We start from the raw sequence: 56,084 nt of genomic DNA, 5'->3' as shown, positions 1-56,084 counted from the left end.
GCGTGCAGGACCGATCACCATCATCGTTGCATTGCTGCTGATTCTCGCAGCCGCCGTCATCTTCGCCTATCAGGGCATGACCCTGCCTGGTGATCCGATGCCGGCCGGGGGCTGGATCGCGCTCACGCTCGGCGTGGTGTTTTCGCTCATCGTGGGGATCGGGCTGATGGTGCTGTTGTTCTACAGCAGCCGCAAGGGCTACGACGAACCATCACAGTTCGGGGCTGATGATCATCGCGACTGAGACCGCTCACGCCGGGCGCGGCGGATGCTGTGTCCGCGGATGCCGGTCGTGAAGCAGCTTGGCGAGTTCGTGCCTCAGATCGTCGTGACCGCGCATCGCCGTCTCGAACAGCGCCTCCTGGATGTCGCGCGGCATGTCGCCCCAGACGCCGATGGCGGCGCTTCCGAGCAGCTCTGCGAACCGGTTGTCGTCCATGCGGCACCTCCGGACGATCTGACGCCCGAGAGCGGCAAAGGTTCCAGGCCCGGTTACTGCGTGGTGAACAGGACAACCGCAATCGCAACGGAGAGCGCGATCGCGGACACCGTCCCGGTGGTCGACAGCACGCCCATGCGCCGCAGCGCCGCTGCAAACACGATGATGATCGGGGTGGCGGTGACGAGGCCGAGCTGCGCTTCGGTCATGGACATGCTCCTGATGCCGATCCCGTAGCGCATCCAGGCGCCGTGCTGTTTGTGCGCCGACAAAGAGCATGTCTGCCGCCCCGACTAGCTTTGCCGACATCTGATCGGAGGTGGCGGTGTCGGCACTCACATACGAACCGGAACCAACGGAGCGCTGGGGCGTGCTCGACGGGTTGCTGGGCGACCCCATGATGTGGGTCCTGATCCTCAGCGAGCTCGTCGCTTTCGGCCTGCTGCTCGGCGCTTTCGTCGTGGCGCGCGCAGTCAATCCAGTCGTGTTCGCGGCCGGGCAGGCCATGCTGGACGGACCTCTCGCCGCATTGAACACAATCGTGCTTGTGACGAGCGGGTGGGCTGCGGCGCGCGCGGCGGCCGCGGCGAGAGGCGCATCGCCGCCCACCGCACGGCGTTGGATCATGCTGGCGATCCTGCTCGGCGCGGCCTTCATTGCCGTCAAGCTGACCGAGTATGGCAGGGAGATTGCCGCCGGCGCAGGCTTCGAGACGTCGCCGTTCTTCACGCTCTATTTTCTGCTCACGGGCTTCCATCTGCTCCACGTCGTGCTCGGGATGGTCATCCTGGGAGGCGTCGGTCGTCATGCCGCGCCCGACAGCGTCGAGACCGGGACGGCGTTCTGGCACATGGTCGACCTGGTCTGGATCGTGATGTTCCCGATCCTCTATCTGGTGGGATGAGTCATGGTCCGCGATCGCCTCACGCTCGCCTGGCTTCAATTGCTGAGCCTCGCCACCGCCACGCTCGCGGCCTCGCTGCTGCTGCCGAATCGCTGGCTCGCCGATGCTCTCGTGCTCGTGCTCGCATTGGCCAAGGGCAGGGTGATCGTGCTGGATTTTCTCGGCCTGCGCCATGCGCCCGCGCTGTGGCGGGGCCTGCTCACATCGTGGCTCCTAGGCCTGGTCGCGCTCGCCGGGCTCGCGGTGGCTATCCGCGCTCTGGTCTGACGCGCCATCGCCATGCTGCTTGCGCGGCGACAAAGAGACTCCCGGCAGTGCCGGTAGATTGCCTTCACCATCGACCTTCACCAAACGGAAAGGACGTGTCATGGCGGAACGCCTGACCAAGTCTGCCGCACGGAACGTCTTCTACGGCGGTTCGGCCTTCTTCTTTGCGATCTTCCTCGGGCTCACAGCGCACAGCCACTACTACATGGTCACGACCTCGACCAGTGCGTCGACGCTGTCCGACGGCGTCGCTCGCGGCAAGCACGTCTGGGAGAAAAACTCCTGCATCAACTGCCACACGCTGCTGGGCGAGGGCGCCTATTTCGCGCCAGAGGTCGGCAATGTCTGGGACCGCTGGGGCGGCAGGCAGGACCCGGCCGCCGCGCGCGAGATGCTGAAGTCCTGGATGCAGTCGCAACCCTCCGGCGCGCCCGGCCGCCGGCAGATGCCGCAGTTCAACCTGTCCGACCAGGAGCTCAACGATCTCGCGGACTTCCTGCAATGGACCGACACGATCAAGCGCCAGGACTGGCCGCCGAACAAGGCCGGCTGAGCCGGCATCCCGCCCCCCGTCATGAGAGAGATCCGCGATGAGATATGAGACCCAGAAGGTCGCGATGCTGTATTTCTACGGCGCGCTGACGCTCTTCCTCGCCCAGGTCATCTTCGGCCTGCTCGCCGGCACGATCTATGTGCTGCCGAACACGCTGTCGGTACTGCTGCCCTTCAACATCGTCCGCATGATCCACACCAACGCGCTGATCGTGTGGTCGCTGATCGGCTTCATGGGCGCCACCTACTTCCTGCTGCCCGAGGAGACCGAGACCGAGCTCTACAGCCCGCTGCTCGCCAAGATCCAGTTCTGGATGTTCTTTGGCGCCGCGGGAGCGGCCGTGGTCGGCTATCTCTTCCACTACCATGAGGGCCGCGAGTTCCTCGAGCAGCCCTTCATCATCAAGGTCGGCATCGTCGTCGTCTGCCTGATGTTCCTGTTCAACGTCACGATGACGGCGCTCAAGGGTCGCAAGACCACGGTGACCAACATCCTGCTGTTCGGGCTGTGGGGCGTGGCGATCTTCTTCCTGTTCGCCTTCTACAATCCGGCCAATCTCGCCGTCGACAAGATGTACTGGTGGTACATCGTCCATCTCTGGGTCGAAGGCGTCTGGGAGCTGATCATGGCCTCGATCCTGGCCTTCCTGATGATCAAGCTCAACGGCATCGATCGCGAGGTGGTCGAGAAGTGGCTCTACGTCATCATTGGCCTTGCGCTGTTCTCCGGCATCCTCGGCACCGGCCATCATTTCTACTGGATCGGCGCCCCCGGCTACTGGCAGTGGATCGGCTCGCTGTTCTCGACCCTCGAGGTCGCGCCGTTCTTCACCATGGTGATCTTCACGGTGCAGATGACGCTCAAGGCCGGCCGCAAGCATCCGAACCGCGCCGCGCTGCTGTGGTCGGTCGGCTGCTCCGTCATGGCGTTCCTCGGCGCCGGCGTGTGGGGCTTCCTGCACACGCTGTCCAGCGTGAACTACTACACCCACGGCACCCAGGTCACGGCGGCACACGGCCATCTCGCCTTCTTCGGCGCCTATGTGATGCTCAACCTCGCCGTCATGGCCTATGCGGTGCCGCAGCTGCGCCAGCGTGCGCCGTATAACCAGTGGCTCTCGATGGCGAGCTTCTGGATCATGTGCACGGCGATGATGACGATGACCTTTGCACTGACCTTCGCCGGTATCATCCAGGTGCATCTGCAGCGCGTGCTCGGCCAGAGCTACATGGACGTGCAGGACCAGCTCGCGATGTTCTACTGGGTGCGGCTCGGCTCCGGCGTGTTCGTGGCGATCGCGGCGCTGATGTTCGTCTGGGCCGTGCTGGTGCCCGGCCGCACCAAGGAGGCTGCGCTGCCCGGCGCGCTGCAGCCGGCGGAGTGAAATCCCGTAGGCGGCGGCCTCGATGCCGCCGCCTGTATCCCCCTGATACGGAGAGTTGTCATGAAGCCCGCGCTGCACGCGATCCATACCGCCCCGTCGTTCCCCTCGTACACGCCGACCGGCCATGAATGCGCGCTGTTCGAGCATGCGTTCCGACATCGCCTGCCGGTGCTGCTGAAGGGGCCGACCGGCTGCGGCAAGACCCGCTTCGTCGCGCACATGGCGGCGCGACTGGGCCTGCCGCTGCACACGGTCGCCTGTCACGACGACCTCACCGCCGCCGACCTCACCGGGCGCTATCTGCTCAAGGGCGGCGACACCGTGTGGACCGACGGCCCGCTGACCCGCGCGGTGCGCGAGGGCGGAATCTGCTATCTGGACGAGGTCGTCGAGGCCCGCAAGGACGTCACCGTCGTGCTGCATCCCCTCACCGACGACCGCCGGATCCTGCCCTTGGAGCGCACCGGCGAGGAGCTGATCGCGCCCGACGGCTTCATGCTCGTGGTCTCCTACAATCCCGGCTACCAGTCGCTGCACAAGGCGCTCAAGCCGTCGACACGGCAGCGCTTCATCGCCATCGAATTCGGCTTCCTGCCGGCCGAGCAGGAGATCGTGGTGGTTGCCGCCGAGAGCGGGCTGGCGCCGGAGCGCGTTCGGCCGCTGGTGGCGCTCGCGCATCGGCTGCGCGCGCTGCAGGGCCATGACCTGGAGGAGGGCGTCTCGACGCGCTTGCTGGTCTATTGTGCGACGCTCGTCGCCGCCGGAGCATCCATCGCGGACGCCGTGCTCGCTGCGATGATCGAGCCGCTCACCGACGACGCCGACGTCAAGGCCGCGCTGCGCGAGGTCGCGCATGCCGTGATCGGGTGAGCCATGCTCGACTTCCTCGAACTGGAGGAGACCGTCGGCCGTGCCTGGCATCGCATGGTCGGCACGACCTCGAGCTATCCGGTCCATCCGGACCAGGCCGTCGCCCTGAACGAGATCAGCGGCCGCATCGCCGTCATGTTCCGCGCGCTGGGCGGCGAGAGCGGCGTGCAGATCGCCGGAGCCAAGGCGCGCAAATCGGGCCATCGGCTCGGCTGGCGCCAGCGCATTGGCCTCGGCGACGAATGCCTCGACCAGGCCGGGCGCGACGGCGCCACCGTGTTCCTGCCGGAGACCATCGCGCTGCTGCCGGATCGCGCGCTCAATGCGCAGCTCTATCACTGGCTCGCGGCGTGGTTCGCGACCATGGCAGTCGAGCCGATCGCGGAGCGCGATCCGCTGCGGCGTGATCTGCTGGCGCTGCGCCGGGCCTGTGAGACGACCTCGCTGGTGCTGGCGCGCTTCCCGGGGCTGGCGCGTCCGCATGCGCAACTCGCTGAAGCGCTGGCTGCGGCGCGGCCGCGGCGGCCGCTGCCTCGGCTCGAGCAGCAGGTCGAGCACATCGTCATGGCGCTGCTCGGCGCGGGCGCGCCGCCCAAAGGCGCGCTGTGGAATGCGGTCATCGCCGGCGGCCCGTTGCCGCAGGCCGCCCCGCCCGGCTATCGGCCGATGCTGCCGTGTCCGCTGTGGGGCGATTGCTGGGGTCGCGATGCCGTTGCCGCGGCGCGCGACGACGACGAGACGCAGACGCCCGCAGAGCAGGAGGGGGCACCCGACACCCGCAAGCGATTCGCGCGGCGCGAGCGCGACGACACGGCCAAGCGCGATCCATTCATTCTCAACCGCTTCGAGAAGATCCTCGCGATGGCGGAGATGGTCAATGTCGATCGTCCGTCCGACGATACCGACGATGACGACGCCCGCAAGGCCGCCGACGATCTCGACGAGCTTGCGATCGCCAGGCGCAAGGGGCGGCCGGCGAGCAAGCTGAAGTTCGACCTCGATCTGCCGCCCGAGGCGGTCGACACCGCGAGGCTCGACAGCGGCCGGCTGTATCCCGAATGGAATTATCGCAGCGGCGCCTATCTGCCGGATCATTGCCGCGTCGTGACCGGCGACGCCGCCGAAGCGGGCGAGGCGTGGGCTCCGGACGATGCGATGCGCCGGCGGATCCGCAGCGTCCGGCGCAGGTTCGAGACCTTGCGGCCGCGCCACGAGATCATGCGCGCGCAGGCCGACGGCCACGACCTCGACATCGACGCGCTGGTGCGCGCGCGCAGCGATCTCAATGCCGGCCATGGCGGCATCGACCGCGTGCACCTCGCGATGCGCCCGCTGGCGCATGATCTCGCGGTGACTCTCCTGGTCGACGTGTCGCTGTCGACCGATGCATGGATCGATGGCGTGCGCGTCCTCGACGTCGAGAAGGAGGCGCTGCTGGTGCTGGCGCATGGGCTGTCGGCCTGCGGCGACAGCCACAGCATTCTCACCTTCACCTCGCGGCGCAACTCGTGGGTCCGCCTGGAGACCGTGAAGGCATTCGGCGAGCCGATGAGCGGGCGGGTCGAGCGCCGCATCGGCGCGCTCAGGCCCGGCTACTACACGCGTATCGGCACGGCGGTGCGTCACGCCGCCGGCGAGCTCGCCGAGCGATCCGAGCGCAAGCGCCTGCTGCTGGTGCTGACCGACGGCAAGCCGAACGACGTCGATCACTATGAGGGACGGTTCGCGATCGAGGACACGCGCAAGGCGGTGCGGGAAGCGCGACGCGGCGGCGTCGCGGTGTTCGGCGTGACCATCGATGCGTCGGCGCAGTCGTATTTTCCAACCCTGTTCGGTCGCGGCGGCTACGCCATCGTCGGCAACATCCGGCGACTACCGGCCGCACTGCCGGCGCTGTACCGGCAGTTGGCGCACTGACGCTTACGTCGCCGGCTCGCGCAGATTGCGCAGCGACACGGGCAGGTGAGCCATCAGCTTGTCGAACTCGCCGGGATCGAGCTTCTCCCAGAGAATCTCGAAGATGCCGCGCGCCGCCGTGAGCGGATCGACCGGGAATTGCGGCGGCAGTTGGCGGAAGATGTCATCGACGAAATATTCGAGATGGCGGTCCTTGGTCGGGGTTGCCGCGTGGTGCCAGCCCTCGTAGTAGATCCCGCGAATGAGCATCGGCAACTGGACGCCGAAATTCACGGCGACGGCCAGGGGCATGCGGTCGCGCAGCACATGAAGCACGGCACGCAGTGCATTGTAGGCCTGCTGCCGGCTCGCCAGCGCGAGGCGCTGCTCGATGGCCTTCAGCCAGATGTTGGTTTCCTGGACGGTGTGATCCAGGGCGGTCACGCCGGTCTCGCTCATGTGGTTCTCCATGATGACAAGTGCACAGGACCGTTCGAGGGACGCCGAACGAGGTAACGGCAAGGCCTGATTCGCTTGAACGCCTTGTCAGTAGGTGGTGCGTCCGGGCCGGGCATGTTGACCTGCATCAAATCACGATGTCGTGGTCGGACCGTGAGGTAAATGGCGGGTCAACGGTCTGCCCAGCCGTTTACGATCCCTGGCTGCCGGAGCGGCACCGGCGGTCGGCAAGCCCATCCGTCATCTTACGGAGATCGTCGTGCCCCCGTGCACGGCACGCAACATTGGTCAGCAGTTCACTCTGACAAACAGCCATCGACAAACAGAACGTCTACAAATCAGCACGTCGCGATCTCGCGGCGCGGATCGCGCCCGAGTCTTGCTTGACGGAACCCTCTTCAAGGGAGAGGGCGCAGGGAAGGCCGGGAGCTCGCCGCCCCCATGGCCCCCGTGCGGAAAGAATGCACGGGGCAGGAACCACAGGTTCGGCCGAGACATCCCGGCCTTCCCTGCGCGACGGTGTTACGGCTTATACGCACTCTCCCCGGTGAACGGGCTGTCTTGCCACCGTCACCCGCGCGAGGCTGAAACCTCGTCGCGAGCTTGACGCCAGCGTCGCGGCGCCAGGACCATGCGATTTCGCCGTCCGCACCGTGCCGTTCGTCCGCAGGCATGACACCCGCTGCGACACGTCGCGTCCATCGCATCCCGCACTCCACGTCTCGTGACGTTCGCGACACGCCCCTCTTCATGAGGCGGGATGCGCGGAAATGTGCAGGTGATTTGCCCGACGGCGCAAGCGCCAAACGTGCGACGAACTAACACGACGGGCAATTCGCGCATGGCGGCCATGCTGATTCGTTCGTTCGATGGTGGCGGGATTTTGCGTCTACCCGTGCTCAGTCGGAGAGCGCATCTCAAGTTGGCATCGGGCTGCTGCCTTGGGGGTGGTGCGAGGTGGGCGCTGCGGGCGCTGAGAGACGCGCGACCACAGCGCTCCTCGTTCGCGGTGGCGAGCATGATGCCGAGCCACCGGAACGTTCGCGTCGCAAGTCTGGAACTTGCGCGACTCGTTCGCGCTGAACATCCCGAGATCATCGCGGGCCGGCGCTGCGCCGTCAGGTTGAACCGTAGTTGTCCTGCTTGTGAAGAACACGTCTTCGCTTGCTCGTCGCGACAGACTCACCTTACATCGGAGTCGTCCGAGGCGGAGAGATCGCGCGCTCGGCACCCCTTCAACTCACGAATCGACGTCGGCTCGCAATGCTCAAGTCTGCCCAAGAGAAGTCTGTTCACAACAAGCCTGCTCAAGACAAATCCGGCAAAGACCTTCCGCTGACCGGCTATGCCGTCGTGGTCGATGGTCAGATCAAGACCGAATTCAAGACCAAGGATGGTGCACACAACGGCGCGCATGACCTCAAGCGCCGGTTTCCGATGTTGCAGATCAGGGTGTACGACGCGGAGACGAAGCAGACCCACGACATCGAATTGACGCGGGCGTGAGACTGGCCCGCCGCGCGGGCCGTGGTGTTGTGAGGACGCAGGGCCGTTGCACCTTGTCGAGGTCGAAATCGCTGCCGATGTTTGAGCGTAGCATGCTCCTGATGTAGCCGAGGGTGCGGTCCGGGTTGCCGCGCCGTCACCCTTGTGGGAGAGGCCGCTGTATCGCGCGGTGGCGTGCGGGCCTGGCTGCACGCAGGCGACTGTTGGCCTGCGTGCAAGAGACGCCGAGATGGGCTGTTGCGGTCGCTGCGTGATCTGAGCCAATCTGCCTCATCTCCGACCATGCGAGCAGCCATCATGACCGAAACCGCCTGGAACAGACTTTCCGCCGCAGCGCTTCGCGCGCTCGCGGCCCGAGACGCGATCGTGCTGTTGCCGGTGGCCTCGACCGAGCAGCATGGTCCGCATCTGCCGACGGGAGTTGATGACTTCCTGTGCAGCGAGGTCTGCCGTCGCACCGCGCTGGAGCTGACTCCAGACTATCCCATCGTGGTCGCGCCGACCGTTTGGTGCGGGCTGGCCGACCATCACGTTCCGTTCGGTGGCACCTTCACCCTCAGCCTCTCCACCTACCACGCCGTGCTCAGGGACCTGTGCCGCTCGATTCTGAATGCCGGCTTCCGCCGCATCGTGATCGTCAACGGCCATGGCGGCAACATCCAGGCGCTGGCCACCCTCACCGGCGAACTGACGCGCGAGCTCAATGCGTCGATCGCGACGACGACCTATTTCATGGAAGGGCGGGAGACCATGGCCAAGGTCCTCGAGGATCAGGACGGCGTGATGCATGCCTGCGAAGCCGAGACCTCGATGATGATGGCGGCTCATCCCGGCCTCGTCGACGCGGCGAGGCTCGACGCGGCCTTTGGGCCGAGCTTCGACATCATGGGCTCGCTGGTGCCGTCGCTGAAAATGTTCAGATCGTTCGGCGACATCACCACCTCCGGCGTCGCAGGCGATGCGCGCAAGGCATCTGCTGCAAAGGGCGAGAAGCTGCTCGCCGGCTGCGCGGCGGCGCTGGCGGCGCGATTGCGGTCGGGCGAGCCATGGTCGACTGCAACAATTCCGCCGCCAGCCGCAAGACGACAGTGACGCGGCGCATCATCCCGAGAAGCCCGTCGCAGGCGGGCGTTTCTGGATGATGGGCCGCAAACGATGCGTCCACGGGTTTAATGGACGCATTCCGATCGGCAAGCTCAGCCGCGTTGTGTGGAAGCGGCGAGACACGGAGCCCCGATCGCGTCGAGGCCGCCCGCAAGACTGCGGCTCGCGTTTCGCACCTCGCTGCGAAACGTCTTCGCCAGGTTCGACAGCGGCCGCGCCTCCGACCACAGCACATAGGCCGAGACTTTGGTGCTCGGCGTGAACGGCCGTACCACGAGATCATGCCCGCCCTGGCGCGGCGAGAATGGATCGACCACGGCGACGCCGACGCCGGTCGAAGCCAGCACGCAGGCCGTGTTGCAGTAACGCACTTCGACGGTCGGCTGGAAGTCGGCATCGGCTTGCCGAAAGCTCTCGCGCACGGCTTCGCCGAGGCGCGTGCCGCGTTCGAGACCGATCAGCGGGAACCCGGCGAGATCCCGCGCTGAAATCACGTCGCATTCCGCAAGCGGATGCCGGGCCGGCATCACGCACACCATCTCGCCGGTGTGCACGACCTCATGGGCGATCCCGGGATGGTCAGACAGTCCGAGCGCGAAGCCGAGCTCGGCGACGTTGCCGAGCACGCCCTCGATGATGCCCTCGTAGCGGCGCACGTCGAAGAACATCCGCGTCTGCGGCCGGCGCCGCAGGAAGCCTGACAAGGTCGGCGGGATGATGCTGTAGGCGAGCGGCGGCGTGGCGACGATCGACAGATGACCCGTCTTCTGCTCGCGCAGGTCACGCACGCGGTTTTCGAGCCGGGCGTGCAGGGTGAAGATCGCCTCGCTCTCCTCATAGAGCGTCATCGCCTCGGGCGTCGGGAACAGCCGGTTGTTGACGCGCTCGAACAGCGTGAAGCCGGCCTGCGCCTCCATCGCCTTCAGCGCATTGCTGATCGCAGGCTGCGACAGCGCGAGCTCCTCGGCGGCAGCGACCGTGGTGTGGTGGCGGATGACCGCCCGCAGGATCTCCAACTGGCGCAGGTTCATGGCATGGTCGCCCTATTAGCCCGGGTGATGGTCTCGGCCAAAATATCATAGACCGAGGTCGTCCCGACTGGTTGCAATTCCTGCGCCGGTTTCGCTTCATTGATGCTTCTCTTGCGCGTCGCAGAGGGCGGTGCTGCCGCCTGCTGGAAAGGCATGACGCACAGATCGGAGGCAGAATTTTGAGCCGTATCTTCCGCGCCGCCGCCGCCCAGATGGGGCCGACCCAGCGCGCCGACAGCCGCGGGCACACGCTGTCGCGCATGATCGGGCTCCTGGAACAGGCGGCCGCCCAGGGCGCGAAGCTGGTGGTCTTCCCCGAACTCGCATTCACGACCTTCTTCCCGCGCTGGATCCTCGAAGGCGAGGCGCTCGACGGCCACTTCGAGCGTTCGATGCCGAATCCGTCCGTTGCCGCGCTGTTCGACCGGGCGCGGGCGCTTCGCGTCGGCTTCTATGTCGGCTATGCCGAGCTGACACCGGACGGACGCCGCTTCAACAGCTCCATCCTGGTCGATCCCGACGGTGAGATCATCAGCAAATATCGCAAGGTGCATCTGCCCGGCTCCGTCGAGCCGCGCCCGGGTGCCAAGTATCAGCAGCTGGAGAAGCGCTATTTCGGCTATGGCGATCTCGGCTTTCCGGCCGTGCGCGCCGGCCGCGAGTGGGGCGGCGCCATCATGGGCATGATGATCTGCAACGACCGGCGCTGGCCGGAATCGTGGCGCGTGCTCGGACTGCAGGGCGTCGAGCTGGTCTGCGTCGGTTACAATTCCGCGGCCTACGATCCGAACGGCGGCAACACCGAGGATGCCGCGCTGCGCACCTTCCATTCCACACTGGTGGCGCAGGCCAACGCCTACATGAATGCGACGTGGGCGATCGCGGTCGCCAAGGCGGGCGACGAGGATGGCAGCGGGCTGATCGGCGGGTCCTGCATCGTCGATCCCAATGGCTGCATCGTGGCGCAGGCGAGGACGCTCGCTGACGAGGTCGTCGTCGCCGACATCGACCTCGATCTGTGCCGCCAGGGCAAGGACAAGATGTTCAACTTCGCGGCCCATCGCCGGCCGGATCAGTACAGGCTCATCACCGAGCGCGCCGGCGTCGTCGAGCCGGTCGTGGTCGATTAGCCGTTCACGTGGGGGAGTGTTGCAGGATGCGCCATTCGTTGTTTGCAGGTCTCGTCATCCTCGTCTCGCTTGCTGCGGCGGGGGCGGCGGAGCTGCCCGCTGAGATCAAGCAGGCTGGCGTGCTCAAGCTCACGGTCAACTCGACCTACGCGCCGATGGAATATCACGACCCCGCCACCAACGAGCTGAAGGGTCTCGACATCGACCTCGCCAACGCGCTGGCGAAGCGCCTCGGCGTCAAGATCGTCTGGAGCGAGACGCCGTTCGCCGAGCTCATTCCGTCGCTGCAGACGAAGCGCGCCGACTTCATCATCTCCGGCATCTCGGATCGTGCGTCGCGGCGCGAGACCGCCGATTTCGTCGACTATCTCGTCACCGGTCCGCAGTTCTTCGTGCTGGCGGACAGCGATGCCAAGGCCGCGACCGATCTGTGCGGCCGGAAGATCGGCACCACGCGCTCGACCAGCTTCCCGCAGGAGATCGAGAAATGGAGCAAGGCCAGTTGCGAGGCCGCAGGGAAGCCCGCCGCGCAATATGCGCCGGGGGAGAACTCGATCGATGTCCGCAATCAGCTCAAGCAGGGCCGCATCGATGCTGCCGTGCAGGGCAGCGAGACTTTGCCCTATGCGCAGTCGCAGGAGGCCGGCAAGTATCGCATCGTCGGCGAGCCCATCGCCTTCGGCTACCAGGGCATCATGTTCCGCAAGGATGATGCCGCGCTGCGTGAAGTGGTGACCGAGCAGCTCAAGGCGATGATCGCCGACGGCAGCTACAAGGCCATCCTGGACACATGGGGGCTCGGGGCCAATGCGGTCCGCGAGCCCATGCTCAACGCGGCGCCGCAATGAGCCGCAGCGAGGCCCTGGCCGACGGCTTCCCGGATCTGTCCGGACACGGGATTGCGCGGCAGGCGCATTGGGGCCGCTGGCTCGCGGCCGCGGTCATCGTCGTCGTCCTCGTCGCGATCGGGCGGGCCTTCGCCAAGGGGCAGATCGAGTGGGTGTTCGTCGAACGCTTCCTGACGGCGCCGGTGATCCTGCGCGGCATCGTCAACACGATGGTCATGGCGGTCCTGGCGATGATGCTCGGAATCGCGCTCGGCGTCGTCGTTGCGATCATGCGGCTGTCGCCCAATCCGGTGCTGCGGTCGGTCGCCGCCGGCTACACCTGGCTGTTCCGCGGCACGCCGCTGATCCTCCAGTTGTTGTTGTGGTTCAATCTGGCGCTGGTGTTTCCAACCATCGGCATTCCCGGCCTGTGGAGCGCGCGCGCGGTCGATGTGATGACGCCGTTCCTGGCCGCGCTGCTCGGGCTCGGCATCAACCAGGGCGCCTACACGTCCGAGGTGATGCGCGCGGGCCTGCTGTCGGTCGATATCGGGCAATACGAGGCGGCGCAGGCGATCGGCATGGGACGATTGCAGGCGCTGCGCCGGATCATTCTGCCGCAGGCGATGCGCGTGGTGATCCCGCCGCTCGGCAACGAGTTCATCGGCCTGGTCAAGGCGACCTCGCTCGCCAGCGTGATCCAGTATCCGGAGGTGCTGCACTCGGCCGAGAACATCTACTACGCCAATTCGCGCGTCATCGAGCTCCTGATCGTCGCCGGCCTGTGGTATCTGCTCGTGGTCTCGATCCTCACGCCGCTGCAGATGCTGCTCGAACGCCGCTTTGCCCGCGGCATCGCGCGAGGCGGCCGCTGATGAGGCCGCTGGTCGCCATCCGCCAACTGAGCAAGCGCTTCGGTGAATTTCAGGCGCTGAAGCAGGTCTCGCTCGACGTCTTCGAGGGCGAGGTGGTTTGCCTGATCGGGCAATCCGGTTCCGGCAAGACCACCTTGCTCCGCTGCGTCAACCAGTTGACCACGGCCGACAGCGGCGGCATCTGGCTCGACGGCGCGCTGCTCGGCTTCCGCGAGCAGGACGGCCGGCTGCACCGGCTGTCGGAGCGCGAGATCGCGCGGCAGCGGCTCGCCTGCGGCATGGTGTTCCAGCGCTTCAACCTGTTTCCGCACATGACGGCGCTGGAGAACGTCATCGAGGGGCCGGTGCAGGTGCAGAGGCGCAGGCTTGCCGAGGCGAGGGACGAGGCATTGGCGCTGCTGCGCCGGGTCGGCCTCGCCGACAAGGCGGGCTCCTATCCATCGCAATTGTCCGGCGGCCAGCAGCAGCGCGTCGCGATCGCACGCGCGCTCGCCATGAAGCCGCGGCTGGTGCTGTTCGACGAGCCGACCTCGGCGCTCGACCCGGAGCTGGTCAGCGAGGTGCTCGCCGTGATGAAGGAGCTCGCGACATCCGGCATGACCATGCTGGTGGTGACGCATGAGCTCGGCTTTGCGCGCGAGGTCGCCGACCGGGTGGTCTACATGGACCAGGGCGTGATCGTGGAGAGCGGCCCGGCCCGCGAGGTGCTGCGCGCGCCGCGCGAGGCGAGAACAAGAGCGTTTCTGGCAGCGGAAGTGGGGTGAGGTGATGGATTTGAAGTGGATCGTGTTGGCTGGACTCATGAGCGCCGCCGTGGCGGGCACGGCTCTCGCCGCCGAACTGCCGGCCGAGATCAGGCAGAATGGCCTGCGCATCGCGGTGGTGCCGAACTATCCGCCGATGGAGTTCAAGGATCCGGCCACATCCACCCTGACCGGCTTCGATGTCGAGCTCGGCGAGGCGCTGGCCAAGAAGCTCGGCGTCAAGGCTGTCTGGCAGGAGACGAGCTTCGACCAGTTGATGCCGGGCCTCGCCACGCAGCGTTTCGACATCATCCTGACCGGCATGACCGACTACAAGAGCCGGCAGGACACCGCGACCTTCATCGATTATCTGCGCAGCGGCCCGCGCTTCTTTGTGCAGGCGTCGCGCGCGGCCGAGCTCAAGGAGCCGACCGCGCTGTGCGGCAGGAAGGTCGGCGCCTCCAGGCGCACCAAGTTTCCGGACCAGATCGCGGCCTGGAGCGAGAAGAACTGCGGATCAAGCCCGATCCAGTTCGTCGGCACTGAAGGCTCGGCCGACGCGCGGACGCAATTGAAGCAGGGCCGCATCGATGCCGCCGTGCAGGGCAACGAGACCTTGCCCTACATCATGGACCTCGAGCCGAACGCCTACGCGCCGGTCGGCGAGATGATCGCGCTGCAATATACCGGGCTTGCGACGCCGGTGAAGGCGGACGAGCTCCGTGGCGCGCTGCACGCTGCGCTGGAGGGCCTGATCGCCGACGGCAGCTACAAGGCGCTGCTGGCGAAGTGGAAGCTCAGCGACAACGGAATCGAGAAGGTGCTGATCAATGCTGGACAGTAAGGCGCTCGCGGGGATCCCGGTCGTTCCCGCCAACACTGCGCCGCCGGCGCCGGACTATCCATGGCCTGCGCCGTACAGAGCGGCGATGTTCCTGTCGTTCGACATCGACGCCGAGAGCGCCTGGACGTCGAAGGATCCGGCGCACGCCGCGCGCCTGGTCACGATGAGCTTCGGCGGCTACGAGGCGCGCGTCGGCACGCCGAAGCTGCTCGAGCTGCTCGCCGAGCTCGATCTCAAGGCGACGTTCTTCATCACGGGATGGGCGGTCGATGCGCATCCGGCGATGGCGGAGGCCGTGCTGAAGGCGGGCCACGAGATCGGCCATCACGGCTATCACCATCTGCTGCCCGATCCGGGCGATCCCTTCATCGTCGAGGAGATCGAGCGCGGCTTCGAGGCGATCCAGCGCCGGCTCGGCATCCGGCCGATCGGCTACCGCGCGCCGTTCGGCGAGTTCTGCGAGGAGCTGCGGATAGCGCTGGTGCGCCAGGGAATCGTCTACACCTCGTCGTTCCGCGACGACGTCAGGCCCTATCGCCATTGCCTCGCCGACGGCAGGCCGGGCACGATCGAGATCCCGGTGACCGCGAGCTATGACGACTGGATGCACGGCCTGTCGGCGCGGTTCTCGCCGCGCTCGATCTTTCCGAAGGAGCACGTGCTGTCGATGTGGAAGGATGAGCTGGACGAAGTCCGCGACTGGGGCGCGATGGTGACGACCGTGCTGCATCCGCAGGTCTCGGGCCGGCCGATGCGCTTCCGCCTGCTGCGCGAGTTCCTGACCTACGCCAAATCGTGCCAGGACGTCTGGATCACGACCGGCGCCGAGATCGCCGCGAACTACCAGCGTCACGAGGCGGCGGAAGCGAAGAGCGCATGAGCACGACCGCGATCTTCGGCAGCTATGTGCTGACGCGCAGGGACGGCGCGCAGGACGTGCTGCGCGATCACTGGGTGCTGGTCGAGGGCAGGCGCATCGCGGCCGTGACGCGCGACAGGCCGGCGGCGGACGAGGTGTTCGATCGTCCGGGCCGATTCGTGCTGCCGGGGCTGTTGAACCTGCACAACCACGTCTTCAGCGAGGCGATCGCACGCACGCTGACCGAGGACGGCAACGGCCGCCGCAACAACAAGAGCATCGTCTACACGGTGCTGCTGCCGCTGTCCAAGCGCGGCGCCGACATCCTCTCGGCGGAGGAGCGGCTTGCGATCGGCCGCATGGGCGTGCTGCAGCTCCTGAAGGGCGGCGCCACCACGGTGATGGAGCCGTTCCGCAACACGATCCCGGAGATGTTCGATGCGGCGCTCGAGATGGGGCTGCGCTTCTACGGCGCGCCCTATCTGTTCTCGACCGGTGATGCCAGGGCGGATGCCTCCGGCGTCGTGACTTATGCGGGCAATGACGGCGAGGCCGACCTGGCGATCTGGAACGCGCTCCATCAGCGCTGGCACGGCCAGGGTGACGGGCGCATTCGGCTCGCGATGAGCCCGCATGCCACCGACACCTGCGGGCCGGATTTGCTGCGCGCGGCTGCGAGCCGGGCGCGCGAGCTCGACGTTCCCATCACGACACACATGGCGCAGAGCGCAGGCGAGGTCGCGACGATCGCGCAGCGCCATGGCGGCCGCACCCCGGCCGGATATCTCGATTGGCTCGGGCTGCTCGGACCCGATCTGCTGGCCGCGCATTGCCACGCGTCGACCGATGCGGACCTTGCGCTGATGGCGGCGCGCGGTGCCGGCGTGCTGAACTGCCCGCGCGTGTTCGCGCGCGCCGGAGTCACCGCCGCCTTCGGCCGCTTCGCCGCGCACGGCGTACGCACCGCGGTCGGCACCGACGGCTACAACATGGACCTGCTCGGCGAGCTCAATGCGGCGTCGATGATCTCGAAGATCGCGCTGGGAAGCGCCGAGACGACAAGCGCGCCGGAATTGATCGACGCCGTCACCACGACGGCCGCCGCCATGATCAAGCGCGACGATCTCGGCGTCATCGCGGCGGGGGCGACCGCCGACCTCACCGTCGTCGACATGACGCATCCACATCTTCGACCGCTACACGACCCGCGCCGCGGCCTGATCGCGCTCGCCAACCGCGCCAACATCGACCAGGTGATGATCGACGGCCGGCTGCTGATCCACGACGGCCGCTATCTCCACGGCGACGAGGCTGCGATCACAGCGGCAGGCAGCGCCGCCATCGCAAAGATCTGGGCGCTGCCCGAGGCGCAGGCGGCATTCGCCGGCTGACCGCCGCTACCGCGTGCCGTAGGCGCGGTCGCCGGCGTCGCCGAGGCCGGGGACGATGAAGGCGTCGTCGTCGAGGCCCTCGTCGATCGCAGCCGTCCATAGCGCGACGTCCGGGTGCAGGCCGCGGACGCGCTCGACGCCTTCGGGGGCGGCGATCATGCAGACCATGCGGATGTCCTTGGCGCCGCGCTCCTTGAGGCGGTCGACGGCGGCGACCGCGCTGTTGCCGGTCGCCAGCACCGGCGTGACCACCACGGCGAGCCGCTCGTGCAGATCGGACGGCGCCTTGAAGAAGTACTCGACTGCGGTGAACGTCTGCGGCTCGCGGTACAGGCCGATATGGGCGACGCGCGCGGTCGGCACCAGATCGAGCATGCCGTCGACGAAGGTGACGCCGGCGCGCAGCACGGGCACGAACACCAGCTTCTTGCCGGCGATCTTGGCCGACTGCATCCGCGCCAGCGGCGTCTCGACCTCGACCTCGGTCAGCGGCAGGTCGCGCGTGACCTCGTAGCAGAGGAGCATGCCGATCTCCTTCAAGAGCTCGCGGAACGACTTGGTCGAGATCGACTTGTCGCGGATCAGGGTCAGCTTGTGCTGCACCAGCGGATGATCGACGACCGTGACGCCTTCCATGGCTTTCATCTCCAAAGCGGTGGGTGGGCAAAGGCGCGACGCGCCGTGTCCACCGCGATCTTAGCTCAGCTTGGAATGGTGGGCACGCTGCGCTTTGCCCCCCCTACGCGCAACTGATCAGTTTCGTCATGGCGAGGAGCGAAGCGACGAAGCAATCCAGACGTCCTTCCCGCTTTGCTCGCAATGACGGAACCGCGAGGTCGGCGACCTCAGGCCCAAACCCCTTAAAACACCGTGCCGTCGGTGAGGATGGTCAGCGGCGGCGAACCGTCCGGGCGGCGGGCGAAGGCGAGCTTGCGGCCGGCGGCCCAGCTGCCGCCTTCGAGGATGCGCGCCAGCGGTAGCTGCTCCGCGGTCTGGCCGGTGCGCCGGCGGATCAGTTCGGCCAGCCGGTCGAGCAGGGCGACGGTCAACGCGCGCCATTCCACCACCAGCGGAGAATCGACCTCATGCACGCGCGCGGCATCGGCGGGATCGCGCAAGCTCAGCACACCGCCGTCGACGAACAGGCCGCCATTGCGGTATTCGGCGAGGCCGGTGAGGCCGTCGATGTTGTCCACCACAAGGCCGGCGCGCTGCAGCGGTTCGATCAGCGAATAGCTCAGCCATTGCGACAGCTTGTGCAGCGGGACGAGACCGGTGGTCGCGTCATCGGTGATCAATGATGGATGCCGCCAGCAATCGCCGAGCGCTGTGCCGTGCAGCGTCAGGCGTGACGGCCAGATCGGGCCGAGCTGACGCAGCACCTGCTGCAAAATCGAAGGGGCCTCGATGCGGCCGCCAGCAGCCAACCGATCGAACAGGCCACCCGGCCGCGGACCGTCCTTCGCACCGAAGACCTCGGGACTTGCCGCCACGACGGCGCCTAGCCGCCGCAGCAACTCCACGCGCCCCTCGAGCCCGACCAGCGGATTGTCGGCACCGACCTGAAAACCGCGTTCGAGATCCGCGACCGTGAGCTGCCTGAGCCTCGCCGCATCGGCCCGCAGCGGATCGCTCGCATTGGACGAGAACGCGCCGCTTGCGAACATCTCGAGGCTGGCCAGCGCCAGCCCCTCGGAGCGGCCGACGCTGAAGCCGCTGGCTTCGTCATGATAGCGCCACGCCGCGCCGGCGCCGGCGTCGAGCAGCACGCTCGCGATGGCGAGATCGAACTCGGCGCGCGCCCGCGACGCCGCATTCGGCCAATTCACTTTGTCGGCGATCGCGGCCCAGCGATCGACACCACCGACCACGAAATGCCGCCAGCGCGAGTGGAACGGCACCTCGCCGTCGGGATAGGCCTTGCGGGTCACATCGAGCACGACGTCGGCGATCGCGTCGAGCCGGGCGATGTCGATGCGGAAATGCGGCAGCTTGTCGGCGAGGCCGAGCGCAAGCAGCTGATGCGACCGCTCGCGCACGGCGCGGGCCGACAGGAGATATGAGACGTCGTCCATGATCTGCTGCTGCGCTCAGTACTTCTCGAGCGGGCGGCCGACGGTGTCGCCGAGCGCCTCGGGTTTCTGCGGCTCCAGCGAGAAATAGCCGGCCGCCTTCTTGGCCGCGATCTCGACATGGGCGTCGGCGGGAATCAGCTCGTCCGGGATCGGCACGCGCTCGACGATGTCGACGCCTTGGCCCACCAGCGCGTCGTGCTTCATGTCGCTCATCGAGATGAAGCGGTCGATGCGTTTGATGCCGAGCCAGTGGATGACGTCGGGCATCAACTGCTGGAACCGGGCGTCCTGCACGCCGGCGACGCATTCGGTGCGCTCGAAATAGGCCGCTGCGGCGTCGCCGTCCTCCTGGCGCTTGCGCGCATTGTAGACTAGGAATTTCGTCACCTCGCCGAGCGCGCGGCCTTCCTTGCGGTTGTAGACGATGATGCCGAGCCCGCCGTTCTGCCCGGCCGCAACGCATTCCTCGATACCGTGGATCAGATAGGGGCGGCAGGTGCAGATGTCGGAGCCGAACACGTCGGAGCCGTTGCACTCGTCGTGTACGCGGCACGTGATCTTCGTTCGGCCGTCGTTCAGCTTGGTGACGTCGCCGAACAGATAGACCGTGGTGCCGCCGATCGGCGGCAGGAAGACCTGCAGGTCGGGCCGCGTCACCAGCTCCGGATACATGCCGCCGGTCTGCTCGAACAGGCCGCGGCGCAGATTGGTCTCGCTGGTGCCGAAGCGCGCGGCGACGCCGGGCAGATACCACACCGGGTCGATTGCGACCTTCACCACCGACACGCTGCCATTGGCATGCACGACCTCGCCGTCATGGACGAGGCGCTTGGCTGCGAGCGCCGCATGCAGCTCGGGGAGCTCGATCCGCGCCTTGGTCACGGCGATGGTCGGCCGGATATCGATTCCTTCCGCGATCTCGCCGCCGAAATTCTCGGCCACCAGATGGCCCCAGGGATCGAGCGCGACGATCTTCGCCGGATCGCGCCACTGCGCGAACGGGCCGATCGTGGCGGCGGGATGGGTGTTGGTGAGATCGGGGCGGCGGATCGGATCGAGCGCACCGGATGATACCGCGAGCGCGCGGTAGACCGTGTAGGAGCCACCATGGCTGCCGATCACGTTGCGGTCCTGCGGCCGCGACACGGTGCCGATGATCGGCCCGCGCTCGCGCGCGGTCTCGGCGCCCCAGTGGAGCGGGAAATTATGCTTGGCGCCTGGCACCGGGTGCGAGGTCAGGCGGATATGATCCGTGCGGTTGGAGCGAGTCATCGGACAGCCACCCCCAAAACGGCAACGGCCCGCCTTGACGACGGGCCTGAGCAGAACGCGTTCACGTTTTCCATGCATCAATATAGCAGTTTTTCTGCAGCAAACAAGGGTATCCCGGGCGGCATCTATTTGTAAACGAATGGTGACGACGGCCGGCTTGCAATGCAGCGCGGCCTCGCCCGCTGGCATGGCGCTTGCCTTTTGGACGCGACGCCGCCAGCTTGGCGCGCGTAGGGAGTCTTCGGCGGCAAAGGCGGCATGGACCTGATCATTCGCAACGCGGTGCTGGCGCAGCAGGGCGAGCTGCGCCGCGCCGATATCGGAATTTCCAAAGGCCGCATCGCCGCCATCGAGTCCGCGCTGCCGGCCGAGGTGGAGGAGCGCGACGCCGAACATTGTCTCGTCGTGCCCGGCTTCATCGAGACCCATATCCACCTCGACAAGACCTGCATCCTCGACCGCTGCAGCATCCGGGAGGGGACAGTCGCCGAGGCGGTGCGGGAGACCGCGGCGGCCAAGCGCAACTTCACGCCGGAGGATGTCTATGCCAGGGCGAAGCAGACCGTTGAGCGCTGCGTCAGCCATGGCACGATGCGGATGCGCACCCATGTCGAGCTCGATCCCGGCATCGGCTTCATCGCGTTCGAAGCCATCCAACAGCTCGCGCGCGACTACGCCTGGGCGCTCGATCTCGAGATCTGCGTGTTCCCGCAGGAAGGCCTGACGAACTATCCGGGCACCGAGGAGCTGCTGATCGAAGGACTGCGTCGTGGCGCGCGCACCATCGGCGCCGCCCCGTATTTCGACACCAACCCGCCGGCGCAGATCGACCGCATCTTCGCGATCGCGCGCGAACACGACGTCGACATCGACATGCATCTCGATCTCGCCGAGACGCTCGACCACATGCAGATCGAATATGTCTGCCGCAAGACCGAGGAGTACAAGTGGGGCGGGCGCGTCGCTGTCGGCCATGTCACGCAGCTGTCGCTGCTGCCGCCGGAACGCTTCAACGCGATCGCCGCGCAGCTCGCCAATGCCGGTGTCGCCGTGACCGTGCTGCCCTCGACCGACCTGCATCTGATGGGACGGCGGCAGGATCATGCGATCCCGCGCGGCGTGGTCCCGCTGGAGCCGTTGCGCGAGAGGGGCGTGACCTGCTCGCTCTCGACCAACAACGTGCTCAACCCGTTCACGCCCTATGGCGACGGCTCGCTGATCCGGATGGCCAACCTCTACGCCAATGTCTGCCACGTCTCGCGCCCTGACCATCTCGCCGGCTGCCTCGACATGGTGACCCATGATGCGGCGAAGCTGATGCGGCTCGGCAACTACGGCATCACCGTCGGCGCGCCGGCCGATCTCGTCTGCATCGATGCCGCCGATCCGACCGAGGCGGTCGCAACGCTGGCGCAACCGCTGTGGGGCCTGAAGCGGGGGCGGCCGTCGTTCTCGCGCACGCGCCCGGTGCTGCATCGGCCGGGATGATGGCGGCACCAGGTACTTTCGGCATAGTGGCACACGCCGCTCTCTCGATATCGGTTCGGTGCCGCCGGTCATCTCAGCGCTGTCCGATGCAGCGCCCTCTCCCCTTGTGGGAGAGGGCATGTACGGCCATCCGCGTACGCGGTCGGGTGAGGGGTCTCGTTCGACGAGTGCCGCTCGTGGAGAAAGACCCCTCACCCAACCGAGCTTGCCGAGACGTCATACATGCCCTCTCCCACAAGGGGAGAGGGCGCATATACGAACTGATTGTGGAGTTCCATCATGCGCATCATCAACGTTGCCGCGGCCCAGATGGGGCCGATCCAGCGCGCTGACAGCCGCGAGGCCGTCGTCACGCGCATGATCGCGCTGCTGGACGAGGCCAAGCGCAGGGGCGCTGATCTCATCGTCTATCCGGAGCTGGCGCTCACCACGTTCTTTCCGCGCTGGTACATGGAGGATCAGGCCGATGTCGATGCCTGGTTCGAGCGCGAGATGCCCAACGCCGCGGTGCAGCCGCTGTTCGACCGCGCAGCGCAGCACGGCATCGCGATGTATCTCGGCTATGCCGAGCTGACGCCGGATGGGCATCACTACAACACGGCAGTTCTCACCGACCGCGCCGGCAACATCGTCGGCAAGTATCGCAAGGTACATCTGCCCGGCCACGAGGAGTTTGAACCGGAGCGCAGCCACCAGCATCTGGAGAAGCGCTATTTCGAGCCGGGCGATCTCGGCTTTCCCGTCTGGCGCAATCTCGGCGGCATCATCGGTATGGCGATCTGCAACGACCGCCGCTGGCCGGAGACTTATCGGGTCATGGGCCTGCAGGACGTCGAACTGGTGCTGATCGGCTACAACACGCCGTCGGTGAATTCGCTGAAGTCAGCGGAGGGACTGCAGCAGCGCCTGTTCCACAACCGGCTGTCCGCGCAAGCCGGCGCCTATCAGAACTCGTGCTGGGTCGTGGCGGTCGCGAAGGCTGGCGTCGAGGACGGTCATCACCTGATCGGCGGCAGCCTGATCGTCAATCCCGACGGCGAGATCGTCGCGGAAGCGCTGACGGAGGGCGACGAGGTGCTGGTCGTACCTTGCGATCTCGATGCGACACGGTTCGGCAAGGAGACGATCTTCGACTTCGGGCGGCATCGCCGGGTCGAGCATTACGGGCTCATCACCAGCCGCACCGGCGCAGTGCCGCCGGAGTGACCCAATGTTGTAGTTTGTAGGCGAAATCCTCGCGCGGATCTCGGTGCGCTCCCTCTCCCCGTTCTTACGGGGAGAGGGTTGGGGTGAGAGGCAGCCACGCGCACTGACCGTGCGGAGAGTCCCCCTCACCCGGATTGCATCTGACGATGCAATCCGACCTCTCCCCGCAAGCGGGGCGAGGTGCACCGAGGTCGCCGCGCGAGTGTTGCCACCAAACAATGCGCTCAGCTGGCAAACGCCACCGCGCCCAGAGCCATGGTCACCGCAGCCTGGGTCGGATCGATCACCGGAATCCCCAGCGCGTCCTCCAGGTTCTTGCGATGCCGCGCCATGCCGGCGCAGCCCATCACGATGGCGCCGGCGCCGTCCTCCTCCTTCAGCGCGCGGCCGACCGCGATCATCTTCGCCAAGGTGCCTTCACCAGATGCCGTCTCGGCCACCGTCATGTCGAGCGGACGCTCGGCGGCGAGGCGGTCCATCAGCCCCATCTGGCGGAGATAGCGGATGTGGCGGCGGATCGAGCGCTGCGCGATGGCGAGCACGCCGAACGTATCGGCGCGGGTCAGCGCGGTGAGCACGCCGCATTCGGCGATGCCGAGCACCGGCCGTGCCGTGGCCTCGCGGCAGACATGCAGCCCAGGGTCGCTGTAGCAGGCGATCACGAAGGCGCTGGAGGCGTTGTCGCCCTCGACGAAGCGTCGCAGCGGCAGGGTGACGCTGTCCGCGTCCTTCTGGCTCTCGATGCCGTAGGGGCCTTCCTTCAGTGTCTCGCAGACGATCTCGGGCCCCTCCGCGAACATCAGCGGCTTGAGCGCCGCCGCGAGACCGTCGGTGACCACCTGGTTGGAGTTCGGGTTGATCACGGTGATGCGCGGGCGGGACATGGGAGCTACCTGCTTCTTCAGTGTTGACGGCGCGTGACAGGCAATCACTATGCCACGGCTGACGCAATGGGGCCGATGCGGCCATCTCGCGTCGACGGCGTTCCATTTGACAGAACTAGGAGATCGCGATGACCGAGCCGGCCTACGACCTGATCATCCGGGGCGGGCGCGTCGCCACCACCACCGATACGTTCGAGGCCGACGTCGCTATTTCAGGCGAGACCATCGCGGCGATCGGCCGCGCGCTCGGGCCCGCCAGGCGCGAGATCGACGCGCGCGGCAAATACGTTCTTCCCGGCGGCGTCGATAGCCATTGCCACATCGAGCAGCTCTCGGCTGCCGGCATCGTCAATGCCGACACGTTCGAGAGCGCGACGACCTCCGCCGCGTTCGGCGGCACCACCAGCGTGATCTCGTTCGCCGCGCAGCATGTCGGTATGCAGCTGCCGCAGGTGCTCGAGGACTACCACGCGCTGGCGCGCAAGGGTGCGGTGATCGACTACGCGTTCCACATGATCATTGCCGATCCGACCAAGGAGACCTTGGAGCGCGACCTGCCGGCGCTGATCCGGCAGGGGCACGGTTCGATCAAGATCTTCATGACCTATGACCGGCTCAAGATCGACGACGAGCCGCTGCTCGACATTCTCGTCGCCGCGCGCGAGGGCGGCGCGATGCTGTGCGCGCACGCCGAGAATCACGGCATCATTTCGTGGATGGTGAAGCGGCTGCTGGCACGCGGCTACACCGCGCCGAAATATCACGCCATCAGCCATGCGCGCTTTTCCGAGGCCGAGGCGTTCAACCGCCTGATCGGCATGGCGGCGCTGGTCGATCAGCCGATCATGATCTTCCACGTCTCGACCGCGGAAGGCGCCAAGGTGATCCGCGACGCGCGCGGGCAGGGGCTGAAGGTGTTCGCGGAAACCTGTCCGCAATATCTGTTCATGACGGCTGATGATCTCGACAAGCCCGGCATCGATGGCGCCAAGTGGATGTGCAGCCCGCCGCCGCGCCGTGCGCCCGACCATGAGGCGCTGTGGCAGGCGCTGGCGCTCGGAGATTTGCAGACGATCTCGTCGGACCACGCGCCGTATCGCTTCGACGAAACCGGCAAGCTGCGCGCCGGTCCGAGCCCGAACTTCAAGCAGATCGCCAACGGGCTGCCGGGCCTCGAGCTGCGGCTGCCGCTGCTGTTCGACGCGATGGTGTCGAAGGGCCGGCTCGGCCTCAACAAGTTCGTCGAGCTGACGGCGACGGCGCCGGCGAAGATCTACAATCTGCATCCGCGGAAGGGCGCGATCGCGATCGGCGCCGATGCCGACATCGCGCTGTGGGATCCCGACAAGCGCGTCACGATCACCGATGCCGCGATGCACGACCTTGCCGGCTACACGCCGTTCGCCGGCCGCAGCGTGCAGGGCTGGCCGGTGACCGTGCTGTCGCGCGGCCGCGTCATCGTCGATGACGGCAAGCTGTCGGTGCAGCCGGGCTCGGGCCAGTTCCTCGCCCGCAGCGGCGGCGAGGCGGCGAAGCCGACGGGGCGGCTGGTAGCGGACATGGACCCCGAGCAGAATTTCGGGGCGACGCTGTTGTGAGGGCGCGAGCACACGTCGGCCGGTGGCCTCGTGCTTCGAGACGGGCGCTACGCGCCCTCCTCAGCATGAGGAGCGAGGGCGAGGTTCGCGGCGCGCGAGCCGTGTCCCCTCATGGTGAGGAGGCTGCGTCAGCAGCCGTCTCGAACCATGAGGCCCTCGGGGAGGCGTCTTTCGCATGCATGTCCTGATCTTCGGCGGGGCCGGCTTCGTCGGCCTCAACATCGCGCAAGGCCTGCTGGAGCGCGGCCATGCCGTGACGATCTTCGACGCAACAGGTCTGCCCGCGGCGGCGCAGCGTGCGTTTGAACCCTATCGCGAGCGTCTGCACCAGGTGCAGGGCGACGTCACCGATGCGAGCGCTGTGGCGGCCGCGATCGGCAAAGGCTGCGATGCCGTCGTGATGGGCGCCGCGATCACCGCGGGCGCCGAGCGCGATGCAGCCGACCCCGAGCGCATCCTCGCGGTCAATCTGCTGGCGCAGGTGCCGATCCTGCGGGCGGCGCGCGGCAGCGGCATCCGCCGGGTCATCAACCTGTCCTCGGCGGCGTCCTATGGCGCGAGCGGTCAGCGCTTTGCCGTGCTGGAGGAGACGACGCCGTGCGAGCCGGTGTCGCTCTATGCGATCAGCAAGTTCGCCTCCGAGCGCGTCGCCGCGCGGCTGAGCGATCTGTGGAAGACGGATGTCATCAGCGTGCGCCTGTCCGCCGTGTTCGGCCCGTTCGAGCGCGGCGGCGGCGTGCGCGACACGCCCTCGCCGCAGGCGCTCATCGCCGCCTGCTGCGCGCGCAACGAGCCTGCGCTGCTGAGCGAGCCGGGCGACAAGGACTGGGTTTACGCGGTCGACGTCGCGGATGCTGTCTGTCTGCTGTTGGAGGCTGAGAAGCCGCAGCACGCGCTCTACAACATCTCCAACGCGGCGACGTTCACAGCCGAAACCTGGGGCCGCGCCTTCGCGACCGGTCGAGCTGGATTCACCTGCCGGCTCAAGGAGCAGGGGGAAACGCCGACGGTGCCGGTGTTCGCGCCCAATCGCGGCCGGCTGTCGACGACGCGGCTGGCCGAGGAGTTCGGCTGGCGCGCGCGCTTCGACTGCGCGGCTTCCGCCGAGCATTTCGGCCGCTGGTTCGATCAGTACGGGAGAGACTGAGATGAGGCTCAAAGCCAAGGTCGCCGTCATCACCGGCGGCGGCTCCGGCATCGGACGCGCCAGTGCTGTGATGTTCGCGCGCGAAGGTGCGTTCCTCGCGTTGGTCGATCGCGATGCTGCAGGCGCCGAGGAGACACTGGCGCTGGTGCGCAATGCGGGCGGCGACGGCAGCGTCCATGTCGGCGATGTCGGCGACGCCGACTTTGCCAAGGCAACCATCGAGAGCGTGGCCGCCGCGCGCCGCCGGCTGGACGTGCTGATGACCGCGGCCGGTTTCTCCTGTGGCGGCACCGTCGTCACGACCGATCCGGCGGATTGGGATGCGGTGTTCCGCGCCAATGTCGGCGGCACCTGGCTGTGGGCGAAAGTCGCCGTGCCGATCATGCAGAAGCAGAAGGCCGGCTCGATCATCACCGTCGCGTCGCAGCTTGCGGTCGCCGGCGGCAAGGGCAACAGCGCCTATATCGCCGCGAAGGGCGCGATCATCAGCCTGACCCGCACCATGGCGGTGGACTTCGCCACCGATGGCATCCGCGTCAACGCACTGGTCCCCGGCGCGATCGACACGCCGCTGCTGCGTCGGAGCTTCGCGCGCCACGCCGATCCCGAGCCGGTGCGCGAGGCCTCGCGCCAGCGCCATGCCATGAAGCGGTTCGGCGCGGCCGACGAGGTCGCGGCGGCCGCGCTGTTCCTGGCCAGCGACGAGGCGTCGTTCACGACCGGCATCGTGCTGCCGGTCGATGGCGGGTGGTTAGCGGCGTAGAAATAGAGCCAACTTGTCTCTCATCGTTTGAGCGGAACCATCGCCGCAAGAACCGGTATGCTCCCTCTCCCCGTAAGGACGTAAGGACGGGAAGAGGGAGCGCACTGCTGTCGGCGCCATAGCTCGGCTCTCACCATCTGCGACGCAGCGGCTCGTGACAAAAATGACGGAATCCGGTTGTCATCTCTGTCACGCCGTTTCCGTAACTCACCGCTTCGTCGCCGCTCCCTTCCGATCACGCCCCCGCAAGATATCCGCGAGTGCCGCCGCATTCCGTGACAGCGGCTCGAAGCGCGGCGTCAGCAGATAAGCGCGCATCGGCGTCTTCGGCGCCAGGGGACGTGCCGCGAGGTCGGGCCAGGCGTGGCCGCGCAGCACGAACTCGTCGACGACGGCGAGGCCGGCGCCGGCGCGCACCATGGCGCAGGCGTCGGGCGTGTAGCGCACGATCGTGGCTGGCTCCGGGCCGCCGGCCAGGGCCGACGTGACGATGTGACCATAAGGCGTCTGTGGGCCGAAGCCGACCAGCGGATAGGGCAGCATGTCCTTCGGCCTGATGCTGCGCAGCCTCGTCAGGGCATGGTCGGCCGGCATGATCACGTGTAGCGCGCCCTCCGCGATCGTCTCTACCGCGACTGTCGGCTCGTCGACCGGCAGCACAGTGATGCCGAGATCGGCGCGGGCTGTGCCGACGCGGCCGACGATCTCCAGCAGGGTCAACGATTCGAACTCGACGCGCAGATCTGGAAAGCGGCCGCGCAGCCGCGACAGTGCCTCCGGCACCATGCCGTGGCCCGCGCTCGGGCTCGCCACCACGCGGATGGTGCCGGTGCCGCCGGCGCGCAGTTCGTCGGCGAGGTCGTTGATGCGCGCGACGCCGCGATGGACGTGCTCGACCTCGGCGAACAACCGTTTGGCCTCCGGCGTCGGCTGCACCCGGCCGCTGATGCGCTCGAACAGCTTGAGCTTGAGGCCATCCTCGGTATAGGCCAGCAGCCGGCTGATCGCGGGCTGCGATACCGAGAGCAGGCGCGCGGCGCCGCTGATCGAGCCTGTCATCATGATCGCGCGGAACACCTCGATCTGGCGCAGATTGAGCGGCATGCGACCTCTTGTCTCGCTGTGGATGGCTGTCGACTCTAGCCGCGGCTGCCGCCCCATAACAAGCTGTTATGGGCGGCGGACAAATCGGTATGGTCGGTGCCAGACCTGCTTTGCTAAGCTTCGCGTGCCGGGTGACATGACTGATGGAGAGAGCGTGAGCGACAGCGAGCGTTCCGATCGCGATTGCGCGTGTTTCATCCGGTGGCCGGCATGAGCGACGGTCTTGCCGCGCTGACGGCCCAGGTTCGCAGCGATCTTGCCAGGATCGCGCATCCCAGCATGCCATGGCTGACGCCTGTCACCGGTCCCGATGGCGGACCTGCGTTCGATGTGCTGATCGTCGGGGGCGGGCAATCGGGTCTCGCGACCGCCTTCGCGCTGCTGCGCTCCCGCGTCGGCAACATTCTCGTGCTCGACAAGGCTGAGGCAGGCCGCGAAGGACCGTGGCTCAGCTATGCGCGCATGCCGACCCTGCGCAGCCCGAAAGACTTCACCGGACCCGATCTCGACATACCTTGTCTGACCTATCAGGCGTGGCACGAGGCGAAGTTCGGCGGCGAGAGCTGGCGCAATCTTGATCTGATTCCGCGCGAATATTGGGCAGACTATCTCGCCTGGTATCGCGAGGTGCTCGACCTTCCCGTGCGCAACGGCTGCGACGTCGTCGATATCGCACCCGCCGCTGACGGACTGCTGCAGGCGACCGTGCGCAGCAAGGATGGTGAGACGACGATCCATGCCCGCAAGATCGTGCTGGCGACCGGGCAGGAGGGGATGGGCGACTGGAGCATTCCGGAGCCGCTGCGCCATCTGCCCGCCACGCGCGGCGCCCATTCCGGCGCCGAGATCGATTTCGACAGCCTGCGCGGCCGCCGCGTCGCCGTGATCGGCGCCGGTGCCTCGGCGTTCGACAATGCGGCGGCTGCACTCGAAGCCGGTGCGGCGCGCGTCGATCTGCTATGCCGCCGCGCGGAAATCCAGCTGATCCAGCCCTATCGCTGGCTGACGTTCCGCGGCTTTCTCAGGCACTTCTCCGAGCTCGACGATGCCTGGCGCTGGCGCTTCATGCGCGCAGTCCTGGAACTGCGCGAAGGTTTTCCGCAGCACACTTATGATCGCTGCGCCCGCCACGCAGCGTTCCGCCTGCAAGAAGGCGCGCCGGTCACGGGCGCGCGCGAGACGGCCGACGGCGTCGTGCTGCAGACAGCGAAGGGCGAGATCACGGCGGACTTCGTGATCAGCGCAACCGGCATCTCGATGGACTTCGCAAAGCGGCCGGAGCTGCGGCGCTTCGCGGCCAACATCGCGCGCTGGTCTGACCGCTACACGCCCGATGCGAGCGAACGCAACGATCGGCTCGGCGCCTTCCCTTATCTTGCAGACGACTATGCGCTGTGCGAGCGCAACGCGGGAGAGACGCCGTGGATCGGCAACATTCACGTGTTCGCCATCGCCTCGACGATGAGCTTCGGCGCGTCGGGATCGTCGATCAACGCAATGACGACCGCAGTGCCGAAGCTCGTGCATGGTTTGACGCGTGGGCTGTTCACGGCTGATATCGACAAGCATTGGGCGAACTTCCGGGCCTATGATGTGAAGCAGGCGACGGTGCGCCGTGGCACGTGATTTGCTGTTGAGCGTCGATGCTGAGCGTCGATCTTGTGCGTCGATCTCATGGTAGCGCGTCGCGGATCTCCGCCGACGCGCGATTTCAGTGCCGGATTTTGAGACCAATGAGGGAACAGGGGCGATGAGTTTCGAGATGTCCAAACGTTCGTTGTTCGCGGCGACCGCGTTGCTCGCGGTGATGCTGGCTGCGCCGTCGGTGCATGCGCAGAGCCGCGCCGAGACTCTGCGCTACGTCACCGGCGCCACCGTCAACACGCTCGATCCGAACATTCCGGGCTCGACGCGCGAGGCCTTCGCGCTGTCGATGTCGAGCTACGACCGGCTGGTGTCGTTCGGCCGCAAGCAGCTCAATGGTAAGTGGGTGTTCGATCTCGACACGATCACCGGCGAGCTCGCCGAATCCTATTCTGTCAGCGCTGACGGTCTGAAGATCACCTTCAAGCTGCGCCCTGATGCGAAGTTCCAGGACGGCTCGCCGGTCACCGCCGAGGACGTCAAATGGTCGCTCGACCGCTGCGTCACCGCGCCGATCCTCGGCAAGGCGCAATTGCTGACGGGGTCGCTGACGTCGGCCGATCAGTTCAAGGTCATCGATCCCCTGACGTTCGAAGTGACCTTGCCGAAGCCGGACAAGCTGGCGCTGCCGAACCTCGCCACCGTCTATCCGATCATCATCAACTCCAAGCTCGCCAAGGCGCATGCGACGGCCGAAGATCCGTGGGCGCTGAACTGGACCAAGGAGAATGCGGCCGGCAGCGGCGCCTACATCGTCGAGACCTTCAAGCCCGGCGAGCAGGTGATCGCCAAGCGCAACGAGGCCTGGAACCGCGGAACCCCGGACAAGCCGGCGGCGTTCAAGCGGCTGATCATCCAGTCGGTGCCGGAGCCGGCGACGCGCGCCAACCTCGTCGAGCGCGGAGACGCCGATCTCGTGATCGACCTGCAGGCCAGCGACGTGCAGTCGTTGGAGGGCAAGGGCAAGCTGAAGGTGATCTCGACGCCGCAGTATAATGCGGTGACCTTCATCTCGATGAACAACACCATTCCGCCGTTCGACAACGTCAATGTGCGCCGCGCGATCGCCTATGCGCTGCCTTATGACGACATGTTCAAGGCCGCGCTGTTCGGCCGCGGCGCGCCGCTCTATGGCGCGACCTGGGCCGACGGCAAGCCGCCGAGCGGCGGCTATCCGATCCCGCAGCCGATCAAGCTCGACCTGGAGAAGGCCAAGGCCTATCTGAAGGACGCCGGCATGCCCGACGGCTTCTCGACCACCTTCAGCTTCAATGTCGGCCAGGCCGCGACCGCCGAGCCGATGGCGGCGCTGGTGAAGGAGCAGCTCGCCAAGATCGGCATCAAGGTCGACATCCAGAAGCTGCCGGACGCGCAGATGTCGACCGCGATCAACGAGAAGAAGCTGCCGTTCTTCACCGAGGGCATCGTCGCCTGGCTGCCCTCGACGGACTATTTCTACCGCAACTTCTACACCGGCAAGCAGCGCTGGAACTATTCCTCGACCGACAATGCCGAATTGGAGAAGATCGCGCAGGAGGCGCGCTTCGAGGCCGACAAGGCGAAATACGAGGAGCAGGGCAAGGCGCTCAACGCGATCCATTTCGACCAGATGTTCCAGATCCCGATCTGGCAGGCGGCGCAGGATGCGGTGATGCAGCCGACGGTGGACGGCTACGTCTACCAGTTCACGCGACAGGTCGATTATCGTAACCTGAGCCGCAAGTAACCGGGACGGCTGAGGACCATGGGCACGATCGGCGCAACATTGCTGCGGGCGGGACGGCGTTTCGTCTCGTCGCTGCCGGCACTGTTCGGTGTCCTGGTCTTCACTTTCCTCTTGATGCGCGTGCTGCCGGGGGATCCGGCCGTGTTCTTTGCCTCCGGCCCCAATGCCGGCCAGGAGGAGATCGAGGTCATCCGCCGGCAGCTCGGGCTCGACAAGCCGCTGCCGAATCAGCTCGCGATCTACCTCTATGATGTCGGTCGCGGCAATCTCGGCCGCTCGATGATGACCGGGCAGCCGGTCGCGAAGGATCTCAAGGAGCGACTGCCGGCCTCGCTGGAGCTGACCTTGACGGCGCTGCTGATCGCGCTGGTCTCGGCGGTGCCGCTCGGCGTGCTGGCCGCGCTGCGGCCGGGCTCACTGGTCGATCACGGCGTCCGGCTATTTTGTTCGTTCGGCGTCTGCGTGCCGACCTTCGTCTCCGGGCTCCTGCTGATCTACGTGTTCTATTATCTGCTCGGTTTCGCGCCGGATCCGACAGGGCGGATCGATATCTTCACCACGATGCCGCCATCGCGCACCGGCTTCCTGATCATCGACTTCCTGCTCGCAGGCGATGTCGAGGGCTGGTGGGCGGCGGCGCGGCAGCTGATGCTGCCGGCGCTGACCATGGCGTTGTTCGTGATCGCGCCGCTGGCGCGCATCACGCGGGCCTCGATGCTGGTCTCGCTCGGCAGCGATTTCGTCCGCACCGCGCGCTCGGTCGGGCTGTCGTGGTGGCGCATCGTCGTCACCTATGCCTTGAGGAACGCGATCCTTCCCGTCATCACCATCGCCGGCATCGTGTTCTCGACCATGCTGGGCGCGAACGTGCTGGTGGAGAAGGTGTTCTCCTGGCCCGGCGTCGCTTCCTACGCGCTCGATGCGCTGCTGGTCTCCGACTACGCGCCGGTACAGGGCTTCGTGCTGCTGATGGCGACGATCTTCGTGATCGTCAATCTCCTGGTCGATGTGCTCTATGGCATCGCCGATCCCAGGGCGACGGTGGCGTGAGCATGAGCACGATAGAGACCTCCTCGACCCTGCGCCACACGGCCTTCGTGCTGCGCGGCAATCCGGTCACCGCCGTCGCGGCTGGCGGCGCGCTGCTGCTGGCGCTGATCGCGGTCTTTGCGCCGTGGCTGGCGCCTTACGATCCCGTTGCGTCCGAGGTCTCTGCCGCGTTACAGCCGCCGAGCTCCGCGCACTGGTTCGGCACCGACCAGCTCGGCCGCGACGTGCTCAGCCGCCTGATCGTCGCGAGCCGGCTCGACCTCACGATCGCTGTGACGGCGGTCGCGGTGTCCTTTGCGCTCGGCTCCGTCATCGGTGCGCTGTGCGGCTATGCCGGCGGCCGGCTCGACAAGGCGGTCGGCCGCTTCGTCGACGTGCTGATGGCGTTTCCGCTGTTCGTGCTGGCGATGGCGATGGTCGCGGCGCTCGGCAACCGCGTCGAGAACATCGTGATCGCGACCGCGATCATCAACCTGCCGTTCTACATCCGCTTCGCCCGCGCCGAGGTGAACATCCGCCGCAATCTCGGCTGGGTCGAGGCCGCGCGTGCCTGTGGCGAGAGCCATGTTGCTGTCGTGCTGCGCTTCCTGTTGCCGAACGTGCTGCCGGCGATGGCGGTGCAGATGTCGCTCAATCTCGGCTGGGCGATCCTCAATGCCGCGGGCCTCTCCTTCATCGGCCTCGGCGTCAAGCCGCCGACGCCGGAATGGGGCATCATGGTCGCCGAGGGCGCGCGCTTCATCTCCACCGGGCGCTGGTGGCTGGTGGCGTTTCCCGGCTTCGCGCTGATGACAGCGGTGCTGTGCTTCAATCTGCTCGGCGACGGCCTGCGCGACATCCTGGATCCCCGGATGCGCACATGATGTCTCGTCAGAACACAAATAGCTGGGGCGCATCCGAGGATGCGGACGTGACAGCGCCTGATATTTCCAAGCCGCTGCTCGAGGTCGAGAATCTCAAAGTGACCTTCTCGACCCGTCGTGGGCTCGTCGAGGCGGTGCGCGGCGTGTCGCTGTCGCTCCAGCCGGGCGAGATGCTGGGTCTCGTCGGCGAGAGCGGCTCCGGCAAATCGGTGACCGGCTTTGCCATCACCCATCTGCTCGACAAGGCCGGCCGCATCACCGATGGCTGCATCCGCTTCAAGGGCCAGGACGTCACCCGCGCCGGCGGTGCCGATCTGCGCAGCCTGCACGGCGCGGCCATGGCGATGATCTTCCAGAATCCGCGTGCCGCGCTCAACCCGATCCGCACCGTCGGCCAGCAGATCGCGGATGCGATCCTCGCCCATCGCCGGCTGTCGCGGCAGGAGGCGCATGCGGAGGCCTTGTCGCTGCTGAAGGCCGTGCAGATCCGCGATCCCGGGCGCCGCATGGGCGCCTATCCGCACGAACTCTCCGGCGGCATGTGCCAGCGGGTGATGATCGCAATCGCGATCTCCTGCAGCCCGCAGCTGCTGATCGCGGACGAGCCGACCACCGGCCTCGACGTCACCACGCAGAAGGTGGTCATGGATCTTCTTGCGAAGATCGCTGGCGATCGCGGCATGGCGACGATCCTGATCACGCATGATCTCGGGCTTGCCGCGCGCTATTGCGCGCGCGTGGTCGTGATGGAGCAGGGCAGGCTGGTCGAGGAGGCCGCGCCGCTGACACTGTTCCGCCGGCCGCAGCATCCCTACACCAAGCGCCTCGTTGCGGCCTCGCCGACGGCAACCTCGCGTGTCGAGGATCTGGTGCCGGACGGCGAAAAAATTCCCCTGGTCGCTGTGACGGAGCTGCCGCCGCTGCCGCACGGCACGCCGCTCCTGCTCGACGTCAAGGGCGTCAGCAAGCGCTTCGACGACGGTACGGTCGGCGTGGCCGACTTCTCGATGACCATGCGCGGCGGCGAGAGCGTCGGCCTGGTCGGCGAGAGCGGTTCCGGCAAGAGCACGACCTCGCGCATGATCTGCCGCCTGATCGACCCCAGCGCCGGCGAGATCCTGTTCGACGGCCAGTCGATCGGCCAGATCCCGGCGCGGGACTTCCACCGTTCCGAGCTGCGCAAGGACATCCAGATCGTCTTCCAGGATCCGAACGACAGCCTCAATCCGCGCTACACGGCGTTCGACTGCATCGCCCATCCGCTGCTGCGGCTGATGAACATGCGCTCGGGCGACAGACTGCGCCAGCGCGTCGAGGAATGCGCCGATCGCGTCGGCCTGCCGCGCGAGCTGTTGTCGCGCTTTCCGCATCAGCTCTCCGGCGGGCAGAAGGCGCGCGTCGGCATTGCTCGCGCGATTGCCTGCAAGCCGCGGCTGCTGGTGCTGGACGAGCCGACCGCGGCGCTCGACGTCTCCGTGCAGGCTGTGGTGCTGCAGCTCCTGAACCGGCTTCGGTGCGAGGACAACCTCGCCTTCCTGTTCGTGAGCCACGATCTCAACGTCGTGCGCATGATGTGCGACCGCACCATCGTGCTGCGCACAGGTCTCATCATCGAGCAGGGCGAGAGCCGGGCGCTGTTCGCCAATCCGCAGACCGACTACACGCGCGAGCTGGTCGACGCCGTCCCGCATATCGCCCCGCCGGCGGCTTTCGCGTCCGCCTGAGCCGCCCATAACATTCGATTATGGGTGGCGGACAACTCGGTATTGGGGACGAGAGGCACTGTCCTGTTAGTTTGTGCGCATCGCAAGTGCAGCCTCCGGAGTCATCGAAGCGCGCGTCATGACCGAACTGATCGAACGCCTGCAACGCCTCGTCGGTGTCGCGCATGTTCTCGTCGCAGCCGAGGATCAGGCGCCTTATCTGCACGACTGGCTCGGCAAGTATCACGGGGCCACGCTGGCGGTGGTTCGGCCGGGATCGACGGACGAGGTCGCGGCGGTGATGGAGGCCTGCGCCGCCGCCCGCGTGGCCGTCGTGCCGCAGGGCGGACACACCAGCCTGTCGGGCGGCGCGACTCCGGATGCGAGCGGCCGGGCGATCGTGCTGTCCCTGTCGCGGATGAACCGCATCCGAGCGGTGGATCCCGTCGGCCAGACCATCGTCGTCGACGCCGGCATCGTGCTGGCGAGGGTGCAGGACGCGGCGCGCGAGGCCGGCCTGTTCTTTCCGCTCAGCCTCGGCTCGGAGGGCAGTTGCACCGTCGGCGGCAATCTCGCCGCGAATGCCGGCGGCGTCGCCGTGCTGCGCTATGGCGTGATGCGCGAGCTGACGCTGGGGCTCGAAGTGGTGCTGCCGGATGGCCGCATCTGGGACGGCCTGCGCGCCTTGCGCAAGGACAACACCGGTTATGCGCTGCGCGATCTCTTCATCGGCTCTGAAGGCACGCTGGGGGTCATCACCGGCGCCGTGTTGAAGCTGTTTCCGCAGCCGACCGCACGGGCCACCGCGTTCGTCGCGGTCGCCGATGCGGCCGCCGCGCTGAACCTGCTGCGGCTATCGCGCGCGCGTTGTGGCGATCGCCTCACCGCATTCGAGTTCCTGACCTCGGCAACGCTCGAGATGATCCTGCGCCAGATGCCGGATATACGGCTGCCGTTCGCTGCACTTCCTGAGGCTGCTGTCCTGATCGAGCTGAGCGATATCGGCGAGGAAGCCGCGCTGACCGCACGGCTCGAAACCACGCTGGCCGCCGCGATGACGGAAGGGCTCGCCTCCGACGCCGTCGTCGCCCAGGACTGCACCCAGGCCAAGGCGTTCTGGCGGGTGCGCGAGAGCGTCTCCGAGGCTCTGGTCCGGGAGGGCAGGGCGCTCAAGCACGACATCTCGGTGCCCGTCGCCGAGATCGCCGATTTCGTCACGGTCATGGACGCTGCGGTCGGCGCGGCGCTGACCGGCATCCGTCCGATGGTGTTCGGCCATCTCGGCGACGGCAACCTGCACTACAATCTGATGCGCCCGCTCGACATGAGCGAAGACGAGTTCTATCGGTACGGTCCGCGCATCACCCGCCTGGTCCATGACGAAATCACCCGCCGCCGCGGCTCGATCAGCGCCGAGCACGGCATCGGCCAGCTCCGCACGGCAGAGATGCCGCTGTGCAAGCCGCCGCTCGAGCTGGAGCTGATGCGGCAACTGAAGCGCACGCTCGATCCGCACGGCCTGATGAATCCCGGCAAGCTGCTGCCAGGCGGCTGATGTCGGCGGTCGCCGGAGCCGGAGCTGCGTCCAAGCCGATGTTCAGCGGGCGGCCCGTCGCGTCTCCGCCACCGTGGCACGGGTACCCTTCTGGAACAGATCGTCCAGGGCCGTTTCGATTGCGAACTCGAAGCGCGGGTCTCGTGGCAGCTCGCTGCCGAACACCGAGGTGAGCGACAGCAGCGCCGGCGTGAGCCGGCTGGCGACCGGGCCGGCCTCGTCGGCGAGCGCGCGCAACTGCGCTGCCAGCGGATCGCGCAGCGCGATCGGCTGGCCGCGCTCGTCCGTGCCGCTGACGTAGCGGATCCACCCGGCGACGGCGAGCGCAAGCCGGGTGATGGGAAGGCCGCGGGCGAGGCGGTCGCCGATGGTGCCGAGCAGACGCTGCGGCAGCTTCTGCGAACCATCCATCGCGATCTGCGCGGTCTTGTGCTTGAGCGCGGGATTGCGGAAGCGCTGCAGCAGCGCGGCGCGACAGGCTGCGACGTCGAAGCCTCCGAGCGCGGGCAGCGTCGGCGTCACCTCCTCGCGCATCATGTCCTCGACGAGGCCGGCCAGCTCGGGCTCGGCCATGGCCGCGGCGACGGTCTCGCAGCCCATGAGATAGCCTAGATAGGCGATTGTCGAGTGCGCGCCGTTGAGCAGCCGCAGCTTCATCAGCTCGAATGGGGCGACGTCGCGCACGAACTGTGCGCCGCTGACGTCCCAGGCGGGGCGCGCGCCGGCGAAATCATCCTCGATCACCCATTGGCTGAACGGCTCGGTGACGATGGGCCATGCATCATCGAGGCCGAGCGCGGCGCCGGCATCGGCGCGGTCGGCATCGGTGGTGGCGGGCACGATGCGATCGACCATCGTCGAGGGAAAGCGGATGTTGTCCGTGATCCACGCGGCGAGATCGCGATCGACCAGCCCGGCGAAGGCGATCACCAGACCGCGCAAGGTGTGGCCATTGGCCGGAAGGTTGTCGCAGGCGAGCACCGTGTAGGGCTGCAGGCCGCGCTGTCGCCGCAGTTGCAGGCCGCCGACGATGAAGGCGAGCGTGCTGCGAGGATGGCCGAGGTTGAGACTGTCGTGCAAGATGTCGGGATCGTCGACGCGCAACGCGCCGGTCGCCGGATCGTGGCTGTAGCCCTTCTCGGTGACGGTGGTCGAGAGGATGCGTATGGCGGGATCGGCGAGGCGTGCCAGAAGGGCCGCCGGATCCTCGGGCGCAACCGCAAGGCCGGTGAGTGCGCCAATGATGCGGCGCTGCCGGCCGGCGCCGTCGCTCGCCGTCACGCTGTAGAGCCCGCCTTGCGGTGCCAGCGCATCGCGGGTGTCCGGCGAGCGCAGGGAGACGCCGAGGATGCCCCAGCGCGGATCGTGCTTGAGCAGCGCATCGGTGTAGACCGCCTGATGCCCGCGATGGAACGCGCCGAGGCCGAGATGGACGATACCGGTTGTGATTGCTGCGCGGTCGTAATCCGGCTTGATGATGCCGGCGGGCAGGCGTGGAAGCGTTGCGGGGCTGAGACGATCCATGCCGGGACTTCAGAAGATCAGCTGCACTTTGCAGCATTCGGTCTGGTTGTGCTCGAAGGTGTCGAACGCGGTCGCGTAGGCGCCGAGCCCGAAGCGGTGGGTGATCAGCCGCTCCGGCTGCAGCGCGCCACTGGCGAACCAGTCGATGACCTTGGCGAACTTGCCGCTGTTGAGCCTGGAAGCGTGGATCGCGAGCTCCTTCGCGGTGACCTTCTGCTGCACGATCGTCGACGGCTCGGCCGAGAAGCCGAGCAGGCCGATGCGTGCGGCAGGCGAGGCGATCTCGATGGCCTCGGCGAGAATGGCGGGATGGCAGGCGGCATCGATAATCAAGGTCGGCGTCACATCGGCCGCGGCGAGGGCCTCGGGCAGGGCGGTCCTGGCGGTGTTGATGACGCGGTCGGCGCCGTTGTGCCGCGCCGCTTCGAGCCGGGCATCGATGCGGTCGGTGACGATCAGCTGCTTCACGCCGTAGACGTGCTTGAGCACCTGGATCACGGTCAGCCCGATCGGCCCGGCGCCGTAGACCAGCGCGACGTCTGAGGCGAACACGCGGGTGTGGTCGGTAATGTTGGCGGCGATCGAGAACGGCTCGACCAGCGGCGCCTTGTCGTCGTCGACGCTGTCCGGCAGCAGATGCGCGTTGGCCGCCGGCACGCAGGCATATTCGGAAAAGCCGCCGTCGCGGTGGACGCCGAGCACGGCGAGATGGGCGCAGACATTGGGGCGGCCGACCGAGCAGGGGTAGCAGTGGCCGCAGGCAACGACGGGATCGACCACCACGCGGGCGCCGAGCCGTGCGCTGACACCGTCGCCGAGCTTGTCGATGCTGCCGAAGAATTCATGGCCGATCACGCGCGGATAGCGCGCGAACGGGTTGCTGCCGTGGAGGATGTGGATGTCGGAGCCGCAGATGCCGGCGCGCTCGACCTTGATGCGGACCTCGCCCGTCGAAGGCTCGGGAACGGGGCGCGTTTCGATCGACAGGCGGCCGGGCCGCTCCACCACGAGGCTCTTCACGCGTTCCTCCATCCTTCTCGCCAATCTCGACCGCAGGCTGCCATCGTATAGCAACCCAAAAACTTGGATACAAGTTTCCTGTTGAAAGTCTATTTGGTATCCCTTATAGGCTTGAGATACAGGAATGACATACAAAGGCCCCGCAGCGGGCCGGCAGGGGAGGTTTGCCAGTGTCTTTGCCCACATCCATGTCTCGTCGCAGCTTCGTCGGCACCGCGCTCGCGGGAGCCTCGGCCTTGGCGTTCGCACCCGCCCGGGCGCAATCGGCGAAGTATCGCCTGCGTTACGGCACGGCGTTCCCCGCCACCCATCCCGGCGTCGTCCGCATCATCGAGGCGTCGGAGGTCATCAAGAAGCAGAGCAATGGTCTGGTCGACCTGCAGGTCTATCCGAACAGCCAGCTCGGCAGCGAGCCCGACATGTTCTCGCAGGTGCGCAGCGGCGCGCTCGACTTCATGTCGACGTCAGGCGTGAACCAGACGGTGGTGCCGATCGGCGGCATCAATGCGGTGGCCTTCGCGTTCGAGAGCTACGACCAGGTGTGGTCGGCGATGGACGGCGATCTCGGCAACCATGTGCGCGGCGAGTTCGCCAAGGTCGGCCTGCACGTGCTGCCGAAATGCCTCGACAACGGCTATCGCAACATCACGTCCGGTGCGAAGCCGATCGCCTCGCCCGACGACCTCAAGGGCTTCAAGATCCGCGTGCCCGGCAATCCGTTGTGGGTGACGCTGTTCAAGAAGCTCGGCGCGGCGCCGACGCCGATCAATTTCGGCGAGCTCTATGCGGCCCTGCAGACCCGCATCGTCGACGGCCAGGAGAATCCGCTGGCGCTGATCCAGAGCGCCAAGCTCTACGAGGTGCAGAAGTACATCGCGCTATCAGGCCATATCTGGGACGGCCACTACATCTTCGCCAATGCAGCGCGCTGGAATGTCATGCCTGCCGACGTCCGCGACGCCGTCACCGCGGCGCTGTCGGAGGCCGCCGTCAAGGAGCGCCAGGACATCCAGAGCTTCAACGACAAGGCGCAGGCGGAAATGCAGGCCGCTGGCGTGACCTTCAACAAGGTCGACACCAAGCCGTTCCGCGATGCGCTGCGCACCGCCGGCTTCTACACCGAATGGAAGACCAAGTTCGGTACCGAGGCGTGGGGGCTGCTGGAGAAATCCGTCGGTCAGCTGTGAGACTTGCGTGAGAGACCGCGTAGTCGACAGCGTGCCTGCCACCGTCCTTCGAGACGCCTGCCTCCGGCAGGCTCCTCAGGACGAGGGCTGATTTTGCGGTGAGATCCTGCCCCTCATGGTGAGGAGCGTCGGCCTTGCGACGCGTTCAGGCGATGCAATTGCATCGCCTTGAGAACCATGAGGCCAGAGTAGTTTCGACTTCAGCTGCGATCGGTGGAAAATACGGTCGGCCTGTGTGAGCCGGGGAGGATGCAATGGCCGTTGACATGACAGCGACGACCTCGGTGCCGTCGCATGGCGCGTTCGCGCGCTTCGATCATCTGCTTGGCCGCGCCGTCGAGGCGCTGGCTGCGGCGATCGTCATCGCCGAACTCGTTCTGCTCGGCGCGGCGACCGCCGCGCGCTACGTTTTCAATGCGCCGCTGATCTGGTCGGACGAGCTCGCCACCGTGCTGTTCATGTGGCTGGCGATGCTCGGCGCCGTCGTCGCATTGCGACGCGCCGAGCACATGCGGCTCACCGCCTTCGTCCGCAATCTGTCGCCGGCGTGGCGGGCGCGCACCGATGCGCTCGGCCTGATGCTGGTCTGCACCGTCCTGGTGGCGCTGGTGATGCCGTCCTGGCACCACCTCGAAAGCCACCTGATCAGCCAGATGCCCGTGCTCGAGATCAGCGAAGGCTATCGCGAGGCCGCGATGCTGGTCGGCGTGCTGCTGATGCTGCTGACCGCGGTCGACCGGCTGATCCAGCAGGCGAGCCTCATGCAGATCGTCGGCGCTCTGGCCCTCGTGCTCGCCGGTGCAGGGGCGCTCTATGCCGCCGCGCCTGTGCTGGAGGAGCTCGGCAACTACAATCTGTTCATCTTCTTCTTTGTGCTCGTCGCCAGCGCCATGGTGATCGGCACGCCGATCGCCTTCACCTTCCTGCTCGCCACCGTGGCCTATCTGCATTTCAGCACCACCGTGCCGGTCCTGATCGTTCCCGGCCGGGTCAGCGAGGGCATGTCGCACATGGTGCTGCTGGCGGTCCCGATGTTCGTGCTGCTCGGCGCGCTGATCGAGATCGCCGGACTCGCGCGGGCGATGATCCTGTTCCTGGTTTCGCTCATCGGCCATCTGCGCGGCGGCCTGCAATATGTGCTGCTCGGCGCGATGTACCTCGTCTCCGGCATCTCCGGTGCCAAGGCGGCCGACATGGCGGCGGTGGCGCCGGCGCTGTTTCCGGAGATGAAGCAGCGTGGCAGCTCGGAAGGCGACCTGGTATCGCTGCTCTCCGCCTCGGCCGTGATGTCGGAGACGATCCCGCCGTCGATCGTGCTGATCACGGTGGGCTCGGTGACCGGCGTGTCGATCGCCGCGCTGTTCACCGGCGGGCTGCTGCCGGCGGTGGTCGGCCTGATCGCGCTCTCCGTCGTGGTCTATATGCAGACCCGCAAGGAGGACATGAGCGGCGCGCAGCGCTTCGATGCCAGGACGCGATTGCGGCTGTTCGCGATCGCCATCCCCGGCCTGGGCCTGCCGATCGTGATCCGCTCGGCTGTGGTCGAGGGCGTCGCCACCGCGACCGAGGTCGCGGCGATCGGCGTCATCTACACGGTGCTGGTCGGCATCTTCGTCTATCGCCAGTTCGACTGGAAGCGGGTGTATCCCATCCTGGTCGATACGGCCTCGCTGTCCGGCGCGATTCTGCTGGTGGTGGGGGCTGCGACCGGCATGGCCTGGGCGCTGACGCAGTCCGGCTTCTCGCAGCAGCTCGTCGACCTCATGGTCGCCGTGCCGGGCGGCCGCTGGGGTTTTCTGCTGATCTCGGCGCTCGCCTTCGTCGTGCTCGGCAGCGTGCTCGAAGGCGTGCCGGCGGTGGTGCTGTTCGGGCCGCTGCTGTTCCCGATCGCGCGCATGATGGGCGTGCACGAGGTGCACTATGCCATCATCGCAGTGTTCGCGATGGGCCTCGGCCTGTTCACGCCGCCCTTCGGGGTCGGCTTCTATCTCGCCTGCGCCATCGGCCGCGCCTCGCCGGATGAGGTCATCCGCCACGTCTGGCCGCATCTCGCCGCACTCGTCGTTGCGCTGCTCTTAATCGTGTTCCTGCCGTGGATCTCGATCGGCTTCCTGTGAATCGGGTAGACTGCCGTCATGGATGACGATCTGACACCATTGACGCGCCTGGAGGGCAAGGCCGGCCGGCGGCTCGCCGACCAGGTCTATGAGCGGCTGCTCGAGGACATCGTGTCCGGCGCGCTGCCACCGGGCACGCCGATGGCCGAGCTCGACCTGTGCGAGCGGCTCGGCGTCAGCCGCACGCCGGTGCGCGAGGCGCTGATCAAGCTCGCCGATGTCGACCTCGTGCGCATCTATCCGCAGAGCGGCAGCGTGGTGGCGCCGGTGTCGCGCGAGGCGTTCGGCGAGGCGCAGTTCATCCGCGAGCATCTCGAATGCGCGCTGGTTGCCGAGGCCGTCCGCTACATCGATGCGACGGCGCTGCGCGAGCTGACCGAGCTGATCGACAAGCAGAAGGCGGCGGCGACGCCGGCGGAGTTCTACGCCCATGACGAGGCGTTTCATCAGACCATCGCCCGCACCAGCCGGCATCCGCATGTCTGGCAGGTGATCCGCCAGACCAAGATCCATTTCGACCGCGTCCGCCATCTCACCCTGATCGAGGACGCCGGCCATATTCCGCTCCTGATCGCGCAGCATCAGGAGATCCTGGACGGGCTGGCCGCCTGCAACGAGGCCCAGGCGGTCGCGGCGATGCGCCGGCATCTGCGCGAGGTGTTTCGCCGCGCCGACGGCATCTTTGCCCGGCAGGAGGAGATGGCGCAGGCCGAGTCGCGGACGCGGGCACGGCGGCGGCGCTGATCGCGCGCGTGATTCATTTTGGAAGGTGACGACATGGAACAGACGTGGCGCTGGTTCGGACCCGATGATCCCATCACTTTGCCGCAGGTTCGCCAGACCGGCGCGACCGGCATCGTGACGGCGCTGCATCACATCCCCTACGGCGTGGTGTGGAGCACCGATGAGATCATCAAGCGCATCGGCGTGATTGAAGGCGATTCATCGCTGCGGCTGCGCTGGAGCGTGGTCGAGAGCCTGCCGGTCTCCGAGGCCATCAAGCTGGGCGAGGGCGATCTGACGTCCTTGTTCGACAACTACCGCCAGTCGCTGCGCAACCTCGCCGCCTGCGGCGTCACCACCGTCTGCTACAATTTCATGGCGGTGCTGGACTGGACCCGCACCGAGCTCGCCTTCCGTCTGCCGGGCGGCGCCACGGCGCTGCGCTTCGATATGGATCGTCTGGCTGCGTTCGACTGCTACATCCTGCAGCGGCCCGGCGCCGAGGCGGAGTTCTCCGCCGACGTGCTCGACCGCGCCAAGGCTTGGGTGGCGCAGGCGTCCGAATCCGACAAGGACCGGCTGCTCGCGACCATCATGGCCGGGCTGCCCGGCGCCTATGACCGCTATGACGTGCCCGGTCTGCGCCGCATGCTGGAGAAATATCGCGGCATCGGCCATGCCGAGCTGCGCGCCAACTACGCGCGCTTCCTGCGCGAGGTGGTGCCTACGGCCGAGGAATGCGGCGTCAGCCTCTGTGTCCATCCCGATGATCCGCCGCGTGACCTGTTCGGTCTGCCGCGCGTGGTGTCCTCAGCCGAGGATCTGCAGTTCATCGTCGATGCCGCCCCGTCGAAGGCCAACGGCCTCACCTTCTGCACCGGCGCGCTCGGCGCCGGCGGCCACAACAACGTCCCGGCGCTCGCCGAGCGGTTCGCGCCGCACATCCGCTTCGTGCACCTGCGCAACGTCACCAAGATGCTCGACGGCTCGTTCATGGAGGCGGAGCATCTGCGCGGCGACGTCGACATGGTCGCGGTCGTGACGACCTTGCTGAAGGAGCAGGCCCGGCGCAAGGCGGAAGGCGAGCCGGACTGGCGGATCCCGTTCCGGCCCGACCACGGCCATGAGCTCGCCGACGACATCGGCCGCGGCACCCATCCGGGCTATCCGCTGGTCGGCCGCCTCAAGGGCCTCGCCGAGATCCGCGGGGTCATGACCGCGGTGGCGGCCATTAACCGCTTGCCGGTCTGATCCCGCCGGTGCCGGACAACCCGCTTGTCAGCGCGCGTCCCGTGGCCGAGGATGCCGGCCCGCATTTGCCCATTCGAGTTGAACAAATGTCGACCTCGCTCTTCGATCTCTCCGGCAAGACCGCACTGGTGACCGGCTCCTCGCGCGGCCTCGGCCGCGCCATCGCGGAGGGTTTTGCCAAGGCGGGGGCGCGGCTCGTCATTAACGGAACCGACCCCGCGCGTACCCTGGCTGCCGTGGAAGAATTCCGCGCCGCGGGCCATCAGGCCGAGGCCTGTCCGTTCGACGTGACCGATGAGGACGCCGTCGTCGGCGCCTTCACGCGCTTCGACGCCGAGGGGATCGCGATCGACATCCTCGTCAACAATGCCGGCATCCAGCACCGCAAGCCGCTGGTCGAGTTCACCACGGATGAGTGGCGCCGCGTCATCGAGACCAACCTCACCAGCGCCTTCGTGATCGGGCGCGAGGCGGCCAAACGCATGATCCCGCGCAAGAGCGGCAAGATCATCAATATCGGCTCGCTCGGCAGCGAGCTGGCACGGCCGACCATCGGGCCCTACACCACGGCGAAGGGCGGCATCCGCAACCTGACCCGCGCGATGGCGGTCGAATGGGCGGCGCACGGCATCCAGGCCAATGCAATCGGACCGGGCTACATGCTCACCGACATGAACCAGGCGCTGATGAGCAACCCCGACTTCAATAACTGGCTGATGTCGCGCGTCCCGTCGAAGCGCTGGGGCCGGCCGGACGAGCTGGTCGGCACTGCGATCTTCCTGGCCTCGGAGGCGTCGACCTATGTCAACGGCCAGACCATCTATGTCGATGGCGGCATGCTGGCGGCGATGTAGGATCGCGGAAGACAATAGACAGGGAGGCCGGCCATGCGTGCGGTCGTCATTCACGCGCCGAAAGATCTGCGCATCGACAGCTTTCCCGATCCGGCGCCGGGACCCGGCGAGGTGCGGGTCAAGATCGAGGCCGGCGGGATCTGCGGCTCGGACCTGCATTACTATCATCACGGCGGCTTCGGCACCGTGCGCATCAGGCAGCCGATGGCGCTGGGGCACGAGATCGCAGGCGTCGTCGCCGCGGTCGGCGCGAGCGTGACCGGCCTCGCCGAGGGCACGCGCGTCGCCGTCAATCCGAGCCTGCCCTGCGGCCGCTGCAGCTATTGCCGCGAGGGGCTGCGCAACCAATGCCTCGACATGCGCTTCATGGGCAGCGCGATGCGTGATCCCCACGTGCAGGGCGGCTTCCGCGAGTTCGTCACTGTCGATGCCTCGCAGGCAGTGCCGATCGCGCCGTCGCTGTCGCTCGGTGAGGCCGCGATGGCCGAGCCGCTGTCGGTCTGCCTGCATGCGGCGCATCAGGCCGGCTCGCTGCTCGGCAAGCGCGTGCTGGTGACCGGCTGCGGCCCGATCGGCGCGCTGTCGATCCTGGTGGCGCGCTACGGCGGTGCGGCCGAGATCGTGGTCACCGACATTGCCGATGCGCCGCTGGCGGTGGCGCGCAAGCTTGGCGCCAGCCATGCGTTCAATGTCGGGGCGGAGCCGTCGGCGCTCGATCCGTGGCGGAGCGGGAAGGGCACGTTCGACGTGCTGTTCGAGGCCTCCGGCAACCAGGCCGCCTTGCGGGCCGCGCTCGACGTCATGAGGCCCGGCGGCGTCATCGTCCAGCTCGGGCTCGGCGGCGAGATGACCTTGCCGCTCAACACGCTGGTCACGAAGGAGCTGCAATTGCGCGGCACGTTCCGGTTCGACCGCGAATTCGAGCTGGCGCTGCGGCTGATGGGCGAGGGGCTGCTGGACGTCAAGCCGCTGATCTCGGCTGCGCTGCCATTCGAGCAGGCGGTCGCCGCCTTCGAGCTCGCCAGCGATCGCAGCCGGTCGATGAAGGTTCATTTGACGTTTTGATGGATGGATTGACGCCGATGAAAGTCGCCTGCATCGGAGAGTGCATGGTGGAGTTTGCGCAGGAGGACGGCTCGCTGTTCCGGCGCGGCTTCGGCGGCGACACGCTCAACACCGCGCTCTATCTGGCGCGGCTCGGCGTGCCCACCTCCTACGTGACGGCGCTCGGCGATGATCCCCTGAGTGCCATGATGCTTGCGGCCTGGCAGGCCGAGGGCATCGACACCTCGGAGGTGCTGCAGGTCGAGGGCCGCGTGCCCGGCCTGTACATGATCGAGCGCGATGCCAAGGGCGAGCGCAGCTTCCTGTATTGGCGCGACCGCGCGCCGGCGCGCGAGCTGTTCGATCGCGCCGATCGCGATATGCTCGACAGGCTCTCGCGCTTCGACTGGATCTATCTCTCCGGCATCAGCCTCTCGCTCTATGGCGAGACCGGCAAGGCCAAGCTGCGCGAGCTCTTGACGGTCGCACGCAAGCGCGGCGCGCGCGTGGTGTTCGACGGCAACTACCGGCCGCGCGGCTGGGCCAGCCGCGAGGTCGCCCAGCGCGCGTTCCGTGCGATCCTGCCGCTGGTCGACGTTGCGCTGCCGACCTTGGAGGACGAGCAGATGCTGTTCGGCGATGCCGACGCCTCCGTCAGCCTGCGCCGCTTCAAGGACGCCGGGGTCAACGAGGTCGTGGTCAAGCGCGGTGCGCGCGGCTGCCTGATCCATGCCGATGGCGTGCTGGTCGACATCGCGCCACCTGCGGTGCTCAAGCCGATCGACACCACGGCGGCCGGCGATTCCTTCAATGCGGGGTATCTCGCCGCGCGCATCAAGGGCGCGCCGCCCCGCAAGGCGGCTTTGGCCGGCCACCGGCTCGCCGGTGCCGTGATCATGGCGCCGGGGGCGGTGATCCCGGCCACCGCGATGCCGCGGGACATTCTGACGATGAGCGAGGCGTGATGAACAATTTGGACAAGCGCGCGAAGCTCGATGCGGTCTTCGCGCTGGCGCCGGTGATCCCGGTGATCACGATCGAGGACGCGGCGCATGCCGTGCCGCTTGCGCGTGCGCTCGTCGCCGGCGGCCTCCGCGTCATCGAAATCACTTTGCGGACGCAGGCGGGGCTCGATGCCGCGCGCGCGATCATCGATGAGGTGCCGGACGCCGTCGTCGGTATCGGCACGGTGCTGACGCCGGCGGACTACGAGCGCGCCGCCAGGCTCGGCGCCGCCTTCGCGATCAGTCCGGGCCTCTCGCTCGGCCTGCTCGACGCCGCGAATGCCGGCGAGATGCCGTTCGCGCCGGGCATTCAGACCGCCTCTGATCTCATCGCCTGCGTGACGCGGGGCTATGAGCTGGTGAAGTTCTTTCCCGCGGTGCCGGCCGGCGGGCTCGCCGCACTGGATGCACTGGCGGGGCCGTTCCCCAACGTCCGCTTCTGCCCGACCGGCGGCATCAATGCCGGCAACGCTGCGCAATGGCTGGCGCACAAGAAGGTCGTTGCCATCGGCGGCTCCTGGGTGGCACCCGCAGCCGATATCAAGGCCGGTGCCTGGGCCGCGATCGAGCAGCGCGCCCGCGAGGCGACGAAGCTGCGCTGATCTGGCCTATCCACAACTTCGAATTTTGTTTGTGCCCAACGCTCATCTTCGGCAGCGTGAGGCTGCGCTCGCGCCCGTCATCCTCAAAAAGTATTACAGTCAAATAATATGACTAGTCATCCCCTAGGTTCCGTGAAATAACGGACGTCACCGGCCGTCGAGGCGGGTGAATAGGTGCGTCAACACCGCTGTCGCGGCGGCGCATCAAAAAACAGTACCTTTGTGGGAGAGAACGTCTGATGACCCTGAAAGCCCTCTTTGCGGCCTCGGCCACGGCCGCCTTGTTGCTTGCCACGTCCGCTGGCGCCGCGGAGCTGACCGTCGGCTTCTCGCAGATCGGATCGGAGTCCGGCTGGCGCGCCGCCGAGACCTCGGTCTCGAAATCGGAAGCCACCAAGCGCAAGATCAACCTGAAGATCGCCGACGCCCAGCAGAAGCAGGAAAACCAGATCAAGGCGATCCGCTCCTTCATCGCCCAGGGCGTGGACGCGATCTTCCTCGCGCCGGTCGTGGCTTCGGGTTGGGACGCCGTGCTGAAGGAAGCCAAGGAAGCCAAGATCCCGGTCGTACTGCTCGACCGCGACATCGATCCCTCCGGCAAGGACCTCTATCTGACCGCCGTCACCTCGGACAGCGTGCATGAGGGCGAGGTCGCCGGCGAGTGGCTCGCCAAGACGGTCGGCGGCAAGGCCTGCAACGTCGTCGAGCTGCAGGGCACGGTCGGCGCCAGCGTCGCCACCAACCGCAAGAAGGGCTTTGACGCCGTCGTCGCCAAGAACGCCAACCTGAAGGTCGTGCGCAGCCAGACCGGCGACTTCACCCGTGCCAAGGGCAAGGAGGTGATGGAGAGCTTCATCAAGGCCGAGAACGGCGGCAAGTCGATCTGCGCGGTCTATGCCCACAACGACGACATGATGGTCGGCGCGATCCAGGCGATGAAGGAAGCCGGCCTCAAGCCGGGCAAGGACATCCTGACCGTCTCGATCGACGCGGTGCCGGACATCTTCAAGGCGATCGCCGCGGGCGAGGCCAATGCGACCGTCGAGCTGACGCCGAACATGGCGGGGCCGGCGTTCGACGCGATCGTGGCCTTCAAGGAGAAGGGCACCGTTCCGCCGAAGTGGATCCAGACGGAATCCAAGCTCTACACCGCGACTGACGATCCGCAGAAGGTCTACGACAGCAAGAAGGGCTTGGGCTACTGAGCTGAAGCCTATGTTGTTGCCGTCGTCCTGGCGAACGCCAGGACCCATAGCCACCGATCTTTGTGAGGTCTGCGGTATTGGCCCAGTGCCTCAATCGACTATTCCGCGGTATGGGTCCCGGCGTTCGCCGGGACGACGAAATCAGGTGCTGGCGTCCGCTCATTCGGCGGGCGTCAGCTTCCTGGCTGATGTCCAATCGTCGCGCCAAGTAGTTCGTCATGTCTGATCCTTCAGCTCCGCCGGCAACGCGTCCAGCCCTGCTGGAGATCCGCGGCCTGACCAAGAGCTTCGGGGCGCTGAAGGCGCTTGATGACGTCGACTTCACTCTGGGTGAGGGCGAGATCCATGCGCTGCTCGGCGAGAACGGCGCCGGCAAGTCGACCCTGATCAAGGTGGTCACCGGCGTGTTTGCGCGTGACGCCGGCACCGTGCGGCTCGCCGATCGCGAGATTGTGCCACGCTCGGCCAAGGACGCGGTCGATGCCGGCATCGCCACGGTCTATCAGGAAGTGAATCTGCTGCCGAACCTCTCGGTGGCACAAAATCTCTACCTTGGCCGGCAGCCGACGCGGTTCGGCGTCGTACGCGAGGCCGAGATGCGCCGGCGCGCGCACGCGCTGCTGCTTGATTATGGGCTGGACATCGACGTCGGCGCGCCGCTTTCGAGCTACTCGGTCGCGGTCCAGCACATCACCGCGATCGCGCGCGCCGTCGATCTGTCGGCGCGCGTCCTCATTCTCGACGAGCCCACGGCCAGCCTCGACCGCCACGAGGTCGAGATCCTGTTCAAGGTGATGCGAAAGCTCGCGGCTGATGGCATCGGCATCGTGTTCGTCAGCCACTTCCTCGATCAGGTCTACGAGATCTGCGATCGCGTCACGGTGCTGCGCAACGGCCGGCTGATCGGCACGCGCGAGATCGCCGATCTGCCGCGGCTCGACCTTATCAGAATGATGCTGGGGCGCGAGCTCGCCGAGACCACGCACGAGCGCGCGGCGAGCCAGCCCGACACGGCGCGGGAGGTCTGCGTCAGCTTCAAGGGCTACGGCAAGCGCGGCTATCTCGCGCCGTTCGATCTCGAGCTGCGCCGTGGCGAGGTCGTCGGGCTCGCGGGCCTGCTCGGCTCCGGCCGCACCGAGACGGCGCGGCTGGTGTTCGGCGCCGAGCGCGCCGACAGCGGCGAGGTCACGATCGACGGCAAGGCCATCAGGCTGAATTCGCCGCGCGATGGTGCCGGGCTCGGCTTCGGCTATTGCCCCGAGGAGCGCAAGACCGAGGGCATCGTCGCCGACCTCACCGTGCGCGAGAACATTGTGCTGGCGCTGCAGGCGCGGCGCGGGCTGCATCGGCCGCTGTCGCGGCGCGAGCAGGACGAGATCGCGCTGCGTTACATCCGCATGCTCGACATCCGGCCGCCGGATCCGGAACGTCCCATTGGGCTGCTGTCGGGCGGCAACCAGCAGAAGGCGCTACTGGCGCGCTGGCTCGCGACGTCGCCGAAGCTCCTCGTCCTCGACGAGCCGACGCGCGGCATCGACGTCGGCGCCCATGCCGAGATCATCCGTCTGGTGCGTGAGCTGTGCGAGCAGGGGCTGGCGCTGCTCGTGATCTCCTCGGAGCTCGACGAGATCGTGACCTATTCCAACCGCGTCGTCGTGCTGCGCGACCGCGCCCATGTCGAGGAGCTGAAGGGCGAGGCGGTCGAAGTCTCCAGCATCCTCGCGGCGATCGCCGCGGATGGCGAGCCCGTGCATGAGGCCGCATCATGACGCTCCGCATTCCGCGCCGCGGTCTTGCGCAGGCATTCGCGCTGATCGTGATCCTGATCATCGATCGCGCAGTCTCGCCGCAGTTCTTCAATCTCCATCTGCAGGACGGCCGGCTGTTCGGCAGCGTCATCGACGTGCTCAACCGCGGCACGCCGGTGGCGCTGCTGTCGCTCGGCATGGTGCTCGTCATCGCGACGGGAGGGATCGACCTTTCGGTCGGCGCCGTGATGGCGATCGCGGGCGCCACCGCGGCGAGCCTCGCCGACACGCATTCGCTGCCGGTGGTCATCGGCTCCGCGCTCGCTGTCGGTTTGGTGTGCGGGCTGTGGAACGGCATTCTCGTCGCTGTCCTGCGCATCCAGCCGATCGTCGCCACGTTGATCCTGATGGTGGCGGGGCGCGGCATCGCGCAGCTCATCACCGAAGGGCGCATCGTCACCTTCACCTCGCCGGATCTGGTGTGGATGGGCAACGGCGCCGTGTTGGGCCTGCCGACCCCGGTCGTGATCGCGATCGGCATGCTGCTGTTGACGGGGGCGGTCGTGCGCGGCACCGCGCTCGGGCTGTTGATCGAGGCGACCGGCGGCAACGCCCGCGCCAGCGAGCTCTCCGGCGTCGGCACCCGCGCCATGATCCTGTCGGTCTATGTCTGGTGCGGCCTGTGCGCGGCGCTCGCTGGCGTCATCGCCGCAGCCGACATCATGGGGGCGGACGCCAACAATGCCGGGCTGTGGCTCGAGCTCGATGCGATCCTCGCCGTCGTGATCGGCGGCACCTCGCTGTTCGGCGGCCGCTTCAGCCTGGTGCTGGCGGTGGCCGGCGCGCTGATCATCCAGGCCGTGAACACCGGCATCCTGTTGTCGGGCTATCCGCCGGAGCTCAATCTGCTGGTCAAGGCCGTTGTCGTGCTTGCCGTGCTGCTGGCGCAATCGCCGCGGCTCGGCGATCTCTCGCGCTTCACCGCGCGCTGGCGGAGGATCAAGCCATGAGAGCATCGACCTCGGTTGCGATCACGGCGTTTGTGCTGGTCGCCGGCTTCGCATTGTGTGCGCTGCAATTCCCGAACATCGCCTCGACCCGCGTCGTCGCCAATCTGCTCACCGACAATGCCTTCCTCGGCATCGTCGCCGCGGGCATGACCTTCGTCATCATCTCCGGCGGCATCGATCTCTCGGTCGGCTCGGTGATCGGCTTCACCACGGTATTCGTGGCGCTCGCGGTCGAGCGCTGGGGCATCCCGCCCTTCGCCGCCTTCGCAATGTTGCTGGTGCTGTGCGCGCTGTTCGGTGCCGCGATGGGCGCGGTGATCCACGTGTTCGAGCTGCCGCCCTTCATCGTGACCCTCGCCGGCATGTTCCTGGCGCGCGGCGTCAGCTTCCTGCTGTCGACCGAATCGATTCCGATCACCGCCCCGATCTACAGTGCCGTCTCCGACTTCGCGATCCGCCTGCCAGGCGGCGGACGGCTCACCGCGATCGCGATTGCGATGCTGGTGATCCTGGTGCTCTGCGCGTTGCTGCTGCATTTGACCCGGTTCGGCGTCAACGTCTACGCGCTCGGTGGCAGCCGTGTGGCGACAGCCCTGATGGGCATTCCGGTCGGGCCGATGACCATCCGCATTTATATGCTGTCGAGCATGCTTGCGGGCCTCGCCGGCATCGTCTTCTCGTTCTACACCGCGGCCGGCTATTCGCTTTCGGCCGTCGGTGTCGAACTCGATACCATCGCTGCCGTGGTGATCGGCGGAACCTTGTTGACCGGCGGACAGGGCTCGGTCATCGGCACCTTCCTTGGCGTCCTGATACAGGGCATGATCCAGACCTACATCAATTTCGACGGCACGTTGTCGAGCTGGTGGACCAAGATCGCCACGGGGGTTCTGTTGTTCGTTTTCATTGCGCTGCAGCAAGGTCTGATGGCGCTCGCGCGCCGCTCATCCGTCAAGCCCGCCGCGGCCAAGCCGGTGGGGGCGCCGACATGACGACGTCGCACATCGTCTCGATTCCGACCCGGCGCGCGCATTCCAACCATGCCGAGGTCGCCCGCAGCATCGGCATCGACATCATCTCGGGCCGTCTGGCCGAGGGCGCGCGGTTGCCGGGTGACGCCGAGCTGACCGCGACTTTCGGCGTTTCACGGCCGGTGCTGCGCGAGAGCGTGAAGACCCTCGTTGCAAAAGGTCTGCTGTCGACCAAGGCCCGCGTCGGCACCGTGGTGCGCGGACGCTCGGACTGGAACATGTTCGATCCCGACGTGCTCGCCTGGCACCTCGACGCGGGGATCGACAAGCGCTTTCTTGCCGACCTCGCCGAGATCCGGTTGGCGATCGAGCCGCGCGCCGCGGCGCTCGCGGCAGAGCGCCGCAGCGACGACGATCTCGCCGCGATGAACCAGGCGATGGCGCAGATGGAGCGCGAGCCGTCGACCTCGATCGCCTTTGCCGAAGCCGACCTCGCTCTGCACATCGCGATCGCCAATGCCTCGGGCAATCCCTTCATGCGCTCGATCGGCGCGGTCATCGAGGCGGCATTGCGCGCGTCGTTCGTCCTGAGCGCGCCGATCGAAACCGCCGACCGGGACACCGTGCTGGTCTGGCACCAGCGCATCATCGATGCGATCGCAGATGGCAATCCCGAGGGCGCCTCGGAGGCCATGATCGAAGTCATCTACAACGGCCGGCGGCGTCATGCGCAATCGGCTGCACGAACGGACCAGGAATGAGCAACGACAAGTCAGACAAGCAGCTGCGGAGCCAGGCGTGGTTCGGCCGCCAGGACAAGATGGGCTTCTATTATCGCTCGTTCCTGAAGAACAGCGGCACGCCGCAGGATCGCTTCGAGGGCCGTCCGGTCATCGGCATCTGCAACACCTGGTCGGAGCTGACGCCCTGCAATGCGCATTTCCGCGTCATCGCCGAGCATGTCCGCCAGGGCGTGCTCGATGCCGGCGGCTATCCGCTGGAGTTTCCGGTCTCCTCGCTCGGCGAGGTGACGATGCGTCCCACTGCGATGCTGTTCCGCAATCTCGCCTCGATGGATGTGGAGGAGGCGATCCGTGCGCATCCGCTCGACGGTGTCGTGCTCTTGATGGGCTGCGACAAGACCACGCCGGCGCTCTTGATGGGCGCGGCCTCCGCCGACCTGCCTGCGATCGGCGTCTCCGGCGGTCCGCAATTGCGCGGCGTCTATCGCGGCCAGATCATCGGCTCCGGCACCAACATCATCTCGATGAGCGAGCAACTGCGTGCCGGCGAGATCACCTTGAAGGAATTCCACGAGGCCGAGGCCGGCATGAACCGCTCCGCCGGCAGCTGCATGACCATGGGCACGGCCTCGACGATGGCCTCGATGGTCGAGGCACTCGGCATCGGCCTGCCCGAGAATGCCGCGATTCCGGCGGCCGACGCGCGCCGCAACCTGCTCGCGCGCATGGCGGGACGGCGCATCGTCGAGATGGTCGGCGAAGACCTCAAGCCATCGGACATTCTGACCCGTCAGGCGTTCGAGAATGCGATCCGCACGCTCGCGGCGATCGGCGGCTCGACCAACGCTGTGGTGCATCTGCTTGCGATCGCCGGACGTGTCGGCGTTGAGCTCACGCTCGACGATTTCGACCGTCTGTGTCGCGACGTGCACTGCCTGGTCGACCTGATGCCGTCGGGCCGCTTCCTGATGGAGGACTTCTACTACGCAGGCGGCCTGCCGGCGGTGCTGCGCGCACTCGGCGAGCGCGGCCTGCTGCACAAGGACGCCCGCACCGTCAACGGCAGGACGCTGTGGGACAATGTCGCCGAGGCGCCGAACTACAATGCCGAGGTCATCACGCCGTTCGAGACCCCGTTCAAGACCGAAGCCGGCATCGCGATCCTCACCGGCAACCTCGCGCCCAACGGCGCCGTCATCAAGCCGTCGGCGGCCTCGCCGGAGCTGATGAACCACACCGGACGCGCGGTCGTGTTCGAGAGCGTCGAGGAGATGCATGACGCCGTCGACGACGACAATCTCGACATCGATGCGTCCTGCATCATGGTGCTGAAGAACTGCGGCCCGAAGGGCTATCCGGGCATGGCCGAGGTCGGCAACATGCCGCTGCCGGCGAAAGTGCTGCGCCAGGGCGTGCGCGACATGATCCGCATCTCCGACGCGCGCATGTCCGGCACGGCCTATGGCACGGTGGTGCTGCATGTCGCGCCGGAGGCCACCGTCGGCGGACCGCTGGCGCTGGTCAAGAATGGCGACATGATCACGCTGGACGTCGCTGGCCGCCGGCTGCATCTGCATGTCAGCGACGAGGAGCTCGCCGCGCGCCGCGCCGCCTGGACGCCGCCGAAGCCGCATGCGGCCCGCGGCTATCAGAAGCTCTACATCGATCACGTGCTGCAGGCCGATCGCGGCGTCGATTTCGACTTCCTGGTCGGCCGCACCGGCTCGCCCGTGCCGCGCGACAATCACTAAAGAGGTGCCCATGACCGCTTCCGCCAAAAAGCTCTACAAGGGCGTCTTCCCGGTGGCGCCGACCGTGTTCGACGCCGACGGCCGTCTCGACCTCGAGGGCCAGAAGCGCGCGATCGACTTCATGATCGATGCCGGCTCGCACGGCATCTGCATCCTCGCCAACTTCTCCG

General features: G+C 66.9%; 53 protein-coding genes (2 of these 53 running past the window's edge). 42 read left to right on the top strand and 11 right to left on the bottom strand.

Translation table 11 applies throughout. The annotated features are described in order from the left end of the window. Window positions 1-244, top strand: the 3' portion of a protein-coding gene (locus tag ACQR1D_RS23710) for a hypothetical protein (RefSeq protein WP_434839166.1). Its footprint begins 2 nt before the window's first position; the window shows 244 of its 246 coding nt (coding positions 3-246); the start codon is cut by the window's left edge — 1 of its three bases falls inside, at window position 1; it ends in the stop codon at window positions 242-244. Between the two features lie 6 nt (window positions 245-250). On the opposite strand, the gene ACQR1D_RS23705 is transcribed toward ACQR1D_RS23710, so the two are convergent. Both ACQR1D_RS23705 and ACQR1D_RS23700 read right to left on the bottom strand, forming a co-directional pair. Beyond that, window positions 251-439, bottom strand: a complete 189-nt coding sequence (locus tag ACQR1D_RS23705; RefSeq protein WP_315804425.1) for a hypothetical protein — start codon at window positions 437-439, stop codon at window positions 251-253. 53 nt (window positions 440-492) lie between these two features. Further along, window positions 493-648, bottom strand: a complete 156-nt coding sequence (locus ACQR1D_RS23700; protein WP_315717764.1) for a hypothetical protein — start codon at window positions 646-648, stop codon at window positions 493-495. A gap of 116 nt (window positions 649-764) precedes the next feature. Here ACQR1D_RS23700 and ACQR1D_RS23695 point away from each other — a divergent pair, with 116 nt between their 5' ends. From ACQR1D_RS23695 to ACQR1D_RS23670, 6 genes are all read left to right on the top strand, one after another. Then, window positions 765-1,343 carry a cytochrome c oxidase subunit 3 gene (locus ACQR1D_RS23695; RefSeq protein WP_434839165.1) on the top strand — a complete coding sequence of 193 codons (579 nt, stop codon included), beginning with the start codon at window positions 765-767 and terminating at the stop codon, window positions 1,341-1,343. Window positions 1,344-1,346: 3 nt separating this feature from the next. Next, on the top strand, window positions 1,347-1,610 hold the full coding sequence (locus ACQR1D_RS23690; RefSeq protein ID WP_316177915.1) for a cytochrome C oxidase subunit IV family protein: 264 nt from the start codon (window positions 1,347-1,349) through the stop codon (window positions 1,608-1,610). A 100-nt stretch (window positions 1,611-1,710) separates the two neighbouring features. Further along, the gene (locus tag ACQR1D_RS23685; protein ID WP_315804428.1) at window positions 1,711-2,163 is read left to right on the top strand and encodes a c-type cytochrome; all 453 of its coding nucleotides are present in this window, start codon (window positions 1,711-1,713) and stop codon (window positions 2,161-2,163) included. Between the two features lie 37 nt (window positions 2,164-2,200). Continuing rightward, window positions 2,201-3,547: a cbb3-type cytochrome c oxidase subunit I gene (locus ACQR1D_RS23680; RefSeq protein WP_315804429.1), complete on the top strand. Its 1,347-nt coding sequence runs from the start codon at window positions 2,201-2,203 to the stop codon at window positions 3,545-3,547. A 60-nt stretch (window positions 3,548-3,607) separates the two neighbouring features. Further along, on the top strand, window positions 3,608-4,417 hold the full coding sequence (locus ACQR1D_RS23675) for a CbbQ/NirQ/NorQ/GpvN family protein (RefSeq protein ID WP_315804430.1): 810 nt from the start codon (window positions 3,608-3,610) through the stop codon (window positions 4,415-4,417). A 3-nt stretch (window positions 4,418-4,420) separates the two neighbouring features. After that, window positions 4,421-6,334 carry a nitric oxide reductase activation protein NorD gene (locus ACQR1D_RS23670; protein ID WP_315804431.1) on the top strand — a complete coding sequence of 638 codons (1,914 nt, stop codon included), beginning with the start codon at window positions 4,421-4,423 and terminating at the stop codon, window positions 6,332-6,334. A gap of 3 nt (window positions 6,335-6,337) precedes the next feature. Here the strand turns inward: ACQR1D_RS23670 and ACQR1D_RS23665 are convergent, their stop codons facing one another. Next, window positions 6,338-6,772, bottom strand: a complete 435-nt coding sequence (locus ACQR1D_RS23665) for a DUF2267 domain-containing protein (protein WP_315804432.1) — start codon at window positions 6,770-6,772, stop codon at window positions 6,338-6,340. Between the two features lie 1,263 nt (window positions 6,773-8,035). Here ACQR1D_RS23665 and ACQR1D_RS23660 point away from each other — a divergent pair. Beyond that, a complete protein-coding gene (locus tag ACQR1D_RS23660; protein ID WP_315804433.1) occupies window positions 8,036-8,278 on the top strand; it encodes a hypothetical protein in 243 nt (80 codons plus the stop codon). Between the two features lie 297 nt (window positions 8,279-8,575). After that, the gene (locus ACQR1D_RS23655; RefSeq protein WP_315804434.1) at window positions 8,576-9,370 is read left to right on the top strand and encodes a creatininase family protein; all 795 of its coding nucleotides are present in this window, start codon (window positions 8,576-8,578) and stop codon (window positions 9,368-9,370) included. A 104-nt stretch (window positions 9,371-9,474) separates the two neighbouring features. Here ACQR1D_RS23655 and ACQR1D_RS23650 read toward each other — a convergent pair whose 3' ends face one another. Continuing rightward, window positions 9,475-10,413 carry a LysR family transcriptional regulator gene (locus tag ACQR1D_RS23650; RefSeq protein WP_315804435.1) on the bottom strand — a complete coding sequence of 313 codons (939 nt, stop codon included), beginning with the start codon at window positions 10,411-10,413 and terminating at the stop codon, window positions 9,475-9,477. A 179-nt stretch (window positions 10,414-10,592) separates the two neighbouring features. On the opposite strand from ACQR1D_RS23650, the gene ACQR1D_RS23645 reads away from it, so the two are divergent. The 7 genes from ACQR1D_RS23645 to ACQR1D_RS23615 are packed head-to-tail and all read left to right on the top strand — an operon-like array spanning window position 10,593 to window position 17,082. After that, window positions 10,593-11,543 (top strand): N-carbamoyl-D-amino-acid hydrolase, encoded by a 951-nt coding sequence (locus ACQR1D_RS23645; RefSeq protein WP_434839164.1) that lies wholly within the window; start codon window positions 10,593-10,595, stop codon window positions 11,541-11,543. Window positions 11,544-11,569: 26 nt separating this feature from the next. After that, entirely contained in the window at window positions 11,570-12,391 is an 822-nt protein-coding gene (locus ACQR1D_RS23640; RefSeq protein WP_434839163.1) for an ABC transporter substrate-binding protein, read from the top strand. Then, window positions 12,388-13,245: an amino acid ABC transporter permease gene (locus ACQR1D_RS23635; protein ID WP_315804438.1), complete on the top strand. Its 858-nt coding sequence runs from the start codon at window positions 12,388-12,390 to the stop codon at window positions 13,243-13,245. The genes ACQR1D_RS23640 and ACQR1D_RS23635 overlap by 4 nt, the downstream gene beginning before the upstream one ends. Continuing rightward, entirely contained in the window at window positions 13,242-14,009 is a 768-nt protein-coding gene (locus ACQR1D_RS23630; protein ID WP_434839264.1) for an amino acid ABC transporter ATP-binding protein, read from the top strand. The genes ACQR1D_RS23635 and ACQR1D_RS23630 overlap by 4 nt, the downstream gene beginning before the upstream one ends. A 4-nt stretch (window positions 14,010-14,013) precedes the next feature. Beyond that, complete coding sequence (locus ACQR1D_RS23625) at window positions 14,014-14,832, top strand: ABC transporter substrate-binding protein (RefSeq protein WP_434839162.1); 819 nt, start codon at window positions 14,014-14,016, stop codon at window positions 14,830-14,832. Further along, a complete protein-coding gene (locus ACQR1D_RS23620) occupies window positions 14,819-15,712 on the top strand; it encodes a polysaccharide deacetylase family protein (protein WP_434839161.1) in 894 nt (297 codons plus the stop codon). Before ACQR1D_RS23625 ends, ACQR1D_RS23620 begins: the two co-directional genes overlap by 14 nt. Beyond that, window positions 15,709-17,082 carry an amidohydrolase family protein gene (locus tag ACQR1D_RS23615; RefSeq protein ID WP_434839160.1) on the top strand — a complete coding sequence of 458 codons (1,374 nt, stop codon included), beginning with the start codon at window positions 15,709-15,711 and terminating at the stop codon, window positions 17,080-17,082. The genes ACQR1D_RS23620 and ACQR1D_RS23615 overlap by 4 nt, the downstream gene beginning before the upstream one ends. A 6-nt stretch (window positions 17,083-17,088) precedes the next feature. Here ACQR1D_RS23615 and upp read toward each other — a convergent pair whose 3' ends face one another. From upp to ACQR1D_RS23600, 3 genes are all read right to left on the bottom strand, one after another. Then, window positions 17,089-17,718: a uracil phosphoribosyltransferase gene (gene upp / locus ACQR1D_RS23610; RefSeq protein ID WP_434839159.1), complete on the bottom strand. Its 630-nt coding sequence runs from the start codon at window positions 17,716-17,718 to the stop codon at window positions 17,089-17,091. Window positions 17,719-17,942: 224 nt separating this feature from the next. Then, window positions 17,943-19,157: a URC4/urg3 family protein gene (locus ACQR1D_RS23605; protein WP_315804442.1), complete on the bottom strand. Its 1,215-nt coding sequence runs from the start codon at window positions 19,155-19,157 to the stop codon at window positions 17,943-17,945. A 15-nt stretch (window positions 19,158-19,172) separates the two neighbouring features. Continuing rightward, window positions 19,173-20,429 (bottom strand): GTP cyclohydrolase II, encoded by a 1,257-nt coding sequence (locus ACQR1D_RS23600; protein ID WP_434839157.1) that lies wholly within the window; start codon window positions 20,427-20,429, stop codon window positions 19,173-19,175. Between the two features lie 258 nt (window positions 20,430-20,687). Here ACQR1D_RS23600 and ACQR1D_RS23595 point away from each other — a divergent pair, with 258 nt between their 5' ends. Together ACQR1D_RS23595 and ACQR1D_RS23590 are read left to right on the top strand one after the other, a co-directional pair. Then, the gene (locus tag ACQR1D_RS23595; protein WP_316177938.1) at window positions 20,688-21,917 is read left to right on the top strand and encodes an amidohydrolase family protein; all 1,230 of its coding nucleotides are present in this window, start codon (window positions 20,688-20,690) and stop codon (window positions 21,915-21,917) included. 279 nt (window positions 21,918-22,196) lie between these two features. After that, window positions 22,197-23,123 (top strand): N-carbamoyl-D-amino-acid hydrolase, encoded by a 927-nt coding sequence (locus ACQR1D_RS23590; protein ID WP_315804445.1) that lies wholly within the window; start codon window positions 22,197-22,199, stop codon window positions 23,121-23,123. A gap of 224 nt (window positions 23,124-23,347) precedes the next feature. Here ACQR1D_RS23590 and ACQR1D_RS23585 read toward each other — a convergent pair whose 3' ends face one another. After that, window positions 23,348-24,007 (bottom strand): aspartate/glutamate racemase family protein, encoded by a 660-nt coding sequence (locus ACQR1D_RS23585; RefSeq protein WP_315804446.1) that lies wholly within the window; start codon window positions 24,005-24,007, stop codon window positions 23,348-23,350. A gap of 128 nt (window positions 24,008-24,135) precedes the next feature. Here ACQR1D_RS23585 and hydA point away from each other — a divergent pair, with 128 nt between their 5' ends. From hydA to ACQR1D_RS23570, 3 genes are all read left to right on the top strand, one after another. Next, window positions 24,136-25,605 (top strand): dihydropyrimidinase, encoded by a 1,470-nt coding sequence (gene hydA, locus ACQR1D_RS23580; protein WP_434839156.1) that lies wholly within the window; start codon window positions 24,136-24,138, stop codon window positions 25,603-25,605. A gap of 175 nt (window positions 25,606-25,780) precedes the next feature. Further along, entirely contained in the window at window positions 25,781-26,752 is a 972-nt protein-coding gene (locus ACQR1D_RS23575; RefSeq protein WP_434839155.1) for an NAD-dependent epimerase/dehydratase family protein, read from the top strand. Between the two features lies 1 nt (window position 26,753). Next, entirely contained in the window at window positions 26,754-27,515 is a 762-nt protein-coding gene (locus tag ACQR1D_RS23570) for an SDR family oxidoreductase (protein WP_434839154.1), read from the top strand. 207 nt (window positions 27,516-27,722) lie between these two features. Here ACQR1D_RS23570 and ACQR1D_RS23565 read toward each other — a convergent pair whose 3' ends face one another. Next, complete coding sequence (locus tag ACQR1D_RS23565; RefSeq protein ID WP_315804450.1) at window positions 27,723-28,619, bottom strand: LysR family transcriptional regulator; 897 nt, start codon at window positions 28,617-28,619, stop codon at window positions 27,723-27,725. A 210-nt stretch (window positions 28,620-28,829) separates the two neighbouring features. On the opposite strand from ACQR1D_RS23565, the gene ACQR1D_RS23560 reads away from it, so the two are divergent. The 6 genes from ACQR1D_RS23560 to ACQR1D_RS23535 all read left to right on the top strand — a co-directional run bounded on the left by ACQR1D_RS23560 (window position 28,830) and on the right by ACQR1D_RS23535 (window position 37,160). Then, entirely contained in the window at window positions 28,830-30,245 is a 1,416-nt protein-coding gene (locus ACQR1D_RS23560) for an NAD(P)/FAD-dependent oxidoreductase (RefSeq protein WP_315804451.1), read from the top strand. A 124-nt stretch (window positions 30,246-30,369) separates the two neighbouring features. Further along, window positions 30,370-31,989, top strand: coding sequence for an ABC transporter substrate-binding protein (locus ACQR1D_RS23555; protein WP_434839153.1), 1,620 nt, complete (start codon window positions 30,370-30,372; stop codon window positions 31,987-31,989). 18 nt (window positions 31,990-32,007) lie between these two features. Next, window positions 32,008-33,039, top strand: coding sequence for an ABC transporter permease (locus ACQR1D_RS23550; protein WP_316177948.1), 1,032 nt, complete (start codon window positions 32,008-32,010; stop codon window positions 33,037-33,039). Between the two features lie 2 nt (window positions 33,040-33,041). Continuing rightward, window positions 33,042-33,902, top strand: a complete 861-nt coding sequence (locus tag ACQR1D_RS23545) for an ABC transporter permease (RefSeq protein ID WP_434839152.1) — start codon at window positions 33,042-33,044, stop codon at window positions 33,900-33,902. 62 nt (window positions 33,903-33,964) lie between these two features. After that, window positions 33,965-35,626: a nickel ABC transporter ATP-binding protein NikE gene (gene nikE / locus ACQR1D_RS23540; RefSeq protein ID WP_434839263.1), complete on the top strand. Its 1,662-nt coding sequence runs from the start codon at window positions 33,965-33,967 to the stop codon at window positions 35,624-35,626. A gap of 118 nt (window positions 35,627-35,744) precedes the next feature. After that, a complete protein-coding gene (locus ACQR1D_RS23535) occupies window positions 35,745-37,160 on the top strand; it encodes an FAD-binding oxidoreductase (protein WP_434839151.1) in 1,416 nt (471 codons plus the stop codon). A 42-nt stretch (window positions 37,161-37,202) separates the two neighbouring features. Here the strand turns inward: ACQR1D_RS23535 and ACQR1D_RS23530 are convergent, their stop codons facing one another. Together ACQR1D_RS23530 and ACQR1D_RS23525 are read right to left on the bottom strand one after the other, a co-directional pair. Next, window positions 37,203-38,684, bottom strand: a complete 1,482-nt coding sequence (locus tag ACQR1D_RS23530) for a mannitol dehydrogenase family protein (RefSeq protein ID WP_434839150.1) — start codon at window positions 38,682-38,684, stop codon at window positions 37,203-37,205. Between the two features lie 9 nt (window positions 38,685-38,693). Further along, complete coding sequence (locus ACQR1D_RS23525; protein ID WP_316218660.1) at window positions 38,694-39,704, bottom strand: Zn-dependent oxidoreductase; 1,011 nt, start codon at window positions 39,702-39,704, stop codon at window positions 38,694-38,696. Window positions 39,705-39,874: 170 nt separating this feature from the next. Here ACQR1D_RS23525 and ACQR1D_RS23520 point away from each other — a divergent pair, with 170 nt between their 5' ends. From ACQR1D_RS23520 to ACQR1D_RS23450, 15 genes are all read left to right on the top strand, one after another. Continuing rightward, window positions 39,875-40,891, top strand: a complete 1,017-nt coding sequence (locus ACQR1D_RS23520) for a TRAP transporter substrate-binding protein (RefSeq protein ID WP_434894088.1) — start codon at window positions 39,875-39,877, stop codon at window positions 40,889-40,891. A 254-nt stretch (window positions 40,892-41,145) separates the two neighbouring features. Continuing rightward, on the top strand, window positions 41,146-43,008 hold the full coding sequence (locus ACQR1D_RS23515; protein ID WP_434839148.1) for a TRAP transporter large permease: 1,863 nt from the start codon (window positions 41,146-41,148) through the stop codon (window positions 43,006-43,008). Between the two features lie 18 nt (window positions 43,009-43,026). Beyond that, a complete protein-coding gene (locus tag ACQR1D_RS23510; protein ID WP_316218658.1) occupies window positions 43,027-43,752 on the top strand; it encodes a GntR family transcriptional regulator in 726 nt (241 codons plus the stop codon). 33 nt (window positions 43,753-43,785) lie between these two features. Next, window positions 43,786-44,982, top strand: coding sequence for a mannonate dehydratase (gene uxuA / locus ACQR1D_RS23505; protein WP_434839147.1), 1,197 nt, complete (start codon window positions 43,786-43,788; stop codon window positions 44,980-44,982). An 86-nt stretch (window positions 44,983-45,068) separates the two neighbouring features. Next, window positions 45,069-45,836 (top strand): SDR family oxidoreductase, encoded by a 768-nt coding sequence (locus ACQR1D_RS23500; RefSeq protein WP_315804462.1) that lies wholly within the window; start codon window positions 45,069-45,071, stop codon window positions 45,834-45,836. Window positions 45,837-45,869: 33 nt separating this feature from the next. Further along, complete coding sequence (locus ACQR1D_RS23495; protein ID WP_434839146.1) at window positions 45,870-46,901, top strand: L-idonate 5-dehydrogenase; 1,032 nt, start codon at window positions 45,870-45,872, stop codon at window positions 46,899-46,901. A gap of 47 nt (window positions 46,902-46,948) precedes the next feature. Next, complete coding sequence (locus ACQR1D_RS23490) at window positions 46,949-47,845, top strand: sugar kinase (protein ID WP_409997971.1); 897 nt, start codon at window positions 46,949-46,951, stop codon at window positions 47,843-47,845. After that, entirely contained in the window at window positions 47,842-48,486 is a 645-nt protein-coding gene (eda, locus tag ACQR1D_RS23485; protein ID WP_316177963.1) for a bifunctional 4-hydroxy-2-oxoglutarate aldolase/2-dehydro-3-deoxy-phosphogluconate aldolase, read from the top strand. The genes ACQR1D_RS23490 and eda overlap by 4 nt, the downstream gene beginning before the upstream one ends. A gap of 239 nt (window positions 48,487-48,725) precedes the next feature. Beyond that, window positions 48,726-49,691 (top strand): galactofuranose ABC transporter, galactofuranose-binding protein YtfQ, encoded by a 966-nt coding sequence (gene ytfQ / locus ACQR1D_RS23480; RefSeq protein WP_315804466.1) that lies wholly within the window; start codon window positions 48,726-48,728, stop codon window positions 49,689-49,691. 218 nt (window positions 49,692-49,909) lie between these two features. Continuing rightward, window positions 49,910-51,460: a sugar ABC transporter ATP-binding protein gene (locus ACQR1D_RS23475; RefSeq protein WP_434839145.1), complete on the top strand. Its 1,551-nt coding sequence runs from the start codon at window positions 49,910-49,912 to the stop codon at window positions 51,458-51,460. Beyond that, window positions 51,457-52,449: an ABC transporter permease gene (locus tag ACQR1D_RS23470; RefSeq protein ID WP_434839144.1), complete on the top strand. Its 993-nt coding sequence runs from the start codon at window positions 51,457-51,459 to the stop codon at window positions 52,447-52,449. Before ACQR1D_RS23475 ends, ACQR1D_RS23470 begins: the two co-directional genes overlap by 4 nt. After that, window positions 52,446-53,441, top strand: a complete 996-nt coding sequence (yjfF, locus tag ACQR1D_RS23465; RefSeq protein ID WP_434839143.1) for a galactofuranose ABC transporter, permease protein YjfF — start codon at window positions 52,446-52,448, stop codon at window positions 53,439-53,441. The genes ACQR1D_RS23470 and yjfF overlap by 4 nt, the downstream gene beginning before the upstream one ends. After that, window positions 53,438-54,181, top strand: coding sequence for a FadR/GntR family transcriptional regulator (locus tag ACQR1D_RS23460; protein WP_316177969.1), 744 nt, complete (start codon window positions 53,438-53,440; stop codon window positions 54,179-54,181). The genes yjfF and ACQR1D_RS23460 overlap by 4 nt, the downstream gene beginning before the upstream one ends. After that, window positions 54,178-55,914 (top strand): IlvD/Edd family dehydratase, encoded by a 1,737-nt coding sequence (locus ACQR1D_RS23455; RefSeq protein ID WP_434839142.1) that lies wholly within the window; start codon window positions 54,178-54,180, stop codon window positions 55,912-55,914. The genes ACQR1D_RS23460 and ACQR1D_RS23455 overlap by 4 nt, the downstream gene beginning before the upstream one ends. Window positions 55,915-55,924: 10 nt before the next feature. Further along, window positions 55,925-56,084: the 5' portion of a dihydrodipicolinate synthase family protein gene (locus ACQR1D_RS23450; RefSeq protein WP_434839141.1), read on the top strand. It continues 770 nt past the right edge of the window; 160 of the gene's 930 nt are visible here — the first part of the coding sequence; the start codon lies at window positions 55,925-55,927; its stop codon lies beyond the right edge, outside the window.

The sequence above is a fragment of the Bradyrhizobium sp. HKCCYLRH2047 genome, from assembly GCF_051168175.1.
GTDB lineage: Bacteria > Pseudomonadota > Alphaproteobacteria > Rhizobiales > Xanthobacteraceae > Bradyrhizobium.
The sequence above is the reverse complement of the archived record's forward strand: the minus strand, read 5'-3'. Positions and strand labels throughout refer to the sequence as shown.

Bases quoted from the DNA above. Each gene is read 5' to 3' on its own strand.
- ACQR1D_RS23665 (WP_315804432.1), bottom strand. From the start codon at position 6,772: ATGAGCGAGACCGGCGTGACCGCCCTGGATCACACCGTCCAGGAAACC.
- ACQR1D_RS23615 (WP_434839160.1), top strand. From the start codon at position 15,709: ATGAGCACGACCGCGATCTTCGGCAGCTATGTGCTGACGCGCAGGGAC.
- ACQR1D_RS23455 (WP_434839142.1), top strand. From the start codon at position 54,178: ATGAGCAACGACAAGTCAGACAAGCAGCTGCGGAGCCAGGCGTGGTTC.
- ACQR1D_RS23550 (WP_316177948.1), top strand. From the start codon at position 32,008: ATGGGCACGATCGGCGCAACATTGCTGCGGGCGGGACGGCGTTTCGTC.
- ACQR1D_RS23685 (WP_315804428.1), top strand. From the start codon at position 1,711: ATGGCGGAACGCCTGACCAAGTCTGCCGCACGGAACGTCTTCTACGGC.
- ACQR1D_RS23475 (WP_434839145.1), top strand. From the start codon at position 49,910: ATGTCTGATCCTTCAGCTCCGCCGGCAACGCGTCCAGCCCTGCTGGAG.
- ACQR1D_RS23605 (WP_315804442.1), bottom strand. From the start codon at position 19,157: ATGGACGACGTCTCATATCTCCTGTCGGCCCGCGCCGTGCGCGAGCGG.
- upp (WP_434839159.1), bottom strand. From the start codon at position 17,718: ATGGAAGGCGTCACGGTCGTCGATCATCCGCTGGTGCAGCACAAGCTG.
- ACQR1D_RS23680 (WP_315804429.1), top strand. From the start codon at position 2,201: ATGAGATATGAGACCCAGAAGGTCGCGATGCTGTATTTCTACGGCGCG.
- ACQR1D_RS23595 (WP_316177938.1), top strand. From the start codon at position 20,688: ATGGACCTGATCATTCGCAACGCGGTGCTGGCGCAGCAGGGCGAGCTG.
- ACQR1D_RS23500 (WP_315804462.1), top strand. From the start codon at position 45,069: ATGTCGACCTCGCTCTTCGATCTCTCCGGCAAGACCGCACTGGTGACC.
- ACQR1D_RS23620 (WP_434839161.1), top strand. From the start codon at position 14,819: ATGCTGGACAGTAAGGCGCTCGCGGGGATCCCGGTCGTTCCCGCCAAC.
- ACQR1D_RS23460 (WP_316177969.1), top strand. From the start codon at position 53,438: ATGACGACGTCGCACATCGTCTCGATTCCGACCCGGCGCGCGCATTCC.
- ACQR1D_RS23660 (WP_315804433.1), top strand. From the start codon at position 8,036: ATGCTCAAGTCTGCCCAAGAGAAGTCTGTTCACAACAAGCCTGCTCAA.
- ACQR1D_RS23575 (WP_434839155.1), top strand. From the start codon at position 25,781: ATGCATGTCCTGATCTTCGGCGGGGCCGGCTTCGTCGGCCTCAACATC.
- ACQR1D_RS23510 (WP_316218658.1), top strand. From the start codon at position 43,027: ATGGATGACGATCTGACACCATTGACGCGCCTGGAGGGCAAGGCCGGC.
- ACQR1D_RS23545 (WP_434839152.1), top strand. From the start codon at position 33,042: ATGAGCACGATAGAGACCTCCTCGACCCTGCGCCACACGGCCTTCGTG.
- yjfF (WP_434839143.1), top strand. From the start codon at position 52,446: ATGAGAGCATCGACCTCGGTTGCGATCACGGCGTTTGTGCTGGTCGCC.
- ACQR1D_RS23585 (WP_315804446.1), bottom strand. From the start codon at position 24,007: ATGTCCCGCCCGCGCATCACCGTGATCAACCCGAACTCCAACCAGGTG.
- ACQR1D_RS23625 (WP_434839162.1), top strand. From the start codon at position 14,014: ATGGATTTGAAGTGGATCGTGTTGGCTGGACTCATGAGCGCCGCCGTG.
- ACQR1D_RS23650 (WP_315804435.1), bottom strand. From the start codon at position 10,413: ATGAACCTGCGCCAGTTGGAGATCCTGCGGGCGGTCATCCGCCACCAC.
- ACQR1D_RS23590 (WP_315804445.1), top strand. From the start codon at position 22,197: ATGCGCATCATCAACGTTGCCGCGGCCCAGATGGGGCCGATCCAGCGC.
- ACQR1D_RS23675 (WP_315804430.1), top strand. From the start codon at position 3,608: ATGAAGCCCGCGCTGCACGCGATCCATACCGCCCCGTCGTTCCCCTCG.
- ACQR1D_RS23565 (WP_315804450.1), bottom strand. From the start codon at position 28,619: ATGCCGCTCAATCTGCGCCAGATCGAGGTGTTCCGCGCGATCATGATG.
- ACQR1D_RS23535 (WP_434839151.1), top strand. From the start codon at position 35,745: ATGACCGAACTGATCGAACGCCTGCAACGCCTCGTCGGTGTCGCGCAT.
- ACQR1D_RS23655 (WP_315804434.1), top strand. From the start codon at position 8,576: ATGACCGAAACCGCCTGGAACAGACTTTCCGCCGCAGCGCTTCGCGCG.
- ACQR1D_RS23495 (WP_434839146.1), top strand. From the start codon at position 45,870: ATGCGTGCGGTCGTCATTCACGCGCCGAAAGATCTGCGCATCGACAGC.
- ACQR1D_RS23570 (WP_434839154.1), top strand. From the start codon at position 26,754: ATGAGGCTCAAAGCCAAGGTCGCCGTCATCACCGGCGGCGGCTCCGGC.
- ACQR1D_RS23600 (WP_434839157.1), bottom strand. From the start codon at position 20,429: ATGACTCGCTCCAACCGCACGGATCATATCCGCCTGACCTCGCACCCG.
- ACQR1D_RS23700 (WP_315717764.1), bottom strand. From the start codon at position 648: ATGACCGAAGCGCAGCTCGGCCTCGTCACCGCCACCCCGATCATCATC.
- hydA (WP_434839156.1), top strand. From the start codon at position 24,136: ATGACCGAGCCGGCCTACGACCTGATCATCCGGGGCGGGCGCGTCGCC.
- ACQR1D_RS23640 (WP_434839163.1), top strand. From the start codon at position 11,570: ATGCGCCATTCGTTGTTTGCAGGTCTCGTCATCCTCGTCTCGCTTGCT.
- ACQR1D_RS23530 (WP_434839150.1), bottom strand. From the start codon at position 38,684: ATGGATCGTCTCAGCCCCGCAACGCTTCCACGCCTGCCCGCCGGCATC.
- ACQR1D_RS23670 (WP_315804431.1), top strand. From the start codon at position 4,421: ATGCTCGACTTCCTCGAACTGGAGGAGACCGTCGGCCGTGCCTGGCAT.
- ACQR1D_RS23555 (WP_434839153.1), top strand. From the start codon at position 30,370: ATGAGTTTCGAGATGTCCAAACGTTCGTTGTTCGCGGCGACCGCGTTG.
- ACQR1D_RS23705 (WP_315804425.1), bottom strand. From the start codon at position 439: ATGGACGACAACCGGTTCGCAGAGCTGCTCGGAAGCGCCGCCATCGGC.
- uxuA (WP_434839147.1), top strand. From the start codon at position 43,786: ATGGAACAGACGTGGCGCTGGTTCGGACCCGATGATCCCATCACTTTG.
- ACQR1D_RS23515 (WP_434839148.1), top strand. From the start codon at position 41,146: ATGGCCGTTGACATGACAGCGACGACCTCGGTGCCGTCGCATGGCGCG.
- ACQR1D_RS23635 (WP_315804438.1), top strand. From the start codon at position 12,388: ATGAGCCGCAGCGAGGCCCTGGCCGACGGCTTCCCGGATCTGTCCGGA.
- ytfQ (WP_315804466.1), top strand. From the start codon at position 48,726: ATGACCCTGAAAGCCCTCTTTGCGGCCTCGGCCACGGCCGCCTTGTTG.
- ACQR1D_RS23560 (WP_315804451.1), top strand. From the start codon at position 28,830: ATGAGCGACGGTCTTGCCGCGCTGACGGCCCAGGTTCGCAGCGATCTT.
- ACQR1D_RS23470 (WP_434839144.1), top strand. From the start codon at position 51,457: ATGACGCTCCGCATTCCGCGCCGCGGTCTTGCGCAGGCATTCGCGCTG.
- ACQR1D_RS23690 (WP_316177915.1), top strand. From the start codon at position 1,347: ATGGTCCGCGATCGCCTCACGCTCGCCTGGCTTCAATTGCTGAGCCTC.